Here is a 57671-nt window from a genome sequence, read left to right on the forward strand (position 1 = left end):
TTGACCGGCTGGACCTGTGGTGACTGCCGCCTGCTTTTTTGTCTAGCAGGCGGGCCATGGGTTGCGGCCAGCACCCGGCATTCCCTGCGCCCTCGACTTGAGAAGAGGGTGAAGACGAAATGGATAGCTCGGCGCAAACCGCGCGCGAGGATGACGAGGCGTGTCCGCTCATGAGACTGACTGGCCTCACCTCACACGCGGTCGTCATCCCCCGCGAAAGCGGGGATCCAGTACGCCGCGGCCCATCGAGGACTCACGACCGTCTCTGGAATACTGGATCGCCCGGTCAAGCCGGGCGACGACAGCGGAAGTTGGGGCGCGGGCACGGCATCGCGTTGTCTGCTGAGCGTCGCCTTCGATCAGCTCTCCGCGACCGCGGCGCCGCCTTTGTAGATCCGGTGATAACGGTGGCCGAGATTGGTCAGGACCTCGTAGCCGATGGTGCCGAAATGATGTGCGAGCTCGTCGACACTGATGCCTTCGCCAAGCAAAGTGGCGAAATGGCCGCGGCGGGCGGCCTTGGGCGGCAGGTCGGTGACATCGACGGCGATCAGGTCCATCGAGACGCGGCCCGCCACGGGGCAGCGCTGGCCGGCGATGATGACGTCGGCGCCGCGGGTGCCGTCGTTGGACGAGGCGGCGCGGAAGTAGCCGTCGGCATAGCCGGCGGAGAGGATCGCGATTTTGGTCGGCCGGCGCGCAGTCCAGGTGCCGCCATAGCCGACGGCATCGCCGCGCGCGAGGTCGCGCAGCTGCACGATGCGCGCCTTGATCTCGGCGACCGGCTGCATCGGATTGTCGGCCTCCGGCGTCGGATTGACGCCGTAGAGGGCAGCTCCGGGGCGCACCATGTCGAACTGGAAGGAGGCGCCGAGGAAGATGCCGGAGGACGCGGCGAGCGCCGCCGGCACACCGGTGAAGACGCTCGTGACCTCGCGGAAGGTGGCGAGCTGGCGCGCGTTCGCGGGGCTGTTGACCTGCTCGGCGGCGGCGAGATGGCTCATCACCAGCGTGATGCCGTGGTCGCCGGTCTGGATGCGCGGGATCATGCCCTGCGCGTCGAGCGGCGTCAGTCCGAGCCGGTTCATGCCGGTGTCGACATGGATGGCGGCGCCGCCCTTCCAGCCGGTCCGGCGGCAGAACATGTCCCATTCGGCGAGCTCGTTGAGATCGCCGATCACCGGCCGGCAGTTGATCGCGGCGTAGTCCTCGCCGGTGTTCTGGAAGAAACCGTCGAGGACGTAGAGCGCGGCCTGTTCGGGCAGGGCGCTGCGGGCGACCTTGGCCTCACCGAGCGTGGCGACGAAGAAGGTCTTGCAGCCTGCCGTGGCGAGCGTCCGCGCCACCTCCGGAATGCCGCAGCCATAGGCATTGGCCTTGATCACGCCGGCGCATTCGGCCGGCACCGCGGTCTTTTCCAGCTTGCGCCAGTTGGCGGCGAGCGCGTCGAGATCGATGGTCAGCACCCCGGTGGCGCCGGCCGGGACCGCATCGTCGGCCGCCGAGATGGAGGACTCGGCGGGTTTCTGTTCGGGAACACTCATGCGGCGCTTTTACGCGCCGCAGCGTTCGGGTTCAACCGCACACGGTCAATAGTCGTGATTCTGCTGCGGCGGCAGGCCGTCATGCGCGAGGTCGCCGAAGCGGGTGACCGAGGCGTCGAAGTGCAATTCGACCGTGCCGGTCGGACCGTGACGCTGCTTGCCGATGATCACCTCGGCCTTGCCGAGCGCCAGATCCATTTCCATCTGCCACTTCTGGTGCTCCTCGGTGCCGGGGCGCGGCTCCTTGGCGGCGAGGTAGTATTCGCCGCGATACACGAACAGCACGACGTCGGCGTCCTGCTCGATCGAGCCGGATTCGCGCAGGTCCGACAGCTGCGGCCGCTTGTCCTCGCGGTTTTCGACCTGGCGCGACAGCTGCGACAGCGCGATGATGGGAACGCTGAGCTCCTTGGCCAGCGCCTTCAGGCTGGTGGTGATCTCGGTGATTTCCTGCACGCGGTTGTCGTTTCCGCGCTTGCCGGAACCGGACAGCAGCTGGATGTAGTCGATCACCAGGAGGTCGAGGCCCTTCTGGCGTTTCAGGCGGCGGGCCCGCGCCATCACCTGCGCAATCGAGATGCCGCCGGTTTCGTCGACATAGAACGGCAGCGATTGCAGCTCGATCGAGCATTCGCGCAGCTTCTCGAAATCGGCCTCGGAGATGCCGCCGCGGCGGATCATGCTGGACGGAATGCCGGAGCGTTCGGCGATGATACGGGTGGCGAGCTGCTCGCCGCTCATTTCGCACGAGAAGAACCCGACCACGCCGCCCTGCGCGGCCCGATAGGTGCCGTCGGGCTGCAGTTCCGGAACGTAGGCCTGGGCGACGTTGTAGGCGATGTTGGTGGCGAGCGAGGTCTTGCCCATGCCGGGACGGCCGGCGAGGATGATCAAGTCGGAGTGCTGCAGGCCGCCCATCTTGGCGTCGAGGTCGCGCAGGCCGGTCGAGATGCCCGACAGCTTGCCGTCGCGCTGGAACGCTTTCGCGGCCATGTCGAGCGCGGTCGTCAGCGCCTGCGAGAATTTCTGGAAGCCGCCGTCATAGCGGCCGGATTCCGCGAGCTCATACAGCCTTCGCTCGGCGTCTTCGATCTGGTTGCGTGGGGCGAAGTCGACCGGCGCGTCATAGGCGACGTTGACCATGTCCTCGCCGATGCCGATCAGGTCGCGGCGCAACGACAGGTCATAGATGGTGCGGCCATAGTCCTGGGCGTTGATGATCGTCGTCGCTTCGGCCGCGAGCCGCGCCAGATATTGGCCGACGGTCATGCCGCCGAGGTCGACATCGGCCGGCAGGAACGTCTTCAAGGTCACGGGGGTCGCGACCTTGCCCATCCGGATCAGGCTGCCGGTGGTCTCGAAGATGGTCTGATGCAGCGGCTCGAAGAAATGCTTCGGCTCGAGGAAATCGGACACACGATAGAACGCGTCGTTGTTCACCAGGATCGCGCCGAGCAGACCCTGCTCCGCCTCGATGTTGTGAGGCGCGCTGCGATAGGCCGGGGTCGCGGCGTCCGCAGGAGCCAGCTTGAGTACGTTCGAATCGGTCAATGCCATGGATGGGTGTTTAGCAGCTTTGAAGGGGAGGGGATAAAGCGCCAGTCGCCGACGAAGCGGAAGCGAAAGCTGAGCGCAATTCACTGTCCGGTAAATCTGGTGGATGAATCCGGACTCGCCAGATGCCGCGCTTGACGGGAACGGGCGGACTCGACGTTACAGATGGAGAAGTGGAACCGAGGTGCAATCACGCGGCGAGATGCGGCGTGCGGACGCAAGATGATGATCGCGGGCAAGATCGTGTGAGATGGAAGAGGCCGGTGCGGGCAGGCGTGATGCGTCTGCCGTCCGGTCCGCGCGAGAGCTCAGACCAGCAGCAGATACAGAAGGGCCAGAAGCGAAGCGCCCACACCGGCGGCAATCAGCGCATAGTCGGTGCTGAAGTCGGTCTGAGGTTCCAACATGGCTGGGGCCGGGCTCTTGATCATGCCGGGACATTACGGCCGGGCTTTCCCGGGGTCTGTGAGCCAGTTCACAGATCGAACGATTTGTTCGAAAGTTTGAGACGGATCAGCGGAAATTCGTGTGGGAGGTGTTGGACGACACATCCGCATCTTTGGATAGACGCGAGGCATCGACGAACCGAACTCAGACTGCTCCTTGCACGAGATCGCAGCCCCGCACTCCGCTGTCGTCACGGGCTAGCCACGAGGCCGCGCCAGCGGCGTCGCGGCGCCGACCCGGGATCCATAACCCCAGCAAGATGTGGTGACGCACGCTGCCGGCCCGGATGTGTGCACCAACAGCCGCCTGTGGTTATGGGTCCCTGCGTTCGCACGGACGACGGCGGTGGTGGTCGAGGCACCTTGCGTCGTCGCAACTTGTCGGCTCTTTGCAAGCCTGCGCGTCAGCGCGGCCTGCTACTCACCCGCCATTCGCAGCGCCGGACGCGCGCCGCGTTCCAGCGCGCGCAGCCGCGCCTCCTCGCGGTGGATGTAGTCGCGGGTCATCGGGACGATGCCCTGGCGCTTCGTCAGCTGGATCTGGAAGTTCATCATGTTCTGCTGGCGGAAGCCCATTTCCGCCGCCGCCAGATAGAACTCCCACATCCGCGCGAAACGCTCGTCGTAGAGCTGCACGGCTTCCTCGCGGCGGGCCATGAAGCGCTCGCGCCAGGCTTTGAGGGTTTCGGCGTAATGCAGGCGCAGGATCTCGATGTCGCAGACCAGCAGCCCGGCGCGCTCGATCGCCGGCAGCACCTCCGACAGCGCCGGGATGTAGCCGCCGGGGAAGATGTATTTGGCGATCCACGGATTGGTGGAATCCGGCCCCTCCGAGCGTCCGATCGAATGCAGCACCATCACGCCGTTGTCGTCGAGCAGCTCGGCGCAGCGGCGGAAGAACGTATCGTAGAAGGCGGCGCCGACATGCTCGAACATGCCGACGGAGATGATGCGGTCGAAGGTGCCGGGCACGTCGCGGTAATCCTGCAGCAGGAAGCGCGCGGAAGCCGTCAGGTTTCGCTCCGCGGCGCGGGCATTGGCGACCTGCAGCTGCTCGGCCGACAAGGTCACGCCGGTGACGTCGGCCTCGTACATCCCAGCCAGATACAGCGCGAGCCCGCCCCAGCCGCAGCCGATGTCGAGAACGCGACGGCCGCGGTCGATCAGCAGCTTGGCGGCGAGATGCCGCTTCTTGGCAAGCTGGGCATCATCCAGCGTCGTATTCGGTGCGTCGAAATAGGCGCAGGAATATTGCCGGTCGGCATCGAGGAACAGCGAATAGAGCCGGCCGTCGAGATCGTAGTGATGCGCCACGTTCCGGCGCGCGCGGGCCTTGATGTTGAGCTGGCGCAGAGGCCGGATGAGATAGCGCAGCCACCATTGCGGCTTCGCCCAGTCGGGCATCACGGCCGGCTGGCTCATGACGATCGAGAGCAGATCCACGACCGAGCCCCGCTCGATCACGAACGTGCCGTCCATATAGGTTTCGCCGAGAGCGAGCTCGGGATTGGCCAGGAGCCGGCGCTCGGCCTGTCGGGTCACGAAGCGCGCCGCGACGGGGACGCCGGTCCCGTCTCCGCAGCTGAATGTTGCGCCGTCGGCGGTCGTGAAGTTGATCGACCCACGGCAGATGAAGCTTGCCAACAGAGTACGCAGCAAACGGTCCATTCCCATCACCCAACGAGCGACCCCCGTAAGATGCTGACTTGCCCGATCGTCGCACTCGACGATTTGAGAACCGATTGGTTCCCACTCCAATGTTACCTATGTTAGTTGGAAGGCATAGATCGTGCGCCGTCGATGGACACAATGCAGTTATCTCGGACGCATATTGAAGCTGGGACATCTCGGCGGTGGGACATCTGTGCGCTTTCATTCCCCCTCCGATCCGCTAAAAAGGCGGCGGCCACCGGACTTTAGCCGGTGTTCGGCGCAGCAAGGCCGGACGGGGCCTGGGATGACCGCGGGCGACAATTCGAACATCGCCGGTGGCGAGGGAAGCACGGCGACTGATATTGCGAACGGCGCCGTGTGGGGCAAAACCATAGGCTGGAGAATGAGAATGGTGGGCCGAGCGCTCAATTTGGCGGCGGTGGTTGCCGTGGTCTGCATGGGCCTGGCAGGGGCGGCCAGGACGCAGGAGAATCTGGACGCGGGGAAGTCCCCGTCTCAGATCTTCAACGGCACCTGCGCAGTCTGTCACAAATCGCCGCGCGGACTGGCCAAGACGGTGTCGGCGGGATCGCTGCCGGGATTTCTTCGCCAGCACTACACCACCAGCCCGGATATGGCCGGCGTGCTCGCCAACTACCTGATCTCCAATGGCGCAGCCGATGCGCGCTACATGGGCCATTCTGGCAAGGATGGCAGCAAGGACGGCAAGGAGACGCGCTCCGAGCGGCGCGCGCGGGCGACCGCGGCTGAGCCGTCCGAGGCGAAGCCGGCGGACGAGGCGGCGAGCCCGGCCGAGCCGCGCCGCCGCGGCCATCATTCGAAGCGCTCGGCACCGGCCGAGGCGAAGCCCGAAGCTGGCGCGGATCCGGCCGCTGCACCCGCCGATGGCGAGGGGGCTGCGCCCGCCAAGAAGGGCAAGCTCGGCAAGCGCAAGAAGCCGGCCCAGGACGGGGCTGCCGCGGATGAGCCTCGCAGCGAGCCGACCGGCGCGACCTCTCCGGCCGCCGTCCGCGATGATAACGCGGCGCGCAGCGAGCCGCCGCGGGTCGAGCCGGCCAGGTCGAGCGAGGCGGCGCCTGCGCTGCGGGCCGACCCGGTCCCGCCGGTGACGCCGGCGCCGGCAACCACCCAGTCGGTCCCGGCGGACCCCTCGGTGCCGTCGTCGCCATCGCGGTGAGAATAAAAAAAGCCCGGCTCGATGAGCCGGGCTTCGTTTTTGATGCGGTCCGATTACTGCGCGGCCGGTTCGGCAGCGCCCTCGTCCTGGGCCTCCGGATCGAAGAACTCGCCGGCGGCGGCGATGGCTTCGGCGGCAGCGTCGCGATCCTCCTGGCGGGTCGAGATGTCCTCGCCGCGCTTGATGCGCTCGGCCTCCTCGGCGCTGCGGGCCACCGTCACGCTCACCGAGGTCTCGACCTCCGGGTGGATCGCGATGGTGATCTTCTGCTGGCCGATGGTCTTGATCGGCGCATCGAGCCAGACCTGCGGACGGCTGACGGTGATGCCGTCGGCGGCCAGCGCGACGACGATGTCGCGCACCGAGACCGAGCCGAACAGCTGGCCGGATTCGGAAGCCTGGCGGATGATGATGATGTCGCGGCCGTCGATCTTCTCGGCGACCTTGGACGCCTCGCCCTTGGCCTTGATGTTGTTGGCCTCGAGCTCGGCCTTCATGCCCTCATACTTGGCCTTGTTCTCGGCCGTGGCCCGCAGCGCCTTCTTGCGCTTGAGCAGGAAGTTACGGGCGAACCCGTCCTTGACCTTCACGATCTCGCCCATCTGGCCGAGCTTGGCGACACGTTCCAGCAGAATGACTTCCATCGATGTTCTCCTTCAGGATGTTCGGAAGCGGTTGGTGTGAGGTTGAACTTTTACGGAACCGGCAGCGGCGGCGGCTGCCGCGGCCCGAACCGGTGGCGGAGGTCGAAGGCGGCGTCGGCGAGGCCGAGCGCGACCATGGCCAGTACGGGGAGCGGCCAGATGAAGGTCAGCATCAGCGCATAAGCGAGGCCGAGCCACAGCGGCCGCGTCCGCATCGGCAAGGTCAGCGTATGCAGCACCGCAAAGCCGGTGAGCGCATAGGCCGTCAGCAGCGCCGCAGCCGCGATCCGCGCCAGCAGGCCGACCAGGCCGTCGGGGAAGCAGAAGGCGATCACGGCAACCAGCGCCGGCAGCGTCATCAGCGGCAGCTTGGTCTCGCGCAGACGCGGCCAGGGACGCAGCAGCCGGCCGGAGATCGCGGCGATCTTGGCGGCGATCACGACGTTGAGCGTGAGAATGGTGGTCATGATCATCGCGACCATCAGCGGCGCCATGAAGACCAGCAGTTCGACGAGCCGGGGAACGTCGAGGCCCTCGGGCGCGCCGGTCCTGGCCAGTACGCGCTCGAGCAACCTCCGGAAGGACTGATTCGTGACGGACACGTCGGTGCCGAAGGCGAACGCGACGATCAGCGCGGCGATCACGGCGACCCACAGCAGGATATTGCCGGGCGGATACCATTCGACGGTGTCCTGACCGGACGGGGCCGTCACGGTCCGGCCGAGCAGGACCAGATGAGCCAGCCACCATGCGGGAAGGGCGACGGAGATGGCAAAGATCTCGGCGCGCGAAAAGCTGAAGGCGGCTAGAACGCAAGCCGTTGCGAAGAGGCCGCCGACCGCCGCACAGAGGCGGCCCCAGGCGATGCCGGCGACCATCAGCGGAACAGCAGCGAACAGGGCGAGGACGAGCGACAGCATCACGCCCGACACCGTCGAGGCGAACATGACGGCGGAGGCAGCGCCGGCCGCGAGCGCGATGAGAAGCGTTCCGATCATCAGCTGTCCCGCTCCCTTCGAGCGGTTAGAGGCGAAAAGGCCCCAACCATCGGCGACCGGACGACCCGGAAGCCTTATGAGAATTCAACAGAAGGAGCCGGCGGCACGAGGCCGCCGGTCTTGGGTCCGCGCTTAGCGGATCACGTAGGGCAGCAGGCCGAGGAAGCGGGCGCGCTTGATGGCACGGGCCAGCTCGCGCTGCTTCTTGGCGGACACCGCCGTGATGCGGCTCGGCACGATCTTGCCGCGCTCGGAGACGTAGCGCATCAGGAGCTTGGAGTCCTTGTAGTCGATCTTCGGCGCGTTCGGGCCCGTGAACGGGCAGGTCTTGCGGCGGCGGAAGAACGGGCGACGTGCGGGGGCTTCAGCCATTGATCTTACTCCTCGTCCGTCGTTTCTTCGTCACGGGGCCGGCGCGGGCCGCGATCGCCACGGAAGCCGCCGCCTTCGCGCTCGCCACGGAAACCACCGCCGCGGTCGTCGCGCTCACGGTCGCGATCGGCCTTGCGCATCATCGCCGACGGGCCTTCCTCGAGCTCCTCGACGCGGACGCTGAGATAACGGATCACGTCTTCGCTGATCCGCTCCTGGCGCTCGATCTCGGCGATCGCCGCGGACGGCGCGTCGATGTTGAGCAGCACGAAGTGCGCCTTGCGGTTCTTGTTCATGCGGTAGGTGAGGGAGCGAACGCCCCAATTTTCGGTCTTCATGACCTTACCGCCGAGACCCTCGACGATACCGGTCATCTGAGCCGTCAGTTCTTCCACCTGCTGGGTGCTCGCGTCCTGACGCGCGAGGAAAACATGCTCGTAAAGCGGCATGGCTGTCCTTTCCAAGTTGGCGCAAATCCCGGCGTCAAGCCCTTCGAGACCTTTTTGGAAAGGACTCGCAGACGTCAGCTCAGAAGGCGGGAACACGGGACGACGGGCCGACTGGCCCTGCCACATCAAAGTCGCCTGGACGCCCTGGAGAGGATACATCCCCAAGAACGAGCAAGCGGATTTGCTGGGACCGTCCGTTCAGCTCCCGGCTCGGGATCCACGGATGGCGCGCCTTATACCGATTTTGGGCCGCAAGGCAAGGGAAAGTGGTCGAAATGCGCCCGTCACGCGCTTGACATCACAGGCCCGGCCAGTGTCTTTCCGGCCAAAGTTACTCAATTCCAGGGATTTTGGAACGTTCAGGGAGCGGCCATGACGGCAGCATTCACTTTTCCGGGGCAGGGGTCCCAGGCCGTCGGCATGGGCAAGGCGCTCGCGGACGCGTTTCCGGCCGCCCGCGCGGTCTTTGATGAGGTCGACGCTGCGCTTGACGAGAAGCTGACGACCATCATCTGGGAAGGCCCCGCCGAGACCCTGCAGCTCACCGAAAATGCCCAGCCTGCTCTGATGGCAGTGTCGATGGCGACGTTGCGGGTCCTCGAGACCGAGGCCGGTTTTTCGGTCGGACGGGACGCCGCATTCGTCGCCGGCCACTCGCTAGGCGAATATTCGGCGCTGGCGGCCGCCGGCAGTCTGACGATTGCCGATACGGCCCGGCTGCTGCGGACGCGTGGTCTTGCCATGCAGAAGGCCGTTCCGGTCGGGGTCGGCGCGATGGCGGCGCTGCTCGGCATGGACTACGAGGCCGCGGTGGCTGTCGCCGAAGAGGCGGCCCAAGGCGAGGTCTGCCAGGCTGCCAACGACAACGGCGGTGGCCAGGTGGTGGTGTCCGGCAACAAGGCCGCTGTGGACCGCGCCGTCGAGATCGCCCGCGCCAAGGGCGCCAAGCGCGCGATGCTGCTGCCGGTCTCTGCGCCGTTCCATTGCCAGCTCATGCAGCCGGCGGCCGACGTGATGGCTGAGGCGCTGTCGAAAGTGACCATCAAGGCGCCGGCGTCGCCGTTGATCTCGAACGTGCTCGCCGCCCCGATCAGCGATCCCGACGAGATTCGCCGTCGCCTGGTCGAGCAGGTCACCGGCACGGTGCGCTGGCGCGAATCGATCGCCTATATGGCCGGCCAGGGCGTGACGCGCTTCTTCGAGATCGGCGCCGGCAAGGTGCTCAGCGGCCTGGTCAAGCGGATCGCGGATGGCGCGGTCGGCGTCGCCGTCGGCGGACCGGCGGACATTGCGGCCGCCAAGGATGCGCTGGCCGCGGCGAAAGCATCGTAAAGGGCCGCGTCAGCGGCAGTGAGGAGAGTTGAGATGTTCGATCTGAGTGGCAGGACCGCGCTGGTCACCGGCGCGACCGGCGGCATCGGCAACGCGATCGCCAAGGCCTTGCATGCCCAGGGCGCGACCGTTGCCGTGTCCGGTACCCGGCGCGAGGTGCTGGAGACTTTGGCAGGCGAACTGGGCAGCCGCGTCCATGTGCTGCCCTGCAACCTGTCGGATGCAGCCGAGGTCGAGGCGCTCGTACCGGCTGCGGAGCAGGCGATGGGTCAGGTCGACATTCTCGTCGCCAACGCCGGAATCACCCGTGACAACCTGTTCGTGCAGCTGCGGGACGAGGATTGGGACGAGGTCATCAAGGTCAACCTCACCGCCACCTTCCGTTTGTCGCGTGCCGCGACCAAGCTGATGATGCGCAAGCGCTTCGGCCGCATCATCGCGATCACCTCGATCGTCGGCGTGACCGGCAATCCAGGGCAGGGCAATTACACGGCGTCCAAAGCCGGCATCATTGGCATGATCAAGACGCTCGGCGCCGAGTATGCCAAGCGCGGCGTCACCGCCAACTGCATCGCACCCGGCTTCATCAAGACACCGATGACCGACGCGCTCAACGACAAGCAGCGCGAGAGCATCCTGGCCAAGGTGCCGGCGGCGCGATTGGGGACGCCCGAGGATATTGCTGCAGCTGCGGTGTATCTCGCCTCGAACGAGGCGGCCTACGTCACCGGGCAGACCATCCACGTCAACGGCGGCATGGCGATGATCTAGCCGCCTGCCGAGGCTCGGAATGCGGCGAAAAGACGTCGCAACCACCGCGCCGGGCCGTGTGGTCAATGATTCGCGTGTATGGTAACCGGGCGGCTGATGGGGGCACGAAGAACGCCATTGCAGGATTTCCAAACCCTGTATATTGGCGGGGCGAGCTGCCATCGTTCGCCGGGCCTCCGTCGGCTGGTGCTGCTGATCCGGGTTCCTGTTTGAGCGCTCTGGATCAAAGGCGTACCGGCCTCAAGGAGTGTGTGGATTGGAATTTGTGAGTGGCCCCGTTTCCGAAGTTTTCGGACCGCAAGTCGTCCGCCAAATTTCGGTAAAGGGGCGCTGCGGGGCAAATCTGGTTTTGCGCGATCGCGAAGGAAGTTTAACGGCCGGGGTGATGCGGATCATCCGGGGGTCGGGTCTTAAAGGAACAAGCACGAGGTTGAACGATGAGTGAGATTGGCGAGCGGGTTAAGAAGATCGTGGTCGAACACCTTGGTGTCGAGCCCGAGAAAGTGGTCGACAACGCGAGCTTCATTGACGACCTCGGTGCCGACAGCCTCGACACGGTCGAGCTCGTCATGGCCTTCGAGGAAGAGTTCGGTTGCGAGATTCCGGACGACGCCGCGGAGACGATCCTGACGGTCGGCGACGCCACCAAGTTCCTCGAGAAGAACGCCAAGAGCTGACGCTCCGGCGAGAGTTGCGCGAAACCGGCCGATCCGTCTTGTGCGGTCGACCGGTTTCTTGCTGTTGGCGGTGTTGTCGCGGTTGCCGCCGGCCGCCGGCTTACGACCAGCAAGCTCCGTCACGCGAGATTGTTGCTCGAAACAATGACCCGAGGTGCAGGTGAAGCCGCGAACTCATGGCCTGCGCGCAAGGTCTGGTCTGGAGAAACGGATATGAGGCGGGTTGTCGTCACGGGCCTTGGCATGGTTTCGCCGCTTGGCTGCGGGGTGGAAACGACCTGGCAGCGAATTCTCCAGGGCCAGAGCGGTGCGCGCGTGATCGAGTCGTTCGAGGTCTCCGATCTGCCCGCCAGGGTCGCCTGCCAGGTGCCGCGAGGCGACGGCACCGACGGTACCTTCAATGCCGATCAGTGGATGGAGCCGAAGGACCAGCGCAAGGTCGATGACTTCATCATCTTCGCCATGGCGGCGGCACGTCAGGCGCTCGACGACGCCAACTGGCATCCTGCGACCGAAGAAGACCGTTGCGCCACCGGGACGCTGATCGGCTCCGGCATCGGCGGCCTGTCGGGCATCGCCGACACCGCGATCCTGCTCAAGGAGCGCGGTCCGCGGAAGGTGTCGCCGTTCTTCATTCCCGGACGACTGATCAATCTCGCGTCGGGCTATGTCTCGATCGAGCACGGCCTCAAGGGCCCCAATCATTCCGTGGTCACCGCCTGCTCGACCGGCGCGCACGCGATCGGCGACGCCAGCCGGCTGATCGCGCTCGGCGATGCCGACGTGATGGTTGCGGGCGGAACCGAATCCCCGATCTGCCGAATCGGCATGGCCGGCTTCTGCGCGGCGCGCGCGCTCTCGACCGGCTTCAACGACACGCCGGAGCGGGCCTCGCGTCCCTACGACAAGGATCGCGACGGCTTCGTGATGGGTGAGGGCGCAGGTGTCGTCGTGCTCGAGGAGTATGAGCATGCCAAGGCGCGCGGTGCGCGCATCTATGCCGAAGTCGTTGGCTACGGTCTGTCGGGCGATGCCTATCACATCACCTCGCCGTCGCCGGATGGCGATGGTGGCTTCCGCAGCATGAGCGCGGCGTTGAAGCGGGCCGGCATCACGGCCGTCGACCTCGACTACATCAACGCGCACGGCACCTCGACGCAGGTCGGCGACGAGATCGAACTCGGCGCTGTCGAGCGCCTGCTCGGCAATGCCGCCTCGAAGATCTCGATGTCCTCGACCAAATCGTCGATCGGTCATCTGCTGGGGGCCGCCGGCGCCGTCGAAGCGATCTTCAGCATTCTCGCGATTCGGGATAACATCGCGCCGCCGACGATCAATCTGGAGAACCCGTCGGTGGAGACCGCGATCGACCTCGTCCCGCATAAGCCGCGTCAGCGCGAGATCAACGTGGCGCTGTCGAACTCGTTCGGTTTCGGCGGCACGAACGCGTCGGTGGTTCTGCGGCGCGTGGTGAACTAGTGAGGAAGGACGGACGGCCGCGTGGGCCTGTTGCCAGTTTGTCACGCGGATTTCCGACTGCAGCCACACTAGAACCCAACACTTCGCGTGTCTTTCGCGGGGCGGCCGAGCACCGCCGCGGTACGCGGATGTGCTCGGCGGCGATAGCAGGCGGAAACACCTTTTCGCCGTATTCGATGACGAATCGTTAGGGATGGGCGAGAACTGCGGGTCGGTTGCGTGGGGTGCGCGCGGCCACGACGAGAGCGACAGGACTGAAGGTTGCATCGATGAGTGAACGGCCGCCCATCTCGCCCCGTAGTCCGCGCGCAGCGCTGGAGCCCGAACGTGTGCCGCCACCGCCGCGTCGTTCCGAGCGCGCGCGCAATCCGTTCGTCGTGGTTGGCAACGCCATCATCACCTTGCTGATCCTCGCCATGATCGGCGCCGGTGCGGCCTACTATTACGGTCGGCAGATTCTCGAAACGCCGGGGCCGCTGCAGGACGACAAGATCGTCAACATCCCGCAGCGCGCCGGCAAGCGCGACATCGCCGACGTGCTGGCGCGCGAGGGTGTGATCGACGTCAATCCCTGGATCTTCATCGGCGGCGTCTACGCGCTGAAGGCAAGCTCCGACCTCAAGCCCGGCGAGTATGCGTTCCAGAAGAACGCCTCGTTGCGCGAAGTCATCGGCGTGATCGTCGAAGGCAAGGTCGTGCAGCATGGCGTCACGATTCCGGAAGGGCTCACCTCGGAGCAGATCGTCGCCCGCCTGTCGGACAACGAGATCTTCACCGGCAGCGTGCGCGAGATTCCGCGCGAGGGAACGCTGTTGCCCGAGACCTATAAGTTCCCGCGCGGCACCAGCCGCGATCAGGTCATCCAGCGCATGCAGCAGGCGCAGAAGCGCGTGCTCGCCGAGATCTGGGAACGCCGCAGCCCTGATCTTCCGGTGAAGTCGCCGGAGCAATTGGTCACGCTGGCTTCGATCGTCGAGAAGGAAACCGGCAAGCCCGACGAGCGCAGCCGTGTCGCCGCGGTGTTCGTGAACCGGCTGAGGCAGCGCATCAAGCTGCAGTCCGATCCGACCATCATCTACGGTCTGGTCGGCGGCAAGGGGACGCTCGGCCGGCCGATCAAGCGCAGCGAGATTACGCAGCCGTCGCCGTACAACACCTATGTGATCGAGGGCCTGCCGCCGGGGCCGATCTCCAATCCTGGCCGCGCCTCGCTGGAGGCGACCGCGAACCCGGCACGCACGCGCGATCTCTATTTCGTCGCCGACGGCACCGGTGGTCACGCCTTCACCGAGACCTACGATCTTCACCAGAAGAACGTTGCGAAGCTCAGGGCGATGGAGCGGCAGACCCAGAACGACACCATCGAGCCGGAGGAGGCGCCTCCAGCGGTGGCTGGCGGAGCGGCTGATCCGGCCGCCGCCGCGACGGCGCCGCGGGCGCCCGCCGGGGCCAAGAGACCGCCGGCGCCCCGTGCGTCCGGAGGTGCGGCGCCCGGCAATGGCGCGCGCCAGGGCGCGGCCCAGCCGAGCCCGCCGGTCGTTCAGCAATAATTTTCCACGCATGCCGGCCGCGCAGAACCGGGCTTAACATTTGCCCAAAAGGCCGTAAGGTTCGCGCACTTTTGGCGGGCGAGTCTGTCGTCCGCTTTGATCTGCCGGAGACATTGACGAAATGGCGCTGTCGAGCATGACCGGCTTTGCCCGTCACCACGGGGCAAGCGGTCCCTACTCGTTCGAGTGGGAGTTGAAGTCGGTCAACGCCAAGGGATTGGACGTTCGGGTGCGGCTGCCGCAGGGCTGGGACGAGGTCGAGGCCTTCGCCAAGAAGCGCGCCACGGACGTGCTGTCGCGCGGCACCGTCTACGCCAATCTCACCGTGAAGCGGATGGAGACGGGATCGACGGTCCGCATCAACGAGGACGTGCTGGCTGCCGTCGTGAAGGTGGCAAGCTCGCTGTCGGGCCGGATCGACGCAGTTGCGCCGAGCATCGACGGGTTGCTGTCGATCAAGGGCGTGATCGAGGTGGCCGAGCCCGAGACCGACGAGGCCGAGGACAAGGCCGCCCAGGAGGCGGCGATCGCGACATTCGAGACCGCGCTGAAGCAGCTCGTCGAGATGCGCCGGCGCGAAGGCGATACACTCGGCCGGATCCTCAATCAGCGCGTCGACGAGATCGAGGCGCTGGCGAAGCGGGCGGAGGCCTCGCCGGGTCGTAAGCCGGAGGCCATCAAGGCGCGCCTCGCGGAGCAGGTCGCAGCCTTGCTCGACACCTCCGACCGCTTCGATCCCGATCGCCTGGCGCAGGAGGCGCTGCTGATTGCCGCCAAGGCCGATGTCCGCGAGGAGCTCGATCGGATTGCCTCGCATATCGCGCAGGCGCGCGAGATGCTCGGCAAGGGCGGGCCTGTCGGCCGCCGGCTCGACTTCCTCGCCCAGGAATTCCACCGCGAGGTCAACACCACCTGCTCGAAGTCGAACGATATCGAGCTGACGAATATCGGCCTCGAGCTGAAGACCGTGGTCGAGCAGTTTCGCGAACAGGTTCAGAATCTGGAGTGATCCATGGCGGCTCACGACGGAAGCTTCGATGGGGTTGAGCGGCGCGGCCTGATGTTCGTGCTGTCGTCGCCCTCTGGCGCGGGCAAGACGACGCTGTCGCGCCTGCTGATCGAGCGCATGACGGGTTTGCGGATGTCGGTGTCGGCGACCACGCGGCCGATGCGGCCGGGCGAGGTCGATGGTCGCGACTATCACTTCGTCGATCGCGGGCGCTTCGAGGACATGGTCAAGCGCAACGAGCTGCTGGAATGGGCGACCGTGTTCGACAATCGCTACGGCACGCCGCGCGGGCCGGTGGAAGCCGCGCTCTCGGCCGGCCAGGACGTGCTGTTCGACATCGACTGGCAGGGCACGCAGCAGCTGCGCGAGAAGGCGCGCCAGGACGTCGTCAGCGTCTTCATCCTGCCGCCGTCGGCGGCCGATCTCGAGAAGCGGCTGCATACGCGCGCGCAGGATTCCCATGAGGTCATCCGCGGCCGCATGAGCCGCGCCAGCCATGAGATGAGCCACTGGGCCGAGTACGACTACATCGTCATCAACCGCAACGTCGATGATGCGTTTGCCGAGGTGCAGTCGATCCTCAAGGCCGAACGGTTGAAGCGCGAGCGCCGCACGGGACTGACGACGTTCGTGCGCGAGCTGCAGAGTCAGCTCGAGAGCTGACGCGTCCTACGCGCGCCGGCCAAGACGCGCCAGGATGTCCTGGATCCCGTCGAGCGACTCGTCCTGCTGAATATTGCGCGGCCGCGGCCGCAGTGCCGGCGGTCGCGGAATGAAATCGAGCGGCGGTGTCGCCGGATCTTCGACCGGCGCCGGGGCGAATGGCGGCCGCTGCTGCGGAGCCCGCTGGGGCCGCTGCTGGGGGCGCTCGACGGCCGCCGGGGGCGCTGCCGGCGGAATCGAGGACCGCGACTCCAGCAGACTCATCAGTTGCGCGGCGGGATCGTCATGCAGGCGCGCCACGTTGTGCTGAGCTTGGAGCGCGAACTCCTCGGGCTCTTCTTCATGAGGCGGCTGCTCCGGCTCCAGTTCGTCTTCCGGCAATGAGAAGCGCGACTGCAGCAGGTTGATCAGCGCCGCTGCGGGATCGTCGAGGTCGTCCTCCTCGGCGGTCGCACGGCTCTCTTCCGGCATGGCGGCCGGTTCACCCGCGGCCATGTGATCATCCGCCTGGAACGCCGGTTGCCGCGCTGCATGGGCTCGCAGCGTCTCGATCAGCGCGGCCGCTGGATCGGCGGAGACGGCTGCTTGCGCAGGGGCTGCGGCCACTTGTTCAGCCATCGCGGGATCGGGCTGGGCGGCCTGCTGGCCGCTGCGCAACCGGTGCATCATCTGCTGCGCGGACGGGGCGGGCGGAGGTGCGGCAGCCTCCACCATGGGCCGCGAAGCGGCTTCGGCAGGACCGGGGGCTGCGAGCGGCGCCTCGCCGGTCTCGGCGGCGGGCTGCGCGTTGCGCCGCTTGGCCGCGCGCGACACCAGCAGCGCGGCGATGACTTTGGCGGCGTCGAGCGGCGCGGCGCCAGCGGACGGTGATGCGGCTTCCCCCGCCCGGGCCTTGCGCAAGGCCGTCACGATTTCGCTGACATCAACCGGCGCGGGCGGCTCAGCGGCCGCGGCAGGCTGGACCGGTTGAGGCTGTGGAGCGGCCGGAGATGACGGTGGAGCGACGAATGCCGGAGCTGACGGAGCGGTCCGCTGCGCGGGCCTGGTCTCACTCGCGGTCGGCTCGCTCCAGGCAACATGACCAGGCGAAGCCGGCGGTGCGACGGCATTGGTCGGGGCCGCAGCCATCCGCGCCTTTGCCGCAGCAGCCTGGGCCAATGCCATCTGTGCGGCGGCGATCTGGGCCGCAGCGGTCTGCGCCTGCTGGGCCTGGGAAGCGGCGGGCATCGGCGCCAGAGATGGCTGGGCGGCCGGCGTCGCGACCTGGCCGCGACCTGCAGGTGCAGACCGTCGTGCCGCGGCGTGCTCTGCAAGCTGATCGGCCGCCTGCCACACGGCGTCCGTGTTTTGCGGCCGCTGCATGTCCGAGGCGGCGTCGAGCTCACGTCGCCGCGCCGAGACCGCCTGGTGATGGCCGTGCTGATGCGCGGGGCCCGGATGGTATCCGCGAGGCTCGATCTGCTCCGGCTGCGAAGACGCCAGCCGCGCGCTGGCGAGATCGAGCGCAGAAGCCGGCTGTGCACCGCGGCTGTTGCCGGCGTGAGATGGTGCGGCTGGCATGCCGCCACGATCGGCGCGCGAGCCCGCGGTCGGCGCCTTGGTCCGCGGCTTCATGCGGGAGCGTTGGGGGCGCGCCGCCTCCGCGTGCCAGCTTCGGCTGCCGCGCCGACGTCGTCCCATGCGGCTGAGCCGGTAGAGCGCGCTGGCGAGCAGCCCCGAAATCGCGAGAGCGCCGATCACCACCAGCATCAGTATGTGGATCGGAGCTTCCGGCTTGGCCGTCTTCGAAACATTGGCGGCCTGGCCGTCGGCCGCCGGCGTGGCGTTGGCCATGTCGGCATCGCCGTCGTCGGCCATGGCGGCCGGCGTCGAATCTCCGCTGGCCGCCTCAGCCTGCTGTGGCGGCGGCGCCGAGGGCCAGGGCGAGGCGCTATCGAGGCCGCGCGGCAGGCTGGCGTCCGAGGCCGTCAAGGTCGTCGGCGTGATCGCGACGTTCTGTGGTTTCGGCGTGCCTCTGACGGCGAGGTCGGTGCGCAGGCGGGGCTGCGGCGATTCTGCCAGGGCGTCGGCAGGCGCGCGGGGGGCTGGTCCGTCGGTCCGGCGCGTCGTGAGCTTCGGTGGAGCCGGCTGAGCGAAATCCCATGGCGCCGGCTGCTGCGCCGGCCGCGCCAACGCCGCGGTGTTGCTGCCGTTGGCATCCTTCAGATACCAACAACGCCGGTTGGTGCCGCGATCGAAACGATAGTACCAGCGCTGCGCATCGGACTTCTCTCCCGTCGGCTCGGTGAGACACTCCTCTGCTGCGACGACAACACGCGGCAGCACGACCACGACCGTCCCGATGACGCCAACGGCAATGGCAAATGCAACTCCTGCCGTTCGGCCTGCCATTGACGACTCCGGATACGCTTACGCAACGGCGCGTTCTCGGAGACAAGTTGGGTGGCAATGAGCCGCAATTCCGGATTAATTCTGGCTCGGTTGTTTCGTCGTCGAGTGCGGCATTTTCCCCACAAGAGATTGCGCTGCGCGTGACGAATTCGGCCGCGATCTCGCGCCAAAGCGGTCACATCGGTGAAGATCGCCGGCGCAATTCAGCCGTGGCGATCGCATGCCGGGCCCGACAACCGCAGCGTTTGTGGACAAATGATCGTCGACGAGAGCCGATGGGAAACGCGCCGTCGTTCTCTGATCGAACGCTCCGCGGAGCGGCAGATCGTCAGCGGGCGGCGATGCGCCGAGTACCACCGCCCGCTAATGCGACTTATTAGTTGGTCAGGACGACGCGTCCGACGACATGACCGGCGCGCAGCGCGTCGATCCACTTCTGCACGTCGGCCATCGGCTCCTCGCGCATCGGCGGCGGCTTGATCTTGCCGGCGCGCGCCAGCGTCATCAGCTCATGGCCTTCGGCGAGCGTGCCGACCATGAAGCCCTCGATGGTCATGCGCTTGTACACCCATTGCACCATCGGCAGGGTGAACTGGCCGCCCATCAGTCCGGAGACGACGATCTTGCCGCCGCGGGCGACGACGGCGACCGCGAACGCCATCGACTTCTCATTGCCGGCGAAGTCGACGACCTCGTCGAAGCCGCCCTCGGTCTCCTTCAGAATGCGCTTGATCACATCAGGCTCGGCCGGATCGTAGGCCGTCGTCGCGCCGTTCTGCAGTGCCGTGTCGCGCGCGGCGGCGGAGAGATCGGCTACCGAGATCGGCTGCTTGAACATGGCCTGCGCGAACGACAGGCCCATCATGCCGACACCGCCGAGACCGATCAGCAGCAGGTTGCGCTGGCGCGGCCGGTCGACGAGACGCTTCAGCGCGCCATAGGCCGTGACGCCCGAGCACATCAAGGTCGCCGCCTGGTTCACCGGCAGCGGATCATATTCGAGCAGGTATTTCGCGTCGGGCACCAGCACGTGGGTGGCAAAGCCGCCGTCGATCGAGACGCCGAGGAAGCGCTGCTTGGCGCACAGATTCTCGTCGCCATTGGCGCAGTCGCGGCACTGGCCGCAGCCGATCCATGGAAATACCGCGCGGCGGGCGCCGATCAACTCCTTCGGCACCTCCGGTCCGACGTCGTCGACGACACCGGCGATCTCGTGCCCCAGCGTGAACGGCAGCGTCATGCCGCGCGTGGTGTCCAGGCGCTTGCCATTGCCGAGATCGGCGTAGCCGTCCTGGATGTGCAGGTCGGAGTGGCACAGGCCGCAGCGCTCGATGCGGACCAGAACTTCGCGGCCCTGCGGTTTCGGAGTTTCGACGATCGTCTCGCACAGCGGTGCATCGAATTTGACGAGCGACTGACGACGCATCAGCGCCATGATGAATCTCCCTGAAATGCTTGTTGTTAGGTCTTGTTATCGTTGCGACTATTGGTCAATTCGCGCGCCATGGCAACAAAGCCGGAGACCGGGATGGTCTCGGCGCGGCGGGTCGGATCGATGCCGGCGGCGGCGGCAAGGCGCGCGGGATCCGCGGGCAGCGACTTCAGGCTCTGCCGCAGCATCTTGCGGCGCTGACCGAAGGCGGCAGCGGCCACCTGCTCGAGCGCACGGCGGTCGCACGGCTCGGGCTCCGGGCGCGGCACCAGCCGCACGACTGACGACGTGACTTTCGGCGGCGGCACGAAAGCCGACGGCGAGATGTCGAACAGGATCTTGGTCTCGCAGCGCCAGTTGGCGAGCACGCCGAGCCGGCCATAGGCCTCGTCGTTCTCGGTGGCGACGATGCGCTCGGCGACCTCGCGCTGAAACATCAGCACCATCATGTCGTACCACGGCGGCCACGGCTCGGCGGAGAGCCAGCCGATCAACAGATGCGTCGCGATGTTGTAGGGCAGGTTGGCGACGATCTTGGCTTTGGTGCTGCCGAGATACGGCCGGACATCGAAGGTGCGGGCGTCGGTGCAGATGATCTCGAGGCGCCCGGGATAGCGCGCCGCGATCGCCTGCAGCGCGGGGATGGCGCGCTCGTCATGCTCGACGGCGATCACATGACGCGCGCCGAGCGCGAGCAAAGCGCGCGTCAGGCCGCCCGGACCCGGGCCGATCTCGACCACGGTGGCATCCTCGAGCGGACCGGCCGCCCGCGCGATTCTTGCCGTGAGATTGAGATCGAGCAGGAAGTTCTGACCGAGCGCCTTGCGCGCCGACAACTGGTGCTCGCGGATGACCTCGCGCAGTGGCGGGAGGTCGTCGATCGCGCTCATGACGATTGGCTGGCCATGCGCGCGGCAAGCTGCAGGGCGGCGATCAGGCTCGCCGGATTGGCGGTGCCCTTGCCGGCGATGCCGAATGCCGTGCCGTGGTCCGGCGAGGTGCGGATGAACGGCAGGCCGAGCGTGACGTTGACGCCCTCGTCGAAAGCCAGCGTCTTGATCGGGATCAGCGCCTGGTCGTGATACATGCAGACGGCGCAATCATAGGTCTTGCGGGCGGCCGCGTGAAACATCGTGTCGGCGGGCAGCGGCCCCTGCACGTCGAGGCCGGCGTTGCGCAAGGTCGCGATCGCAGGCGCGATGATCGTGTCTTCCTCGGTGCCGAGCGTGCCGTCTTCGCCGGCATGCGGATTGAGGCCGGACATCGCGATGCGCGGCCGTGACACCCCGAAATAACGCCGCAGGCTGGCGGCGACGATGCGCGTGGTCGAGGTGATCAGCGGGCTCGTGAGATGCTCGATCGCATCGCGCAGGGCGACATGGATGGTCACCGGCACCACCGCAAGGTCAGGCGACCACAACATCATCACCGGTTGCGGAACGGCTCCGCCGTCGGCGGCGAGCTCGGCGAGAAATTCGGTATGGCCGGGATGGGAGAAGCCGGCGCGATAGAGCACGGCCTTGGCGATTGGATTGGTCACGACGGCCGCGGCGCGTCCGGCCTGGACGTCGGCAACGGCGTGCCGGATCGAACCGATGGCCGCGTCTGCACTGGTGGCGTCGGGCCGGCCGGGCAGGGCCGTGACACGATGCCCGGTGGCGACCACGGGCAGGGCGCCCGCGAAGGCCTGCGATGCCTCCTCAGGGCGCACCTCGGCCACCTGGACCTGCAGGTCGAGGAGCTTGGCCCGCTGCGCCAGAAACGCGGGATCGCCGAGCACATAGAAGGCGGGAAGTCCAAGTGCGCTCCGGCGCAGCCAGGCCTGCAAGGTGATATCGGGGCCGATACCTGCCGGTTCCCCCAAGGTCAGCGCGAGCGGCTTCGTCATCGGCGATATTCGATCATCGCCGCCTTGCGGACTTCCTGCAGATAGGCCTTCGACGTCGCCTCGTACTTCTTGGCGTACATCTGTTCCTTGATCTCGCGCTTCTTCGGCGTGTCGATCGTGGTCGGCGTGCGCGAGCAGAGGGCAACCATCTGGATGCCCTGCTTGGTCGATTCCGGCGGCGTCAGGTGACCGATCGGAGTATCGTCCAAAAGCTTGCGCAGATTGGGCGGGATGTCCGCGGAGGTCTTGACCACGATCTCCTTGATGACGGCGTTCGCCGTCGTCTTGAAGATGGTGTTGGCGTCGGCGCAGCTCTGCACGCGCGCACGCAGAGCCTCGGCTTCCTTTTGGCGGATTTCCATCGCGCCCTGGTTGGAGGAGTTCGCGACGATCAGAACCACCGGCTGCATCTTGTATTCGAACGCCTGACCCTGCTGGTCATTGTCGCCGCCGGCAGCGCTGACGGCTGCCGCCACCTCCTTGTCGGAGACGATCAGGCGCTCCTTGTAGCGGCCGCGTACGAGGCTGGTCCAGACGATCTCGGCCCTGATGCGAGCCTTGAGCGTGTCAGGCCGTACGCCCTGGCTCTCGAGCGTTTTGGTGAGCTGCTCGGCGTTGACACGCATGCGCGAGCCCATGCCGGCATAGGACTGGTCGATGTCGGCGGAGGTCGGCTCGACGCCGAACTTCTTGCCTTCCTTGATCTTCACCTTGTCGTCGATCAGCTCGTTGATGATCTCCTGGCGAGACTGCTGCTTGCGGGTGCTCAGGAAGTTCAGCTTGGTGCGCTGTTCGATGTCGTAATCGGTGATCGGATCGCCGTTCACCATCACGACGATGCTCTGGGCGTGAACGGATGTCATACCAGAGCCCCAGACCAGCGCGGCAAGCGCGCAGAGGGCCAGGGTTTGAAGGCGAGGAAGGAACGCAGTCGTCATGACTCAGCTTCGCTGTTGGCAATGATTCCGATTGGGAGCGGCGCCATGGATCCCCTTCGCGCGGCTGAGACAGTCACTGTCCCAGACCAGGGCTCCGAGACCATAGCCACGAGACCGTGGCTCCCAGACCACGGCTTACCACCCCATGAGCAGAAACGCATGACCATAAACGCATAGCCCTCAGCGTGGGCCTTGCGAACCCCGCCGACCCCCAAGGGACCACCGGTCAGGGACGGCGCGTGCTACTGGAGGCCTCCCGCCCCGGTTCCGGTCGACGAGGAATTGGCGAGCGTCCGGAGTCCGATCTGGAGCATGTAGGCATGGCTCAGAACGGGTGTGGTGACACCAGTCGTATAGTTATACGACGTTACATAGTTGGCGGCCAGCACGAAACAATCGTCCACGTAGCCCGCGCCGATCACATACTGGTTGATCTTGTTGGCAGCGAGATCCCATCGCGCGGCACCCGTCACCACCCAGTTCGGCGCGACCTTCACCGAGCCGCTGCCCAGGATGCCCTCGCGGCGGTTGAGGTAGCCGATCGCCGGATCGGCGGCATAGTTGCCGTAGGTCAGGGCGACCGACCAGCGGTCGAAATTCGCCTTCGCCTCAGCCTCGAAGCGCTGCACGTTGAGGGTCTGCTGGTCGAACCGGCTGCGCATGCTGAAAGTGTAGGTCCGGTTCGGCGAGTAATCGACCCGGGCCACGTAATCCGAGACGTTCTTGTCGAGGCCGGAACCGATGGCGGTGTTGTTCATGTCCTGGACGGCGAAGGAGTTCAGGCCGAACAGATGGTAGGACTGGCCGAACAGCACGTTGATGGTGCCGCCGCGATCGAACTGCGTGGTGGCCTGGACGCCGACATTGGCGCGGCCGCCGCCCTCGACACGGTCGTAGCCGGAGAACTTGTCGACGCTGAACAGGTTGCTGGCGTCGAACACCATGCTCTGGGCGTCCTCGTTGGGCAGCCGGCCGGCATAGGTCTCGTTCGGCCGGATGATCACCTGGGCGATCGGCTCGATCGTCGTGGTGCCCCACGGCTGAACGTTGATGAACGGATAGCGGTACTCCAGGCCGACGGTCGGCATCAGCCGCAGCGCCTGGGTGTCGCCGGTCGGCAGGAAGTTGCCGACGCCGGGCTGCGCCGTCACGTTGGCGTTGATCGCGTCGGCGCGCAGGATCGCGAACGGCGTCCAGATCTGGCCGTAGGGATCGGTGAACGACTTCCGCCACTGCGCCTGCGCGCTCAGGCGCGTGTAGGTGCCGGGTGTGGCCCGCAGCAGGCACTGCGTGGGCAGCCGCGCCATCGGGTCAGCCGACGTCGTCGTGCACAGGCCGTTGGTGTTGGCGGTCGTCGTGATCGGGTCGAACACCGCCTGTTCGCGGGTCAGATTGACGAAGTTGGTCTTGTAGCTGAACTCGCCGCCGAACACCGGATAGTTGAGCACGTTCGAGTAATCCAGCACCGGATACACGATCGGCACGGTCTGCTGGTTGCCCGAGAAGCTCAGGTAGTGGATCGCCCGGATATCGAAGAAGCTGCGGCTGCCGACGCCCGTCAGGTACAGCTGCGAGATCGCCTCCGTCGGCAGGCTCATGAACGAGTTGAACGGATCGCGGTACTGCGCGAGCCGGTAGTCCGACAGGAACGTATAGTCGGACAGCAGGATGCCGTCCCAGCCGAACACCCATTTGTCGTTGAGGGCGAACTGGCCCTTGGTGTCGACGCCGCCACGGAACTGACGGTCGCCGGGCTGGCCGGCAAACGCGTTGCGGTTCAGCTGGTCGATGCCATACAGGCGCACCTGATAGCCGCCATTGCTGAGGCGCTGGCGGAACTCGGTCTGCACCAGCACGCCCTGCTTGGAGGTGATGCGCGGCGTGAACGTCGCGTCGTAATCCGGCGCGATCGCCCAGTAATAGGGGATGTCGACACCGAAGCCGTAGCCGCCCGTCTGGGTGACGCCCGGCATCAGGAAGCCGCTCTTGCGCTTCACCGTCGGATCGGGCGTCGAGAAATAGGGGATGTAGGCCAGCGGAACGCCGAAGAACTCGAGCTGGGCGTTCTCGAAGTACAGCATCTTCTCGGTCTGGTCGTGGATGATGCGTGCACCCTTGACCTGCCACAGCGGCGGCTTCTTCGGATCGTCCTTACACGGCGCGCAGGCCGTATAAACACCGTTCTCGAAGACGGTATAATTGCCCTTGGAACGGTCGGCGCGCGTCGCCGCCATCCGCGTCTGGTCTTCGGTTTCGACGCGCAGCGAATCGACGAAGCCGTCGCGATAGTCGTCCGCCAGATCCAGGCTGTTGGCGTAGGTGATCTTACCGTCGGCGTCGGTCATGCGGATATTGCCTTCCGCATGCAGGCGCTTGGTCTTCTGGTCGTAGATCACCCGGTCGGCCTCGACCGAGGTGCCGTTGTAGAACAGCTGCACGTTGCCGACCGCCGACACGCGCGAATTGTTATAGTCGTAGTCGACCTCGGTCGCCTGGACCAGCATCTGGTTGTCGTTGGCGACGCGCGGCGGCGGCGGCTTCGGCGGCCGCGGATTGTAGGTGAAGCTCTGGGCAGCGGCAGGCGACAGCGCGCCGTCGACCGCGGCGGTGACCGCCAGGCCGAGCGTCAGCGCAAACGCGCAAGCGAGTACGGCAGACCCGGCGCAACGGGCGCGCGCGCAAGCAAGGCGCGCAACGGCATGCAGCCGGAGCGCGGCGAGCGCGGTCTGACGGACGGCAACGAACGACACTAGCCGTCCTCCTGGTAGAGCAAGGCCATAAAACCGGTGAGGCCGCCGACGAACACCGGCAGCCACGCCGCAGCGATCGGATTCATCAACGCAGCCTTGCTCAAATCTTCCGTTACTTTCGACAGCACGTAGAGCAGAAAGCCGGCGCCCACGCCACTCAAAACCATTTTTTGAACGCCACCCATACGGAAGAACCTGAGGGACACGGACGCAGCCAGCATGACCATCGCAGCCAGCAAAAACGGCTGTGCGATCAGCTTATGATACTGCAGTCGGTACCCCGCGGTCGCGAAGCCCGAGCTTTCCGACGAACGGATGTAGCTCGGCAGTTGCCAAAACGACACAGTTTCGGGGGTGGAGAAGCTGTTGCGGACCTGCGCCGGCGTCAGCGTTGTGGGCAAAATGAACGTCGGTTCGTCGACCGGCGGCGCATCGAGCGAGAATCGGCGCACCGATTTGAACACCCATTGGCCCTCGTCGAGCGTCGCCTCGCGCGCTTCGATTCGGTCCTTGAATCGATTCTTCGTATCAAAACGAAACAGCGTCAGTCCGGTCAGCCGCACGCCCTGCTGCTCGCTGCGCGCGGCGTTGATGATCACGGAGCCGTCCGGGTTGACCTGGTTCAGCCAAAAGCCCGAGGCATCCTGCACGCCGCCGCCCGGCGCGCCGCCGAACAACTCGGCTTCCATGCGCTTGGAGAGCTCGCGCAGATTGGCAGACATCGGGTTGTAGAGCGTGGTCGCCATCAGCCCGAGCATGACGGCGCTGGCCAGCGCCGGCGCAATGAACTGCCAGGCGGAGACGCCGGCGGCGCGGGCCACCACCAGCTCGAGCCGTCGCGACAGCGCCAGATAGCAGGTCATCGCGCCGATCAGCACGCAGAACGGCATCATCTTCTCGAGCAGCTGCGGCACACGAAACAGCGACGTCTCCGCGACCATCAGCGCCGATGCGGAGGCGAGCCCCGAGGTCCTGCGCACCATCTCGATGTAATCGACCAGCACCAGCAGCAGGAAAATGCTCGCGAACACGCCCACCGCCGAGACCAGGAAGCGGCCGGCGAAGTAGCGTCCGAGCGTGTTGGTGACCATGCTCATGCGGTGACCGGCCTTCTGAACAGCCGCGCGATCCGCGCATTGGAGCGGTTGATCGCCTCCATCAGCCGCGCCGGCGGCTCGATGACGACGCCGCCGATGATGACCCAGATGGACAGGCCGAGCGCGCCGAACAGCATCAGATACTGGATCAGTGCTGCGATCGGCGTCTTCACCGTCATGACCGAGCAGGCGAAGCCCGCCATGCGCACGCCGAACACGGCGAGGATGGCGCTGCCGAACGAGAAGTTGCGGCTCTGACGGGTGGTGCGCGGGGCGCCGAGAAACGCGAAGGTGAGGGCGGCGAAGGCGAACGGGTAGATCGGGGCCAGGAATCGGTCGTGCAATTCCTGCCGGAATTGTCCGGGAATCTGCTTGTAGATCGGATCGTTCTCCGAAGGCGCCATCAGCTCCCACAGATAGCGCTCGCGGATGCCGAGCGTGACGTCGCGGCCCTGATTCGAGAACTTCGACATGTCGAAGGCGTAGCGGGCGAATGCCACCATCGCCGGCTCACGCTTGCCGATCTCGAAGCGCTCCAGGTTGCCGTCCTCCAGCACCAGGAACGAGCCGTCGGCGTTCTTCACGACGGTGCCCTTCTCGGCGATGATCGTGATCCGTTCCTTGGGGTCGCGGCGGTCGTCGATCAGGATGCTCTTCAACTCGCCGCCGGGCTGGCGTTCGCCGATCCGGATCGTCAGGTTCTGGTCGAGCTGCGCAAACCGTCCGGGCTGCAGGATGTTCGTCAGCACGTCCGCGGTGATCTCGGCATCCCATTGCTTGATCCGGCGCAGGCCGTCAGGCGCGACATAGGCCGCAAGCATGGTCACCAGCAAAGCAACCACGCAGGTCGCATAGGCGAATGGCACGAACAGCCGGATCGGCGACATGCCGGCGGCGTTCATGACGATGATTTCCGAATCGGTCGCGAGCTTGTTCAGCGTATGCGACACCGCGATCATCAGCGCGATCGGCGCGATGACGCCGAGCAGGGAGGGAATCACCAGGCCGGTGATGCCGAGGAAGGTCAGGATGGTCTGGCCCTGGCTGGTCATCAGATCGATGCCGCGCAGCGCCTGGGTAATCCAGATCACGCCGGTGAGGCTGACCAGCACCAACGCAAACGACGCGAGCGTCGTGCGAAAGATGTACTTGTCGATGGACCCCATCGTGCGCGCTCGATCCCCAATCAGAAGTCCCGGAACGAGCGCTGCAGCACCCTTGAAACGGGGTCCCCAGGCTGCCTGCGCCGTTACGTTCCAAGGCCGGTGAATATCTTTACCATCCCTTTGATCCGTCGACAAAATGGCTGTGGCGTGGCGCCACGAAAATGTGGTCGAAATTTCATCGTTGTGGCCGCCCCGCCACGGGAAGACTTGGCAGCCTGCGCCCCTGCAGGCCATACTGCTGCCGGATTGGGTTCCGAACTGCTGCCATCCCCGTCTGTCCACTCGGATTTTGGCCGGTTGCGGCGGCTCTCATGTCGAAATTTTGGAGGATTGCTTGATGTCCGACACCGTCAAGGTCGGCTTCGTCCCGCTGTCGACCGCCCCGCGCGGTATCGCTGTGGCCTTTTGCGACGACCAGCTGCGGCTAGGCGTCGCGACCGGCAAGGCGCTCGGCGGAGCCTCGGACCTGATCAAGCGCGCCGCCGGAGCCGCCCGTTTCAAGGGCAAGGATGGCTCGGTGCTGGATCTCCTGGCTCCCGAGGGAATCAAGATTCAGCGCTTGATCGTGATCGGCACCGGCAAGGGCGGCGATCACAAGGAAAAGGATTTCCTCAAATATGGCGGTAGCTTAGCCGGAAAATTGAACGCCGGAACTGAAGCCGTGACAGTGTTGGCCGAGCTCCCCTCCGGGCCGATGACGCCCGACCAGGTCAGCTCGCTGGCGGCCGGCGTGAGGCTGCGGGCCTATCGGTTCGACCGCTACAAGACCAAGAAGAAGGACGAGGAGGGCGACGTCAGCGCCAATGTCTCGATTGCGGTCGCCGACGTGGCCGCGGCGAAGAAGGCGTTCGCGCCGCGCGCCCATGTGACGGACGGCGTGATTCTCGCCCGCGATCTCGTGAACGAGCCGCCGAACGTGCTCTATCCGGAAGAGTTCGCCAAGCGCGCGGCCGCGCTGCGCAAGCTCGGCGTCACCGTCGAGATCCTCGATGTCCCCGCGATGAAGAAGCTCGGCATGGGAGCGCTGCTCGGCGTCGGCCAGGGCTCGGCCCGGCCGAGCCGCACCGTGGTGATGCGCTACGACGGCGGCAAGAAGGGTGAGCAGCCGGTGGCCTTCATCGGCAAGGGCGTGTGCTTCGATACCGGCGGCATCTCGATCAAGCCGGCGGGCTCGATGGAGGACATGAAGGGCGACATGGGCGGCGCGGCCTGCGTCGTCGGCCTGATGCACGCGCTGGCGGCCCGCAAGGCCAAAGCGAACGTGATCGGCGCAATCGGCCTGGTCGAGAACATGCCGGACGGCAACGCGCAGCGCCCCGGCGACATCGTCACCTCGATGTCCGGCCAGACCATCGAGATCATCAACACCGACGCGGAAGGCCGGCTCGTGCTTGCCGATGTGCTCTGGCACGTCGCGACCAAGTACAAGCCGAAATTCATGATCGACCTGGCGACCCTGACCGGCGCGATCCTGGTCGCGCTCGGCACCGAGCATGCCGGCCTGTTTTCCAACAATGACGATCTTGCCGACAAGCTGTTGAAGGCAGGGCAGGAGACCGGCGAGAAGGTGTGGCGCATGCCGCTCGGCTCCGAATACGACAAGCTGATCGATTCGCAGTTCGCCGACATGAAGAACACCGGCGGCCGTCATGGCGGCTCGATCACGGCCGCGCAATTCCTGCAGCGCTTCGTCAACGACACGCCATGGGCGCATCTCGACATCGCCGGCACCGCGATGGGCGCGCCGAAATCCGAGATCAACCAGAGCTGGGGATCCGGCTATGGCGTGCGCCTGCTCGATCGTCTCGTCTGGGATTCCTACGAAGCGAAATCATAAGGGACATCAGCGCGCATGACCGAAGTCCTGTTCTATCATCTGCAGAACATGACCCTGGAAGGCGTGCTGCCGCCGCTGCTCGAGAAGTCGCTCGAGCGCGGCTGGCGGGTGGTGGTGCAGTCCACATCGGAGGAACGTGCAGATGCGCTCGATGCGCATCTGTGGACCTATCGTGACGATTCGTTTCTGCCGCACGCCAGCTGGCGGGTGGCCGATGTGGCCGAGCAGCCGATCGTGCTGACGATCGAGGAGAGCAATCCGAACGGCGCCCACGTGCGCTTCCTGGTAGACAACGCGCCGCTGCCGTCCGATGCGCACAGCTACGAGCGCATGGTGCTGGTGTTCAACGGCGATGATCCCGACGCGCTCGCTGCAGCGCGGTCGGCATGGACCGATTGCAAAAGCCGTGGATTCGAGGTCACCTATTGGCAGGCCGACGAGCGCGGACGCTGGCAACGTCGGCAATGATGGCGTAATGCCAAACGACGTGCCGTGATGGCTGCGCCGCGTGATTAATGATAATCTGCCGATTTACCGGCAGAGCGTTGGCAAAGTCACGAACGTGCCGCAAAGTGATGTTGGGACAACACGTTAGAATGTCCACAGGTTGCAATTCAGCAAGGTTCATCGTGCGACACCACACCAAACAGCTGACGCGCGCTCTGGCGTTCCTTGTGCTTGCCCCGGTCGTGGCCGGATGCTCGAGCACGCCCGACTTCCTCTCGAAGGATGCCGAGTGGTTCAACCGGCCGCAGCGCCTGTTCATCAGGAACATCTCCATCGACGCGCCGCCGCTGACTCCTGACAAGCCCGTCACCGCCGATGATCTGGTCAGCGCCGAGGGTGGATGTCCGGGTATGGCGCCAGCGGGCGGGGCTGCGGGTGCGAATGCGTTGAGCAACGATGCGGCCGCTGCGCCGCCGCCGGCCGCGGGCGGCTCCGTCGCGCTCGGGCACACCGAGTGCGACGTGGTGCGCGGCATCGGCGCGCCCGATAGCGTCAACATCGGCAACAATGGCGGCGACCGCCTGGCCACGGTGACCTGGCTGCGCGGCGCGCGCGCCGGCGTCTATACATTCACTGCGGGTCGTCTGACATCGGTCGAGCGCGCGCCTGACGCGGGTCCGGCGCCGAAGATGGCCAAGCCGAGCAAGGCGAAGAAGCGCGCGGGCTGAGCGCGCGCTCACCGTTCGCTTGTTTGTCGTCGTTGTTCAGTCGACGAATGCCGGTTCGTCAACCGGTCGCTTCATCATACAGCGTGCTGGCCTCCAGCCACTGCTCCTCGGCACGCGCAAGCGCGTCCGCTGCATTCGCCCTTGCCTTCGACAGTTGCGCCGCCTGCTTCGGATCGCGCGTGAAGATGTCCGGGAGCGACAACGCTCCGTCGATCTTGGCGATGATGTCGGTGATGCGGGCGATCTCGGCCTCGGCGGCGGAGATCTTCTGCTTCAGCGCGCCACGCTTGTTGTCGCCGCGCGGCCGCTCAGCCTTCTCGCTCGCCTGCGGCCGTTCCGTCTCACGCGCGGCCGTGCCGCCGCGGGAGGACAGGATCATGCGCCGGTACTCATCGAGATCGCCGTCATAGGTCTTGACCGTGCGATCGGCGACGACCCACAGCCGGTCGGCGCAGGCTTCGATCAGATAGCGGTCGTGCGACACCATGATCACCGCGCCCGGGAATTCGTTGATCGCCTCGGCGAGCGCGGCGCGGCTGTCGATATCGAGATGGTTGGTCGGCTCGTCCAGGATGATCATGTTCGGGCCGTAGAAGGTCGCAAGCCCGAGCAGCAGCCGCGCCTTCTCGCCGCCGGACAGGCTCTTCACCAGCGTGTCCGCCGCCTTGCCGGAGAAGCCGATCGCGCCGGCGCGCGCGCGCACTTTCGATTCCGGCATGTCGCCCATCAGCTTGCGGACATGGGTGTAGGGGGAGCCGTCCTCGTCGAGTTCGTCGAGCTGATGCTGGGCGAAATAGGCGATCGAGAGCTTGTCGGCGCGCGTGATCTTGCCGGAGAACGGCGCGAGCCGTCCTGCGAGCAGCTTGACCAGCGTCGACTTGCCGTTGCCGTTGGAGCCGAGCAGCGCAACGCGATCGTCATTGTCGATGCGAAGGGTGACTTTGTTGAGCACGGGCTGCGCCGGATCGTAGCCGACGGTCGCGTTGTCGACGGCGATGATCGGCGGCGACAGCAGTTTGTCCGGAGCGGGGAATGTGATCTCGCGGACGTCCTGCGTGACGAGGGCGGTGATCGGCTTCATCCGTTCCAGCATCTTGACGCGCGATTGCGCCTGGCGCGCTTTCGACGCCTTGGCCTTGAAGCGTTCGACGAACGCCTGCAAGCGCGCGCGCTCCGCCTCCTGACGCTTGACCGCCTTGGCATCGAGCATCTCGCGCGTCGCGCGCTGCTCCTCGAAGGACGAGTAGCTGCCGCGATAGAGCGTCAGCTTGCCGCGGTCGAGATGCAGGATCTGGTCGACCGACGTCTCCAGCAGGTCGCGGTCGTGGCTGATCACGATCACCGTGCGCGGATAATGCGCGAGATGATCTTCGAGCCACAGCGTGCCCTCGAGGTCGAGATAGTTGGTCGGCTCGTCCAGCAGCAGCAGGTCGGGCGCAGCAAACAGCGTGGCCGCGAGCGCGACGCGCATGCGCCAGCCGCCGGAGAATTCGGAGCAGGCGCGGGCCTGGTCGGCGGCCGAGAAGCCAAGGCCGCTGAGGATGGCCGCGGCGCGGGCCGGGGCCGAATGGGCGTCGATGTCGACGAGGCGGGTCTGGATCTCGGCGATGCGGTCGGGATCTTCGGCAGTCTCGGACTCGCGCAGCAGGGCGTCTCGCTCGAGGTCGGCCCGGAGCACGACCTCGATCAGGCTCTCGGGACCGCTCGGCGCCTCCTGCGCCAGGCTGCCGATCCGCCACCGCGGCGGCAGGCTGATGCTGCCGTTCTCCAGCGACAGTTCGCCGCGGATGGCCTTGAACAGGGTCGACTTGCCAGTGCCGTTCCGGCCGACCAGGCCGACGCGGGCGCCCGGCGGGATCTGCACCGAACTCTGGTCGATGAGAAGCCGTCCGGCGAGACGGATGGAGATGTCGGTGATGGAAAGCATGCGCGCCTTGTCACCGCGCACGCGGCCAAACGCAACCGCTTTATGCCGGTTTCAGGCGCTGGAGCCCGTCAATCGAAGCGAGCCATCGCCTCGTCCCGCTTGCGGAGCTCGTTCATCAGATGGGCCAGGGAATCGGGCAGGCTGGTGCCATCGGGCGGCAGGCTGCGCTGCAGGCGTTCGCCCACGGCCTCACAGATCGATCGGCTGGTCTTGCGATCGAGCGCCTCGCTGAATTCGGCGGTGCGGCCAGACATGACGGAGTTCCACGAGCAGTTGCAATTCAGTGCCTTATCAAGTCTTGGAGGGCTGAATTGTTTCCGTGGAAGCGCCAAGCGGCGGAAAATGGGTTGATAATGCACAAAAAAAGCCCCGGCGTGGGGGAACGCCGGGGCAATGCGAGTTCGGAGTGGCGGGGGGCGGATGCCGCTCCTAGGCTCGTAACAAGCGGTATCAGTAGCAGCGGTTCACCACGCGCCAGCGCGGTCCCCACGGCGTCGGAACGACGCGGCGCACGTAGCAGCCGCCGTAGCCGTAGCTGTAGACCGGGCCGCCGACGAAGACGCGGGGGCCGTAGAACGGCCGGTGCCAGCCGTAACCGCCGTGCCAGCCATGGTGCCAACCGCCGCCACCCCAGCCACCGTGCCAATGGGCCGATGCGGCGGTGGGAACGAGGGCGGCTGCGCCGAGGGACACGGCGGCCGCCACGATGAGGGAGAGTTTGCGCAACATGATCGTCTCCTGGATGACAGCGCTGAGAGGCGCGAATTGTCCGACGGATGAGGCGGGGAGAAGGCGGCTACCTTAGGCTGGTGGCTCGTCGTCGCCCGATACCGACAATGTAGGACATGACAGCTGAACGACGGGCGCACGAGTCCTTCAGACTATGTTCAGAATCGTGAAATTGTCGTAAGGCGTCGCCCCTCGGGACGGGCCCCCGGTCGCTTGCCGTCGACCGATCACGTCGATATAAGCCCGCAACTCACCCAAATCCCCCATCTCCAAGGACGATATCATGGCGATTGAGCGCACCTTTTCGATCATCAAGCCCGACGCGACCGAGCGTAACCTCACCGGCGCGGTCAACGCGCTGATCGAGAAGGCCGGCCTGCGCATCGTGGCCCAGAAGCGGATCCGCATGACCCGCGACCAGGCTGAGACCTTCTACGCCGTGCACAAGGCCCGCCCGTTCTTCGGCGAACTGGTCGACTTCATGATCTCCGGTCCGGTCGTGGTTCAGGTCCTGGAGGGCGAGGGCGCCATCCTGAAGTACCGTGACGTGATGGGCGCGACCGATCCGTCGAAGGCGGCCGAGGGTACCATCCGCAAGGCGCATGCGAAGTCGATCGGCGAGAACTCGGTGCACGGCTCGGACGCGGCCGAGACGGCGGCGATCGAGATCGCGCAGTTCTTCTCCGGCAACGAGATCGTCGGCTAACGTGAGCATCGCTGCGGCGGAGCCTTGCTCCGCCGCAAACCGATCGCCTGCGCGATCCCGAATTGAATGCATCTGAAAGGTCTGGCCGTGAACTGGCTGTCGCAGCTCGCCGATCCCGCCACTTACGGCCATCTCCTCGCTCAATTCGAAGCTGACCTGCAAAGCCCCGGCTTCTGGCTTGCGCTCGGCAAGATCATCTGGATCAACGTGCTGTTGTCCGGCGACAACGCGCTGGTCATCGCGCTCGCCTGCCGCGGCCTGCACGGGCGGCACCGTTTCTGGGGCATGGTCGCGGGCTCCGGCATCGCGGTTGCGCTCCGCATTGCCTTTACCGGCATCGTCGCCACTCTGATGGCGCTGCCTTATCTGAAGCTGATCGGCGGCCTTGCGCTGCTCGTGATCGCAGCCAAGCTGCTTGTTCCCGAGGACGAGAACGACGATATCGCGGCCGGCACGACGCTTTGGCATGCGGTGCGCATCGTCGCGCTCGCTGACCTCGTGATGAGCCTCGACAACGTCATCGCGGTGGCTGCCGCCGCCAACGGCCAGGCCTCACTGCTGATCATCGGCCTTGCCATGAGCATCCCGCTGATCATCGCCGGCGCCGCACTGATCATGCTCGTGCTCGATCGTTTCCCCCTGCTGGTCTGGCTCGGCGCCATGCTGCTCGGCTGGGTCGCCGGCGAGGTGATCGCCACCGATCCCGCGATCGAGCCGCTGCTGCACCATCTGCTCGACGGCACCGTCAACATCAGCATCGACGCGGCGTCGGCCCTGTGGGCGGGCAAGTCGAATTTGACCAGCCATGTCGACGTGATGGAAACCCTGATGTCGCTGCTCGGCGCGCTGGTGGTGTTGATCGCCGGCTCGATCTGGCGCGGCCGCGCGCTGCAGCACAAGGGCGAGCCCGAGATCGAAGCCGTTCCGGCGCGCGGCGTCGAACTGCCGTAGTCCAGGCGTCGAGGTCTGGGATCTCCTCCCCGCGCGCGTGATCGCGATTGCGGCCGGAGCAGAGTGACCCCGCCCAGGCTCAGGCGAGCGGCACGCTCGCCGCGTCGCTGTCTCGATTGCGGCCATGCTCGGCGACGCCGCCATCCGCGGCGACTGGCTCGCCTTGGGCAACGGCCGTGATCCGCACCGGCACCGACTTGGCCGCCGGCGTGTTGCTGCGCTCGTCGCGATGGGCGAGGGGCAGCAGGCCATTCGTCTCCGGATAATAGGCGGCGCAGCAGCCCGGCGGGATGTCGAAGCCGACGACGCGGAAGCCGCGGAGGCGGCGGTCGATGTCGTCGTGCCACACCGTGCTGAACTCGATCATCGCGCCTTCGTGCAGTCCGAGCGCGGCAATGTCGCGCGCATTCATGAACACCACCATGCGCTCGCCGCGGACGCCGCGATAGCGATCGTCGTTGGAATAGACTGTCGTGTTGAACTGGTCATGGCTGCGCAGCGTGATCAGCTGCAGATGCGGCGCCTCCGGCGCATCGTCGTCGGCGTCGATCAGGCCCTCCTTGAACAGGAAATTGGCCTTGCCCGTCGGCGTGTCCCATTTGCGCTCACGCGCGCCATTGGGCAGGCGGAATCCGCCGGGCTGGGCGATGCGGGCGTTGTAGTTGTTGAACTGCTCTGGAAACACCGCTTCGATCTTGTCGCGGATCAAACCGTAGTCGCTGACGAACGCATCCCAGTCGATCGCGGCGCGCTCCGCAACGGCAGCCTTGGCGAGGCCGCAGACGATATCAATCTCGGATTTCAGGTGCGGGCTCGCCGGTTCCAACAGGCCGACCGAGCCGTGCACCATCGAGAAACTGTCCTCGACCGTGATCGTCTGCGTCCGGCCGTTCTGGATGTCGCGCTCGGTGCGGCCGAGGCAGGGCAAGAGCCAAGACGACTGGCCGTGCGTCATGTGCGACAGGTTCGGCTTGGTCGCGACATAGACGGTCATGCGCAGCTGAGGTACTTCTGCGGCGACGCGCGCATTGTCGGGAATGGCGCGGAAGAAATTGCCGCCCATTCCGATGAAGGCGTGGACCTCGTGGGCGAGGATCGCCTCGCAGCATTGCGCGACGTCGTGGCCGGGCTCGCGCGGCGATGTGAAGCCGAACGTCGCGTCCATCTTCTGCAGGAACGGCTCCTTCGGCTTCTGATAGATGCCGACGGTGCGGTCGCCCTGCACGTTGGAATGGCCGCGGATCGGGCAGGCGCCGGCGCCCTTCCGCCCGACATTGCCGCGCAGGAACAGCAGATTCATGATCTGCTGCATGGCGTCTCCGCCGCGGCGATGCTGCGTGATCCCCATACCCCAGCAGGCGATGACGCGCTCCGCCTTCATGTAGATCTCCGCCGCAGTCTCCATGTCGGCGCGACACAGGCCGCTGTAATGCTCGAGCCGCTCCCACGGCATGTTGCGCAGATAGGCGGCGAAGGCTTCGAAGCCTTGGGTGTGACGGACGATGAACTCGTCGTCGAGAATGCGCTTGCTGCCGGTCGTCGCCTCGGCGGCGGCAAGCACCGCCTTGCAGATGCCTTGCACGGCCGCGATGTCGCCGCCGACGCGCAGCTGAAAATATTGCGATGAGATCTTCTGGCCACCGCCGGTCAGCATCTCTACCGCGTTCTGCGGATTGGCAAAGGCGATCAGGCCGCGCTCCTTCAGCGGATTGAAGGTGACGATCGGCACGCCGCGCTTGGCCATGTCGTGGAGATAGCCGAGCATGCGCGGGCTGTTGGTGCCCGGGTTCTGGCCGAAGATGAAGATCGCGTCGCAGTCCTCGAAATCGTCGAGATCCACGGTGCCCTTGCCGACGCCGATGCTCTCGGGCAGCGCCACCGTCGTGGTCTCGTGGCACATGTTCGAGCAATCGGGAAAGTTGTTGGTGCCGAGCAGGCGGCCGAACGTCTGATACAGAAAGGCAGCCTCGTTCGACGTGCGTCCGGAGGTGTAGAGCTCGATGCGCCTGGGATCGAGCGCGCGCAGCTCGGCGCCGATGGCGGCGAATGCCTCGTCCCACGTCGTGCGCTCGTATTTGTCGGTGGAGGCGTTGTAGCGCATGGGCTCAGTCAGCCGACCGACATCCTCGATGTCGTGATCGGTCCAGCCGCTGAGCTCGCTCACGGTGTGCTCGGCGAAGAACTCCGGCGTGGCGCGCTTGCGCGTCGCTTCCCAGGCCACCGCCTTGGCGCCGTTCTCGCAATATTCGAAGGTGTGCGGCTTGCGCGGATCGGGCCAGGCGCAGCTCGGGCAATCGAAGCCGCCCGGCTTGTTCATCGACAGCAGCGCGCGATTGCCACGCACGAGAATTTCCTGGCGCGCCAGATGTGTCTCGGTGGCGTTCAGCGCGCCCCAGCCGCCAGCCGGGCTGTTGACGATGGTCTTGCGAGTTTCGGCCAATCAGGCTCTCCACACGGATGCACGGAGCTTGGCCAACGTGGCACCGACAGTGCCGTTCCAATGTCGTATCGCAGGCGCTGGCTAGTGACTCGCGAGATGTCTGCTGAACAGCTCGACGATTCCATGTGGCGCGGTGTCATCGAAGAACGTCACCAGATTGCGAGCCGTTTCGGCCGCGACACGGGCGCTGCGGGCAAACAGATCACGTTCATAGGCGGCGAGCGCAGCTTCAGTGTCGTTGGGCCAGGCGATGAGCGCCCGGGCAAGCTCCGCGCCGTCGTACAAAGCGAGGTTGGCGCCTTCGCCGGCGAAGGGGGACATCAGGTGGGCAGCGTCGCCGAGGAGAGTTACGCCCGGCCTGCGATCCCAGCGGTGGCCAACGGGAAGGGCATGGATCGGGCGCAGCACGGGATCCGTTTCGCTGGCGGAGATCAGGGCTGTCAGTTGCGGCGCCCAGCCTTCGAACGCCATGGCGATACGCGCGAGGCTCGCGCGCGCATCGCTGATGTCGAACCACGCCTCCGGCTTTTGGAGGGCGGCGTAAGTGTGGAGCGTTCCATCCGCATAGCGATGCGCCAGGATGGCCTTGCCTGGGGCGGCGGCAATCAGCGTGCCCATGCCGATCACGTCCGCGCTCGCCTTGTGGCGCGTATCGCCCTCAAAGAGGCGGGTCTCGACGAAGGATACGCCTGTGTAGGCGGGCTGTGCATTGGAAACCAGCGGCCGGATCCTCGACCATGCGCCATCGGCGCCGACGAGTAGATCGGTGGTGATCGTCCTGCCGTCGGCAAAAGCGACGATGTGCCGTCCGCCGCCGATCGAGGTCGCCGACATGACCTTGTGACCCCACGCGATCCGATCCTGGGGAATGGAATCGATCAGCATCCTCCGCAGGTCGCCGCGGTCGATTTCCGGGCGCTTGACGGCGCCGCTGCCGGGATGGTCGAAAAGAATGCCCCCGTTCTGATCGACGATACGCTTGGCGTCTTCGTTGGGGCGGACGAGGCTGAGAAAGGGTTCGAACAGCCCGGCGTCCTTGAGCGCAATCTGTCCGTTATGCTCGTGAATATCCAGCAGGCCGCCTTGTCCCCGCGCCTCCGCCGACTGTTCGGCTTCGTAGACCGTGGCCGGCACGCCATGCAGATGAAGGATGCGGGCAAGCATCAGGCCGCCCAGGCCTGCGCCAATGATCGCGATCGGATGTCGCACTGTTGCGCTCCTGTTGTCGCAGACGCTCAGCTCCCAAAGGGGCCGAACGACTGAGATCGTCCCGGCGCAGGGCCGGGGGTTGGTTGGGAGACGCTGGCCGAACCGCGCAATGCGCATGGTCGGGCGTGTGCTCGACAGCCATTCGAACGTACGGGTTCGGATCAGGCCATCGTTTTTCGCGACAGCTGCCAACTATATCAGACAGGGTCGAGACGCTAGCCCTTGCGAACAGATGGATCGTGGGGCGCTGCGCGGCGGCTCCACGAGCTAGTTCAGCACCACCGAGCCGGAGCGGCCGACGAGGCGCGCGAGCTGCTTGAAGCGGCCGCCGACGCGGTCGGCGACGAGGTCGACCAGATGATGCTCGAACACCAGCATCAGCTTGCGGTCCTGGGTGCGGAAATGCGTGGCGGGCAGCACGCCGGGACGCGCGGCCGAGATCAGATGCGCAACACGGAAGGCGGTGCCGAGCAGCCGCGCGCGATCGATCTGGGCGGGGCTCAGCTGCTGCGTGAGGGCGGGGGCTGCCGCCTCGTCGCGCTGCCCCTCGTAGCGGAAGAACACCGACAGCGCGGCGAAGATACGGCCCTCATGGCTGATCGAGCCGAAATTGCCGTTGAGGATGATGCCGTAGGTCTGCTCGCCGCGATGGTCGGGATGCATCCGCCAGCCGATGTCGGACATCAGGCACGCGGCGTGGCGCAGCCGGCGCTCATCCTCGGTCTCGCGGATGTGCACGACCCGAAACAGCCGGTCGGTCCAGTCGATCAGTTCGCGCGCGTGTTGCGCCGAGCGCGACAGCAGCTCGTTCAGCCCCTGCGCGGCGCAGAGCAGGCCATCCGTGGCGCGCTCGGCATCGGGCAGCTTGGAATAGAGCAGGCCCTCGCGCACGCCGAACGTGGAGAACACCACGGTGGTCGGCTTGGCGACGCGGATGACATATTCGAGCACGAGCGCGGCATAGGCCAGTAGCGGCCGGCGCGCCTCGGCAACGGCCTCGATATCGGCCAGCATGTCCGCGGCCACCAGCCGGCGCAGCCGGCGGACGAAGGCGAGCGCGTCCGCGGCGGGGATCGCGTAGCCGTGCATGACGCCGAGCGGATAGCCGCTCTGGATGATGTGGATGCGCGCCAGCGCGCGCCAGGTGCCGCCGACCGCGTAGAAGGTGCGGTTCTCGCCGGCGGCGAGCTGCGGCAGGTCGGTGAGCGCGTCGCTCACGATCCGCTGCGCCTTCTTCAGCGACTTCTCGGCGAGGTCCTGCAGCGCCAGGCTGCCGAGTGGCAGGGTGACGCCGCTACGCACCTGGTGGCCGCGCACGTCGATCAGCTCCAGCGAGCCGCCGCCGAGGTCGCCGACGATGCCGTCGGGCTTGTGGATGCCGGAGATGACGCCGAGTGCCGAATAGCGCGCCTCCTCGGGACCGGTCAGGATCTGGATCGGAGCGCCGCAGATCTTCTCGGCCTTGGCGATGAAGTCGGGACCGTTCGAGGCGTCGCGGCAGGCGGCGGTGGCGATCGCATGGACGTGGCCTACCTTCTGCACCTTGCACAGCGCACGGAACCGCTTCAGCGCCGTCAGCGCCTTGTCCACGGCATCAGCAGCGAGCAGACCGGTGGTCTGCACCTCGCGGCCGAGCCCGCACAGCGCCTTCTCGTTGAAGACGGTGACGAGGCTGCGCTCCATCGCCTGGTAGACGACGAGACGGACCGAGTTGGAGCCGATGTCGATGACACCGACACTCGTGGCCCTTGTCATGGGCCGCTTCACCGCGTCATTCCCTTGAGAAGCAGGCCCGTGAGAAGCAGGTCGCTACGACGAGTTGCGTTCGTTCCGGCGGGTGAGCCGGCGCGGTGAGGATTCCTTGAGCGACTTTCCACGGCCGGACAGACTCGGATTCGTCATGAAGTAATTGTGCAGGTTGAACGGCTCCTCGCCCTTCGCGGCCTTCATACGCGTTGACGACCCATCCGGCAACAATTGCCAGCTCTGCTCGGTGTCCTTGAGGTTGGCGACCATGATCTGCTCCAGCACCTGCTGGTGCACGGTCGGGTTCTGCAGCGGACACAGCACCTCGACGCGGCGGTCGAGATTGCGCGGCATCATGTCGGCCGAGGAGATGTACACGGCCGCCTTGGCGCTCGGAAGGCCCTGGCCCATGCCGAAGCAGTAGATGCGGCCGTGTTCGAGGAAACGCCCGATCACCGATTTCACGCGGATGTTGTCGGACAGCCCGGGAACGCCGGGGCGCAGGCAGCAGATGCCGCGCACGATCAGCTCGATCGACACTCCGGCCTGTGAGGCCTCGTACAGCGCGTCGATGATATCGGGATCGACCAGCGAGTTCATCTTCATCCAGATCACGGCCGGCTTGCCCTGGCGGGCAAAGCTGGTCTCGCCATGGATGTGCTCGATCATGCGTTTGCGAAGCGTGAGCGGCGACACCGCCATCTTCTCGATGTCGATCGGCTCGGCATAGCCGGTGATGTAGTTGAACACGCGCGTGACGTCGCGGCCGATTACCGGGTCCGAGGTGAAGTAGGACAGGTCGGTGTAGATGCGCGCCGTGACCGGGTGATAGTTGCCGGTGCCGGTGTGGACGTAGGTCGTGAGGCCACCCCCCTCGCGGCGCACGACCATCGACAGCTTCGCATGGGTCTTCAGCTGCAGGAAGCCGTAGACGACCTGCACGCCCGCGCGTTCGAGGTCGCGCGCCCAGCGGATGTTGGCCTCCTCGTCGAACCGGGCCTTCAGCTCGACCAGCGCGGTGACCGATTTGCCGGCCTCGGCGGCTTCCACCAAGGTGCGCACGATCGGCGAATTGTTCGACGTGCGGTACAACGTCTGCTTGATCGCGACCACGTCGGGATCGCGCGCCGCCTGCTGCAGGAACTGCACGACGACGTCGAACGACTCGTAGGGATGATGGACGATCAGGTCCTTCTGCCGGATCGCAGCAAAAATATCGCCGCCATGGTCGCGCACGCGCTCGGGATGGCGCGGCACATAGGGGGCGAATTCGAGATCGGGCCGGTCGACGCGGGTCAGCTGCGACAGCTCGTTCATCGCCAGCACGCCGTCGACCACGAACACTTCGTCATCGGTGGTCGCCAGTGCGTCCTGGACGAAGAAGCGCAGCTCCTCCGGCATGTTGGCCTCGATCTCGAGCCGGATCACCGAGCCGCGGCGGCGGCGCTTGAGCGCGGTCTCGAACAGCCGCACCAGATCCTCGGCCTCTTCCTCGATCTCGATCTCGCTGTCGCGGATGATACGGAAGGCGCCCTGGCCCTTGACGGTGTAGCCGGGGAAGAGGCGGCCGATGAACAGGCTGGTCGCCTGTTCGAGCGTGATCAGGCGGATCACGCCGTCCTTGGCTCCGGGGAAGCGGATGAAGCGGTCGATCTTGCCGGGCATGCGGATCAGCGCGTTCATCGGCTTCCCGTCGGCAGTGCGGATCAGCTGCAGCGCGACGGTAAAGCCGAGGCTCGGGATGAACGGGAACGGATGCGCGGGGTCGATCGCCAGCGGCGTCAGCAGCGGGAAGATGCTGGCGAGGAAGTGGTCCTCGATCCAGGCGCGCTCCGTCTTGGTGACGTCCTGGCCGTCGACCAGCACGATGCCGAGCTCGGCGAGGAACTTGCGCAGGTCGCGCCAGATCGCCTGCTGGTCGATCGCGAGCTGAGACACGCTTTCGTTGATGACCTTGAGCTGCTCCAGCGGCGTCAGCCCGTCCGGGCTGCGCTCCGCGATGCCTTCGCGCACCTGGGCGCGGATGCCGGCGACGCGGACCATGAAGAATTCATCGAGGTTGTTGGCTGAAATCGAGAGGAAGCGCACCCGCTCCAGCGCCGGATGGCGCGGATTGACCGATTCCTCGAGCACCCGGCGGTTGAAATGCAGCCAGGACAGTTCCCGGTTGATGAAGCGCTCGGGGCTGGAGGCGATCTCGATCGTCGCCGGGGAAACCGGCTCTTTTGCTGCAATTTCAGTAATTTGCTCGGTATCCATCAGAAAATCGATCCATATCTGATCGCGACGTGAAATCAGGGCGCTCAGTCCGACCGTAGCCCAATCTCCGTGACTGGGAGATGACGTTCCCGGCACCATTGAGGTTCCGCAACCGGTCGCCGTCAAGATGGCTCACGGTCACGTGGCATCAGCTGTCGCGCAGCAACTCCGCGGCGAGCGCCCGGGTGACCGGCCGTCCCAGCCGCAAGGATTCGCCATCGAGCAGGGCGACGGTCTGGCGCGCCGCCGCGTAGGATCGCTCGATCCGGGCCGCAAGGTAGCTGACGACCGTCTCGTCGATCGCCAGCTGCCGGTCCGCCGCGAGCTTCACGATCAAGGCCCGGAACAGCTGGCCGTCCGGCGGCAGCAGCGTGACCACCGGGACGGCGCGCAGCCGGGAGCGCAGGTCGGCCAGGGCGACCGGCAGCGCCACCGGCGCCTCGCGTGCAGTGATCAGGATGTAGGCCTCGTCCTGCCGCGCCAGATTGAGCAGGTGGAAGAGGGCGCGTTCGTCGAGGTCGGTTGCCGTGAGATCCTCCAGCACCAGCGCGCCGGTAGCGAGCGCTCCGGGAACGGCACTCGCCTCGAGCGCATGGGCCGACAGCGAGCGGGCGCCCGAGCGCTCGGCCCAGATCGCGGCCAGATGACTCTTGCCGGAGCCGTCGGGACCGACCAGGAACATCGTCCGCGCCGGCCATTCCGGCCAAGCGTCGACCAGCGCGAGCCCGGCGGCGTTGCCGGGGCCTTCGAGAAAATTGTCCCGCGTCAGGCTCTCCGCATGCGGCAGCGCGAGGGCCAGTTGACGAGGGGGAATATGGCCGGCCAAGTTGACGTGCTCCGTACAGTGTCGTCGGCAGGGACGAATGAGGGCTCGGGCGCCGCCTCACCGTACCTCGATGGTGCTCATGTGGCGCACCCAGTCCACCAGGTAAAGCCCGACAGACACGAGGGTAAAGGCCGTCACCAGCACCATCAGCACGCTGTCATAGGGTTTGGGCTCGAAGCCGAAGCTGAGCGATGCCAGCACGAGCGCTGCGAATCCGACCTGCGCCCCGGTGTTCAGCTTCGACACCATCAATGGCTTCATTGCGACCGGGCGGTCGAACAGCCAGGAGACGATCACGGCGGCCACGATCATGATGTCGCGCGAGACCACCAGGATGACGATCCAGCGCGGGATGGCCCCCCAGATGCCGAGCGTGACGAAGATCGACACCAGCAGCGCCTTGTCGGCGAGCGGGTCGAGCAGGGCGCCAAGCTCGGAGCGGAGGTTGAAGCGGCGGGCCAGAAAGCCATCGACCGCATCGCTGACGCCGGCAATGACGAACACGATGAAAGCGATCTCCATCTCGCCGGCGGCGATGGCCCAGACCACGATCGGAACCAGCAGGATTCGGCCCAGCGTAATCAGGTTGGGAATAGAGTGGGGAATGGTCACGCAGCTGGTCCCGACGACAACTCGATCAATAGACAACCCGATTCCGAAGCGGCGCGAACCGGTCCGGTTCCTAGATAGGATGGGGACGGCCCCCTTGCGAGCCATTGCGCGCGGCCGGAATCCGACGTAACCAGCGGCCAAATTAGGGGTTTTGACCATGACCGAGCGCAAGAACGGGCTCACTTATGCAGATTCGGGCGTCGATATCGATGCCGGCAATCGGCTGGTCGATCTGATCAAGCCGATGGTGCGCGCCACCGCGCGTCCCGGGGCGGACGCCGAGATCGGCGGTTTCGGCGGCCTGTTCGACCTCAAGGCCGCCGGCTTCAAGGATCCGGTCCTGGTGGCCGCGACCGACGGCGTCGGCACCAAGGTCAAGATCGCGATCGAGACCGGGCTGCATGGCGGCATCGGCATCGACCTGGTGGCGATGTCGGTCAACGATCTCGTGGTGCAGGGCGCCGAGCCGCTGTTCTTCCTGGATTACTTCGCCTGCGGCAAGCTCGACCCGGAGGCGACCGCGTCGATCGTTGCCGGTATCGCCGAAGGCTGCCGGGAATCCGGCTGCGCGCTGATCGGCGGCGAGACCGCGGAAATGCCGGGCCTCTACAAGGACGGCGACTATGATCTCGGCGGCTTCGCGGTCGGCGCGGCCGAGCGCGGCACCCTGCTGCCGTCGCCGGACATCGCGGCGGGTGACGTCGTGCTCGGGCTGGCCTCATCCGGCGTGCATTCCAACGGTTATTCGCTGGTGCGCAAGATCGTCGCGCAATCGGGCCTCGGCTTCGACGCGCCGGCGCCGTTCGCGCCGGTGCTGACCTTGGGCGCCGCGCTGCTGACGCCGACGCGGCTCTATGTGAAGTCCTGCCTGCGCGCGATCCGCGAGACAGGGGCAGTGAAGGGGCTGGCGCACATCACCGGCGGCGGCTTCACCGACAACATCCCGCGCGTGCTGCCGAAGCATCTCGGCGTCTCGATCGACCTGACGCATCTGCCGGTGCTGCCGGTGTTCAAATGGCTGGCGGAGCAGGGCGGCATTGCCGAGCGCGAGCTGCTGCGCACCTTCAATTGCGGGATCGGCATGATCGTGATCGCCAAGGCCGAAGCGGTCGATGCCGTCACCGAGGTATTCACCGCCAATGGCGAGCACGTCGCCCGGCTTGGCGAGGTCGTGGCGGCCGAAGGCGAGGAGCGCGTGATCTACACCGGCGCGCTCGATCTGGCGCTGTGAGACGGGCTGTCACGATGAAGCGCCGCGTCGCCATCCTGATTTCCGGTCGCGGCTCGAACATGGCCGCCCTGATCCGCGCAGCGGCGCAGCCGGATTTCCCGGCCGAGATCGCCGTCGTGATCTCCAACCGCGGCGATGCCGCCGGCCTGCAGAAGGCGGCGGAGAGCGGGATCGCCGTCGAGGTCATCGAGAGCAAGCCGTTCGGCAAGGACCGGGCCGGCTTTGAAGCCAAGCTGCAGGCGGCGCTGGATGCGCGCGGCATCGAGATCATCTGCCTCGCCGGCTTCATGCGGCTGTTCACGGCTGAGTTCGTGCAGCACTGGTATGGCCGGATGCTGAACATCCATCCCTCGCTGCTGCCGTCCTTCCCCGGCCTCGATCCGCACGGCCAGGCGCTACGCGCCGGCGTGAAGCTGTCCGGCGCGACGGTGCATTTCGTCATTCCGGAGACGGATGCAGGTCCGATCGTGATGCAAGGCGCTGTCGTGGTCAGGGACGATGATACGCCGGAGACATTGTCGACGCGCATCCTCGGCGTCGAGCACCGCATCTATCCCGAAGCGCTGAAGCTGCTGGCAAGGGACCTCGTTCGCCTCGAAGGAGATCTGTGCCGGACGACCGCGACGGAGCAGGCGGATCAGGTCATGATCTGGCCTGTGGTCTCGTAGTTGGGCTACGAGCGAGCTCAGATCATGAAAGTGACACACTGATTGTCGCCGCGGCAAGGCTGCGCGATACTGCGCCCTCGCCCCTTGCGGGAGAGGGCAGCGCCGGCCCATCCGCGGGCTCGCTCGGGTGAGGGGTCTCTCTACGCAACGACGGTCGTGCGTCGCTCGTTTCCGTGCCGATTCCTCACAAAAAAAATCCCCGGCAGAGCCGGGGGCACATCAAGGGCTGACGAAGTCTGATGATCCGCGGAGTTAGTTTGCGCGGATCTCGTTGGCCGAAACGGCGGGCGCGCAATGGCGCCGTAGCCGGAGCATCTCAAGAGAGCTTGAGATTCTCCGCCGACGTCTTGCCGCGGCTCTCGACCAGGTCATACTCGATCGACTGGTTCTCATTGAGCGTGGTCAGTCCGGCGCGCTCGACGGCCGAGATGTGGACGAACACGTCCTTGTCTCCACCGGTCGGTTTGATGAAGCCATACCCCTTGGTCGGGTTGAACCATTTCACGCTGCCTTTGTGGGTCGGCATCGCTGTCTCCTCGTCTAGACGAAAAAAAGACGCGGTCACGCTCTCGCGTGCCACGCCACAAGCGGGCTCTCCGAAGTCTGCTGAATTTCAGTAGTGACGAAACGCACAGTCGAACGGCCAGATCCGATTGTTGTCCGGATTGCAACACGATTTTTCGGCGATAGCAAGTTTGCCGGGAAGATGAGAACGCGTCGCGGAGTCGCGGCAGCCATGAAGAGGCGTTGTGGCGCGGGAACCACGATCCTGCGCAGGGCAGGTCCAAGGGCGCTGATCGTGATTGACCGCCGCCGGGAACTGCGGGCAAATCCTGCTGTCGATTTTTAAGCAATTTGAGCGCGCGACGGGACAGCGATGCGGAGACCATCTCAGCTCAGACGAGGCACACGGTCGTGGGCCGGCGCATGCCTCGCAGCGTCGTTCGCCGCCGCGCTCGCAGCTGGGGCTCCGGCGTTGCGTCCCGCTCATGCCGCAAGTCTTCCCAGTATCGCGGCCAGCCCGACACCAACGCCTACTCCGACGCCGACACCGAGCCCATCGCCGAGCCCGGTTCCGGGCGCGATTAGTTCGGACCTGTCCTCCGGCCGGTCGGTGCTCGATCTCGGATCGAACTTTCTCGAACGGCTCGGCCATCAGGCGACGTTCGGGGGCAGCAGGCTGCAGCGCAGCAATCCCGGCGGCGGGGCGCGTCCGAAGCGGCGGAGCAGCCGAGGTTCCGGACCTGGGGCGAGGCCTATGGCATCACCGCGCACTCGAGCGCGCAGGGCGATTTCGTCGGCGACAAGAGAACGACCTGGGGCGGCGTCGCTGGTATCGGCATGCGGCTCGCTCCCGGCGTGAATGCCGGGCTGTCGGTCGACCAGAGCCGCACCCGCGTCGACGTGCCGCTCGCGTTGCAGTCCGCAACGCTGGACCTCACCCAGCTGGGCTTCAACGCCTCGGTCGACCAAGGGCCCTGGACCTGGGCGATCGCCATCGTCCACGGCTTCGGCGGGATCAATGCGCGGCGCCAGACCAGCCTGGGCGTCACCACCTCGGCCTATGGCGCCCATATCACCGGCGTGCTCAGCGAGCTCGACTACTATTGGAGCTTCGGCGAGAGCCGCGTGGTTCCGAAGCTGGCCTTCGAATATGCGCGCGCCACGACTGCGGCATTCCAGGAGGCCGGCGGTCTCGATCCGCTGGCGGTCAGCGGCACGTCGCTGGAGCGCGGCCGCGTGCTGGCGGGCGCCGAGATCGGGCGATACTTCATCTTCGACGGCAAGATCCTCGACGTCTCGGCCTACGGCAAGTTCGTCGACAGTGTCGCGCAGAACCTCGGCGCGGTCACGGTCAGCCTGGGTGCGCAGAGCACTACGCTGCAGGGGCTCGGCGAGGGACGCTACGGTGCCGATACGGGCGCGGCGCTGTCATTGTCTCTGAACAGGACGGCGCGCGTCTACCTCAACTACGACGCCAAGCTCCGCTCAGCACTGCAGTCGCACCAAGGCACGCTCGGGCTTGAACTCAAGTGGTAGCGGTCACACCGGCTTCGGCGCCACGTAGCCATTGAAGCCGATGACCTCGCGCGCCTCCGCCATCAGCGGCACGAGATCGGTGGGGTGGATGAACTCGTCCCGGAAGCAGGCGTGCACCTTCGGATCGAAGATCCGCTTCAGCCAGTCGATCACCACCTTGTGCCGATCGGACGTGCGGAACTCCTTGTGATAGGTCAGCCACAGATCCATGTGGTAGTTGATGCCGAGATCGACCGGAACCAGCGGCGCGCCGAGGGCGATGGCCGATGTCGGCAGAAAGCCGATGCCGGCGCCGCGCTCGACGGCGTAGAGCACGGCCACGCTCGAATTCGTGGAGATGCCGACGATGCCTTCCAGCGACTCCAGTCCGAGGATGCGCGCATAGCCGGTCTCGTCGAGCTGCACGCCGTGCTGTTTGACGATGCGATGGTTCTTCAGATCGGCCAGCGATGTCGGTAGGCCATGCGCCTCGCGATAGGCCTCCGACACGAAGCCGTAGATGTGCAGCCGTCCGAGCTTGGCGACGATCACATCGGGGTTGGTGGGCCGTTCGAACTGAATCGAGATGTCCGCCTCCAGGCGCGAGACGTCCGCCTGTTGCATCGCGCAGCTGAGATCGACGGTGATCCTGCGGTAGGTTTTCTGGAAATCGATCAGCCGCGGCAGGATCCAGAAATTGCCGGGCCCCTCCGTCACGGCGACACGCACCGAGCCTTGCGTATCGGTCGAGAGCGAGGCGCGCCGGAAGATGTTGAAGCTCAGTCGTTCCATCTGCTCGACGTCGAACAGCAGCGATCGACCTTCGTCGCTGAGCGACAGGCCCGATTGATCACGAATGAAGAGCTTGAAGCCAAGCTCGTCCTCCAGCCGATCGATCTTGCGCATGAGCGTGGTCCCGGTGAGGCCGAGAGCCTCCGCCGCGTTCCTGAAGCTCTTGTGCCGCGTACAAAGTAGAAATGCTCTTAAATCTTCCCAGGACGCATTAAGCGTTTCGTCAGATTTCCCGCGCTGCGTAGATGCAGCACCCCGATGCAAATGTTGCCGCATACACTCCAGCCCCGACAAGTATGATGACGTCATCAAAGCCAAGCTGGAAACATAGATGCAGATCCCGCAGCGCGGAAGCGCAGAATTCACATTGCGACATCAGCTCGACGCATTGCCGCTGACAGATCTGATTGCGGCGCATCCGGTCACGCCGGATCAGCTCGGCGAGCTTGCCGAGCTGGCGCGTCGGGAAATACCGGGCGTGCGCGCCTCCGAGCGTGAGCTTGCGGAGTTCTTGCGGCACGATCCGGAGTCGATCTTCGCGCTGTGCCGCGGCACGCGGCTGCTCGGCGGCATTGCCTTTCTCTATCTGAATTGCGCCGGTCTCGACGCGCTGCTGCTGGATGAGTTCAATTTGAGCGATCCGCCGCGCAGATATCTGGCGCGACCCGACGAAGACGCTGCGGCAATCTATGTCTGGGCGCTGGTGGCGCGGGGACGAGGCGCCGCCGGTCTCGGCATTGTCGCCCACGCGATGCGCGCGCCGCGATATCGCGCGGCTGATTACTATGCGCAGCCATCGAGCCCGGAAGGGCGGGCGTTCCTCGGTGCGCTCGGGTTCGCGCCGCTTGCGAGTTTCCAGCCGGATCTCTGGTGGTACCAACGCCCCTGGAACCGGCTGCCGGAGGTGCTGGCGCCTTCGCTTCAATCGACCACGCAGTTCGTGAAAGGGAGTCTGGCGGATGCACGGCATTAGTTCGGTCAAGACGACGAAGTCGAATCCACGCGCGATCACGGTGCGCATCGCGCGCGATCCGAATGATCTGATGCTCGTCACGGCGATCCGTTCGGCGGTCTATCTCGCCGAGCAGGATTGTCCGATGGAGGAGGAGTTCGACGGCAATGATCTCGTTGCCGCGCATTTCCTCGGCTTCGTCGGCAAGGAACCGGCCGGATGCGTGCGTGTGCGCTTCTTCGGCGAGTTCGCCAAGGTGGAGCGGCTCGCCGTACGCCATCAATATCGGCGCTCGCGGCTGTCATTCAAGCTCGTCCGAGAGGCGCTGGATTATTGCCGGCGCAAGGGCTTCAAGAAAGCCTATGGCCATGCGCAGGATCGCCTGGTCGACTTCTGGGCGCATTTCGGCGCCAAGCCGCTCGGCCACAATCGCAAGCTGACCTTCTCGGACTTCTCCTACACCGAAATGGTGCTGGACCTCGAGCCGTGCTCCGATGCGATCACGCTCGACAGCGATCCCTACATGATCATTCGTCCCGAGGGCGATTGGGATCGGCCGGGCGTGCTGGATCTCTCGGCCGGCCGGCCGGCGTCTTCGCCATTACGTGATTATGCTGCAGCGAGACCGTGATGCAGGGCCGCGATCTGTTCGGCGCGACCGACACCGACCCTCCGGTTCTGGTGTGCGCCGATCTGCAGTGCGAATATCTGGCTGAGGGACGCAAGCACCTGATCGCGGACGGCGAGGTGGTCATGGCCCGTTGCCGGCAATTGATCGAGCTGTGGCGCGGCCATCTCTGGCCGGTGGTCCACCTCAAGCGGATTGCGCGGGCGGCCTGGTTCAACCCGGCCTCCAACCTGACCGACTGGCTCGACGACTTCAAGCCGAAGCCGGGTGAGATCGCGTTCGAGCATCCGCTGCCGTCGGCCTACAGCTCGGCGCGGTTCGCCGACTATATGTCGAACATGCGCAGCATCCGCTGCGTCATGCTCGGCTTCTCGCTCGACGAGACGATCCTCTCGACGGTGGTGGACGGCTTTCACCGCAGCCATCGCTACCAGGTGATCGGAGACGCGGTAGCCTGCCGCAAGGCCTGTGAGGGCGATGTCGCCGCCTACAAGCTGGTCGTGACCCGGGTGATCGGCAATTTCGCCGGCGTGCTCGACAGCGCCGAACTGATCGGGGCGAGCGGCCGTCTCGCGGTGTGAAACGGCGCCGTCAGCAGCCTGCGAGCCGCTCGGCCAGCTCGATCACCATGCGTCGATCCGATGGGTTGCTGATCTTGTTGAATGCAACGACCAGACGCAACGCCTCGACGACGTGCAAATCAACAGGATTTTCGCTCAGCAGCCGCAGCAGCTTCTGTTCCGGCGGCTCGCAATCGTCTTTGCTCACACGGGCAGCTCCAGCACCGACATCACGATCGAGACCACGACATGACCCGAGAGGAAGAGCTCAAAGAATTGGCGAGCAGCCTCCAGGCGGCCATTGCGAAAGCGCGCCAGCTCGATTTGCCGACCAGCGCCTACATCCTTTCGTTGGCTCTGGTCGAGGTGTCTCAGACAATCGCGGCGGAGTTGAGGGGGCCGTCCGGCTCCAAATGATGTGCGCGACCGTGGCCGCGTGTGACGCGGCCCGCAATCAACTGGGTAAACTCCGGAGAGAGACGTCGGGAAAGTTGCGGCCGGTCAGGCGCGGTCGACCCTGACGACGCGGCCCTTGTCGATGGCCAGTGCGAGCTTGCCGTGCTTCAGCGCGAGCGCGGCCTCGCCGAACAGCTCGCGCCGCCAACCCTGCAGCGCAGCAACCTCTGCATTGTCGTCGGCGGCGATCTGCTCGAGATCGTCGACGGTGGCGATCACCTTGCTGGCCACCGCATGGCGCTCCGAGGTCATGCGCAAGAGCACCTTGAGCAGTTCGACGATCGCCGCGCCGTTGGAGTTGTTGCGCGGCTTTTCCAGCTTGGGCAGCGCGGCAAGGTCACGGGCCAGTCCGCGCTGCACGGCGGCGACGATGTCGGAGCCCCATTTGGAGCGCTCGAAGCCTTTCGGCAGCGAGCGCAGGTTGCCGAGCTTCTCGATCGAGGTCGGGGCGTGCGTGGCGATGTCGCCGACAGCGTCGTCCTTCATGACGCGGCTGCGCGGCACGTCGCGGCTCTGCGCTTCCTGCTCGCGCCAGGCGGCGACCTCGATCAGCACCGCCAGTTCCTTGGGCTTGCGGACGCGGGTCTTCAGCCGTTCCCACGCGCGCTCGGGATGGAAGTCGTAGGTCTTGGGCGAGGTGAGGATCTCCATCTCCTCGCTGACCCAGTCGCTGCGGCCGCGCTTCTTCAGGTCGGCGTCGAGCGCGGCGAACACGTCGCGCAGATGGGTGACGTCGGCTTCCGCGTAGTGCGCCTGCTCCTTGGTCAGCGGGCGGCGCGACCAGTCGGTGAAGCGGTGGGTCTTGTCGGGGCGGTGGCCGGTGATGCGTTCGACCAGCTGGTCGTAGGCAATGCTGTCGCCGTATCCCAGCACCATCGCGGCGACCTGGGTGTCGAAGATCGGGTGCGGCACGATGCCGGCGCGGTGCCAGATGATCTCGATGTCCTGGCGGGCGGCGTGGAAGACCTTCAGGACCTTCTCATTGGCCATCAGCTCGAAGAATGATTTGAGATCGATGCCCTCGGCGAGCGCGTCGATCACCACGGCTTCATCCGCGCTGGCCAGCTGCACGACGCAAAGCAGGGGGTAGTAGGTGGTCTCCCGCAGGAACTCGGTATCGACGGTGATGACCGGATGCTGGGCGAGGCGGGCGCAGGCGGCTGCAAGGTCCGCAGTGGTGGTGATCAAGTCCATGAACGATCCATGACGAGGCTCTTACGCCGTCGTCCGAAAACGCTGACAAGTCAAGGGTGTCGGCAAAGGGTACGAGACGAAATTCATCTCCGCTTGTCGGCCTTATCGGGCCGGAACGCAAGCACCGCAATGTCAGCTGATCGCTCTATGGTTGATGCAGGGCGGTCCGGCAGCGCCCTCAGTGATGGCGGACGCGGCCGGAAGGGCGCCGTCCGGACGGTACGGCCAGTACGATGAGGCACAGCGCGATCATCGCCAGACCCATGAATTCGAACACCAGCGCGTCCACGTCTCAGACCTCCCCGACTTGTTGGTTCAACTTGTCGGGGCTGCGTTGATCGTTTCTTAAGGACCCCGGCGCGGCCGAGGCGATGGTGGACGCGAAGTTAAGACTGCGTGTCAGGTGCCGCAGAAGGTCTGCAAGACCCGCTCCTCGGGCTGCGGCGGCTCGGCATAATCAGCCCGGTCCGGCTGGTCCTCATAGGGCTTTGCCAGGACCGCATGGAGCTCCTCGAACGGCACGTAATCGTCGTTCTCGACCGCCGCCGTGATGACCGCCTCGATGCGGTGGTTGCGCGGGATGAAGGCCGGATTGACCTTGCGCATGGCCGCGCGCCGCTCGGCCGGGCTCTGCGGTTCCTGGGCCAGGCGCTGCTGCCAGCGCTGAGCCCATTCGTCGAAGCCGGTGGGATCTTCGAACAGGGCCCGGACCTCGCCGAGATCGCCGCTCCCGGCGGCGTCGCTGAGCCGGCGGAAGGTGAGCGTGAAGTCGGTCTTGGCCGCGGCCATGGCGTCGAACAGCGCCTGCGCCAGCGGCTGGTCGCCTTCCGCTTGCGTGAACAGACCGAGCTTACGGCGCAGGCCCGCTTGATGCGCATCGGTGAACTGGGCGGCGAAGCCGTCGAGCGCGGCCTCGGCCTGCTTGATCGCCTGGTCCTTGTCGGCGTCGAACAGCGGCAGCAGGCATTCGGCCAGCCGGGTGAGGTTCCACAGTGCGATGCGCGGCTGGTTGGCGAAGGCATAGCGTCCGAACTCGTCGATCGACGAGAACACCTGCTTCGGGTCGTAGGCGTCCATGAAGGCGCAGGGGCCGTAATCGATGGTCTCGCCGGACACCGACGTGTTGTCGGTGTTCATGACGCCGTGGATGAAGCCGACCAGCAGCCAGTCGGCGATCAGCTTGGCCTGGCGGCTGATCACAGCGTCGAGCAGGGCGTGATACGGCCGCTCGGTGCCGGCGATATCCGGATAATGCCGGCTGATGACGTGGTCGGCGAGCCGCCGCACCGCCTCGACGTCCTGGCGGGCGGCGAAATACTGGAACGTGCCGACCCGGATGTGGCTGGTGGCGACCCGCGTCAGCACCGCGCCGGGCAGGGCGATGCCGCGATTGACCTGCTCGCCGGTGATCACCGCCGCCAGCGAACGGGTGGTCGGGATGCCCAGCGCGGCCATCGCCTCGCTGACGATGTATTCGCGCAGCACCGGCCCCAGCGCCGCGCGGCCATCCCCGCGACGTGAGAACGGGGTGGGGCCCGAGCCCTTGAGCTGGATGTCGCGGCGGACGCCGTTCCTGTCGACGACCTCGCCGAGCAGCACCGCCCGGCCGTCGCCGAGTTGCGGCACGAAATGCCCGAACTGGTGGCCGGCATAGGCCATCGCAATCGGCTCGGCGCCGTCAGGCACGGTCTTGCCGGCAAGGATCTCGGCGCCCTCCGGCGTCTCGAGCTCCGCCGGGTTCAGTCCGAGCTCCTCGGCCAGCGGCCGGTTCAGCTTGATGAGCCGCGGCGCGGCCACGGGGGTCGGCGCCACCCGGGCGAAGAAATTGTCGGGCAGGGTGGCGTAGGAGTTCTGGAAGGGGAAATGCACGGTCATACCTCCCAAGATAAGCGCAGAGACGCCGCTTTTCGAGCCCAAACGGCCGCCAGATGAGTGCTTCAGCGCCAGCCCAATTCGGCGGCAGCGCCGGTGGTTGCAATGGCTGTCGCGCCTTGCCGGGCTCCGGGGCGGAAAAGCCGTTCCTGCGGTTGCCGCGCCGGGGCGGCTCGGCTAAACCCTGCGCGCATTCGGTCACGCGCCCCTCACGGCTGCACCGATTCCCTTTTCCTCACGCCGACCATTCAGGACGACCATGCATCGCTACCGGACCCATACCTGCGGCGCGCTCCGCGACAGCAACATCGGAGAGACGGTCCGGCTGTCCGGCTGGTGCCATCGCATCCGCGACCATGGCGGCGTGCTGTTCGTCGACCTGCGCGACCATTACGGCATCACCCAATGCGTCGTCGATCCCGACTCCAAGGCGTTCAGCCTCGCCGAGAAGCTGCGCTCGGAGTGGGTCGTGCGCATGGAAGGCAAGGTCCGTCACCGACCTGAAGGCACCGAGAATGCCGAGCTGCCGACCGGCCAGGTCGAGCTCTATGTCGCCGACATCGAGGTGCTGGGCCCCGCGGCCGAGCTGCCGCTGCCGGTGTTCGGCGAGCAGGACTACCCCGAGGACATCCGGCTGAAATACCGCTTCCTCGACCTGCGCCGCGACAGGCTGCACCAGAACATCATGACCCGCGGCGCGATCATCGATTCGATGCGCCGGCGCATGAAGGAGCAGGGCTTCTTCGAATTCCAGACGCCGATCCTGACCGCGTCCTCGCCGGAGGGCGCGCGCGACTTCCTGGTGCCGTCGCGCATCCATCCCGGCAAGTTCTACGCGCTGCCGCAGGCGCCGCAGCAGTACAAGCAGCTGCTGATGATGTCAGGCTTCGACCGCTACTTCCAGATCGCGCCGTGCTTCCGCGACGAGGACCCGCGCGCCGACCGTCTGCCGGGCGAGTTCTATCAGCTCGACGTCGAGATGAGCTTCGTCGAGCAGGAGGACGTGTTCGCGGCGCTGGAGCCGGTCGTCACCGGCGTGTTCGAGGAGTTCGCCAAGGGCAAGCCGGTCACCAAGGGCTGGCCGCGCATTCCGTTCGCCGAAGCGCTGCGCAAATATGGCACCGACAAGCCCGACCTGCGCAACCCGATCGAGATGCAGGACGTCTCCGAGCACTTCCGCGGCTCCGGCTTCAAGGTGTTCGCGCGCATGCTCGAGGACCCGAAGAACCAGGTCTGGGCGATTCCCGCACCGGGCGGCGGCAGCCGCGCGTTCTGCGACCGCATGAACTCCTGGGCGCAGGGCGAAGGCCAGCCCGGCCTCGGCTACATCATGTGGCGCGAGGGCGGCGAGGGCGCAGGCCCGCTCGCCAACAACATCGGACCGGAGCGGACGGCCGCGATCCGCAGCCAGCTCGGCACCAAGGAGGGCGACGCCGCCTTCTTCGTCGCCGGCGATCCGGAGAAGTTCTGGAAGTTCGCAGGCCTCGCCCGCACCAAGGTCGGTGAGGAGCTGAACCTGATCGATAAGGACCGCTTCGCGCTGGCCTGGATCGTCGACTTCCCGATGTACGAGTACAACGAGGACGACAAGAAGGTCGACTTCTCGCACAACCCGTTCTCGATGCCGCAGGGCGGCCTGGACGCGCTGACGACCAAGGACCCGCTGACCATCAAGGCGTTCCAGTACGACATCGCCTGCAACGGCTACGAGATCGCCTCCGGCGGCATCCGCAACCACAAGCCGGAAGCGATGGTGAAGGCGTTCGAGATCGCGGGCTATGGCGAGCAGGAGGTGGTCGACCGCTTCGGCGGCATGTATCGCGCGTTCCAGTACGGCGCCCCGCCGCATGGCGGCATGGCCGCCGGCGTCGACCGCATCGTGATGCTGCTCTGCGGCACCACCAATCTGCGCGAGATCTCGCTATTCCCGATGAACCAGCAGGCCATGGACCTCTTGATGGGCGCACCGTCGGAAGCCTCCACCAAGCAGCTCCGCGAGCTGCACATCAAGACCAGCCTGCCGAACAAGTAGTTCGGCAGGACGCGACTTAGGATGGGCAAAGCGGCCGCCGTCAGGCGGCAACGTGCCCACCATCCATCAGCGTATTCCGCCGCGAGATGGTGGGCACGGCGCTCCCGCAGAGTGCCGTGAGGAGAGTGCAGGGCAGCGCCGTTCCCGGCGCTCGTCCTCAAGCAGCCGAACGCCCCGGCAGCATCCGCGTCAGCACGCCGTCGCGGCGAACCACGTGGTGAAACAGCGCCGCTGCGACGTGCAGGGCCACGACGACCCAGGCGATCCATTTGCCGACGAAATGATGGATCGCGTCGACCGGCGGCTCGAACGCCTCCCACGACACGCCCCAGCGCGTCTCGATCCAGCCGAACAGCGCCGTCTCACGAAAGCTCGGCAGCGCGAACAGTCCGAAATCGGTCGGAGCATCGGTGCCGATATAGCCGGTCAGCGGCATGAGGATCAGCAGCGCGTAGAGTCCCCAATGCGCCGCGTGGGCGAGCATCGCCTCGGCAGGCGAGGCGTGCGGCTGATCCGGCTGCAGGTTGGCGAGCCGCCACAGCAGGCGCGGCAACACCGACAGGCCGACGATCATGCCCAACACCCAATGGATGTTGAGCACCGGCAGGACTTCAGGCGCAGTGTCGTCCATGAACCAGATGACGTAGTACACCACTGCATAGGCCGCGATGAACGCCGCTGCGCTGGTCCAATGGAAGACCTTGGCGACCGCGCCGAACTCCAGCTTGGTATTCTTCCACGGCATTCCAGGTCCCCTCGCAAATCACGCCGCACCGCAGCTGACGACTGCTGCTATCGTCAAACCAGCGGCGCAGCCAGCGGCCAGCGCCGCTACCGAGCGGCTGCCCG

The 57671-nt window shown here is 65.9% G+C and carries 50 protein-coding genes and 1 pseudogene; 21 read left to right on the top strand and 30 right to left on the bottom strand.

The window, feature by feature from the left end; translation table 11 throughout:
- Positions 1–359: 359 nt before the first annotated feature.
- The 3 genes from alr to NLR35_RS19930 form a co-directional block, all read right to left on the bottom strand.
- A complete protein-coding gene (alr, locus tag NLR35_RS19920; RefSeq protein ID WP_257168232.1) occupies positions 360–1544 on the bottom strand; it encodes an alanine racemase in 1185 nt (394 codons plus the stop codon).
- Positions 1545–1589: 45 nt separating this feature from the next.
- Complete coding sequence (locus NLR35_RS19925; RefSeq protein ID WP_257168233.1) at positions 1590–3101, bottom strand: replicative DNA helicase; 1512 nt, start codon at positions 3099–3101, stop codon at positions 1590–1592.
- Positions 3102–3961: 860 nt separating this feature from the next.
- Positions 3962–5212 (bottom strand): cyclopropane-fatty-acyl-phospholipid synthase family protein, encoded by a 1251-nt coding sequence (locus tag NLR35_RS19930; RefSeq protein WP_257168234.1) that lies wholly within the window; start codon positions 5210–5212, stop codon positions 3962–3964.
- 394 nt (positions 5213–5606) lie between these two features.
- Between NLR35_RS19930 and NLR35_RS19935 the strand changes: the two genes are divergently transcribed.
- Positions 5607–6395, top strand: coding sequence for a hypothetical protein (locus tag NLR35_RS19935; RefSeq protein ID WP_257168235.1), 789 nt, complete (start codon positions 5607–5609; stop codon positions 6393–6395).
- Between the two features lie 53 nt (positions 6396–6448).
- On the opposite strand, the gene rplI is transcribed toward NLR35_RS19935, so the two are convergent.
- The 4 genes from rplI to rpsF form a co-directional block, all read right to left on the bottom strand.
- Positions 6449–7039: a 50S ribosomal protein L9 gene (gene rplI / locus NLR35_RS19940; protein ID WP_257168236.1), complete on the bottom strand. Its 591-nt coding sequence runs from the start codon at positions 7037–7039 to the stop codon at positions 6449–6451.
- A 50-nt stretch (positions 7040–7089) separates the two neighbouring features.
- Entirely contained in the window at positions 7090–8037 is a 948-nt protein-coding gene (locus tag NLR35_RS19945) for a hypothetical protein (protein ID WP_257168237.1), read from the bottom strand.
- 132 nt (positions 8038–8169) lie between these two features.
- Positions 8170–8409 carry a 30S ribosomal protein S18 gene (rpsR, locus tag NLR35_RS19950; RefSeq protein WP_006610961.1) on the bottom strand — a complete coding sequence of 80 codons (240 nt, stop codon included), beginning with the start codon at positions 8407–8409 and terminating at the stop codon, positions 8170–8172.
- Positions 8410–8414: 5 nt separating this feature from the next.
- A complete protein-coding gene (rpsF, locus tag NLR35_RS19955) occupies positions 8415–8858 on the bottom strand; it encodes a 30S ribosomal protein S6 (protein WP_257168238.1) in 444 nt (147 codons plus the stop codon).
- A gap of 372 nt (positions 8859–9230) precedes the next feature.
- Between rpsF and fabD the strand changes: the two genes are divergently transcribed.
- The 7 genes from fabD (at position 9231) to gmk (ending at position 16339) form a co-directional block, all read left to right on the top strand.
- A complete protein-coding gene (gene fabD, locus NLR35_RS19960) occupies positions 9231–10190 on the top strand; it encodes an ACP S-malonyltransferase (protein WP_257168239.1) in 960 nt (319 codons plus the stop codon).
- A gap of 33 nt (positions 10191–10223) precedes the next feature.
- Positions 10224–10961, top strand: coding sequence for a 3-oxoacyl-[acyl-carrier-protein] reductase (gene fabG / locus NLR35_RS19965; RefSeq protein ID WP_006610958.1), 738 nt, complete (start codon positions 10224–10226; stop codon positions 10959–10961).
- A 437-nt stretch (positions 10962–11398) separates the two neighbouring features.
- The gene (locus tag NLR35_RS19970) at positions 11399–11638 is read left to right on the top strand and encodes an acyl carrier protein (protein WP_006610957.1); all 240 of its coding nucleotides are present in this window, start codon (positions 11399–11401) and stop codon (positions 11636–11638) included.
- A gap of 213 nt (positions 11639–11851) precedes the next feature.
- The gene (gene fabF, locus NLR35_RS19975) at positions 11852–13117 is read left to right on the top strand and encodes a beta-ketoacyl-ACP synthase II (protein WP_257168240.1); all 1266 of its coding nucleotides are present in this window, start codon (positions 11852–11854) and stop codon (positions 13115–13117) included.
- 269 nt (positions 13118–13386) lie between these two features.
- The gene (mltG, locus tag NLR35_RS19980; protein ID WP_257168241.1) at positions 13387–14667 is read left to right on the top strand and encodes an endolytic transglycosylase MltG; all 1281 of its coding nucleotides are present in this window, start codon (positions 13387–13389) and stop codon (positions 14665–14667) included.
- Between the two features lie 121 nt (positions 14668–14788).
- Positions 14789–15676: a YicC/YloC family endoribonuclease gene (locus tag NLR35_RS19985; protein WP_257168242.1), complete on the top strand. Its 888-nt coding sequence runs from the start codon at positions 14789–14791 to the stop codon at positions 15674–15676.
- 3 nt (positions 15677–15679) lie between these two features.
- The gene (gmk, locus tag NLR35_RS19990; RefSeq protein WP_257168243.1) at positions 15680–16339 is read left to right on the top strand and encodes a guanylate kinase; all 660 of its coding nucleotides are present in this window, start codon (positions 15680–15682) and stop codon (positions 16337–16339) included.
- Between the two features lie 6 nt (positions 16340–16345).
- Here the strand turns inward: gmk and NLR35_RS19995 are convergent, their stop codons facing one another.
- The 8 genes from NLR35_RS19995 to lptF all read right to left on the bottom strand — a co-directional run bounded on the left by NLR35_RS19995 (position 16346) and on the right by lptF (position 28001).
- Positions 16346–18730: a hypothetical protein gene (locus NLR35_RS19995; protein WP_257168244.1), complete on the bottom strand. Its 2385-nt coding sequence runs from the start codon at positions 18728–18730 to the stop codon at positions 16346–16348.
- 376 nt (positions 18731–19106) lie between these two features.
- Positions 19107–20165: an alcohol dehydrogenase gene (locus tag NLR35_RS20000; protein ID WP_257168245.1), complete on the bottom strand. Its 1059-nt coding sequence runs from the start codon at positions 20163–20165 to the stop codon at positions 19107–19109.
- Positions 20166–20191: 26 nt separating this feature from the next.
- Positions 20192–21052 carry a 16S rRNA (adenine(1518)-N(6)/adenine(1519)-N(6))-dimethyltransferase RsmA gene (gene rsmA, locus NLR35_RS20005; RefSeq protein ID WP_257168246.1) on the bottom strand — a complete coding sequence of 287 codons (861 nt, stop codon included), beginning with the start codon at positions 21050–21052 and terminating at the stop codon, positions 20192–20194.
- A complete protein-coding gene (pdxA, locus tag NLR35_RS20010) occupies positions 21049–22050 on the bottom strand; it encodes a 4-hydroxythreonine-4-phosphate dehydrogenase PdxA (protein ID WP_257168247.1) in 1002 nt (333 codons plus the stop codon). Before pdxA ends, rsmA begins: the two co-directional genes overlap by 4 nt.
- On the bottom strand, positions 22047–22988 hold the full coding sequence (locus NLR35_RS20015; protein ID WP_257168248.1) for a SurA N-terminal domain-containing protein: 942 nt from the start codon (positions 22986–22988) through the stop codon (positions 22047–22049). The genes pdxA and NLR35_RS20015 overlap by 4 nt, the downstream gene beginning before the upstream one ends.
- Before the next feature lie 242 nt (positions 22989–23230).
- Positions 23231–25738 (bottom strand): LPS-assembly protein LptD, encoded by a 2508-nt coding sequence (locus NLR35_RS20020; RefSeq protein WP_257168249.1) that lies wholly within the window; start codon positions 25736–25738, stop codon positions 23231–23233.
- Positions 25738–26835: an LPS export ABC transporter permease LptG gene (gene lptG / locus NLR35_RS20025; RefSeq protein WP_006613433.1), complete on the bottom strand. Its 1098-nt coding sequence runs from the start codon at positions 26833–26835 to the stop codon at positions 25738–25740. Before lptG ends, NLR35_RS20020 begins: the two co-directional genes overlap by 1 nt.
- Positions 26832–28001: an LPS export ABC transporter permease LptF gene (gene lptF, locus NLR35_RS20030; RefSeq protein WP_257168250.1), complete on the bottom strand. Its 1170-nt coding sequence runs from the start codon at positions 27999–28001 to the stop codon at positions 26832–26834. Before lptF ends, lptG begins: the two co-directional genes overlap by 4 nt.
- A 337-nt stretch (positions 28002–28338) precedes the next feature.
- Between lptF and NLR35_RS20035 the strand changes: the two genes are divergently transcribed.
- The 3 genes from NLR35_RS20035 to NLR35_RS20045 all read left to right on the top strand — a co-directional run bounded on the left by NLR35_RS20035 (position 28339) and on the right by NLR35_RS20045 (position 31013).
- Positions 28339–29838, top strand: a complete 1500-nt coding sequence (locus tag NLR35_RS20035; protein ID WP_257168251.1) for a leucyl aminopeptidase — start codon at positions 28339–28341, stop codon at positions 29836–29838.
- Between the two features lie 15 nt (positions 29839–29853).
- Positions 29854–30306 carry a DNA polymerase III subunit chi gene (locus NLR35_RS20040; RefSeq protein ID WP_257168252.1) on the top strand — a complete coding sequence of 151 codons (453 nt, stop codon included), beginning with the start codon at positions 29854–29856 and terminating at the stop codon, positions 30304–30306.
- A 206-nt stretch (positions 30307–30512) separates the two neighbouring features.
- Positions 30513–31013, top strand: a complete 501-nt coding sequence (locus NLR35_RS20045; RefSeq protein ID WP_257168443.1) for a hypothetical protein — start codon at positions 30513–30515, stop codon at positions 31011–31013.
- A gap of 58 nt (positions 31014–31071) precedes the next feature.
- Here NLR35_RS20045 and NLR35_RS20050 read toward each other — a convergent pair whose 3' ends face one another.
- The 3 genes from NLR35_RS20050 to NLR35_RS20060 all read right to left on the bottom strand — a co-directional run bounded on the left by NLR35_RS20050 (position 31072) and on the right by NLR35_RS20060 (position 33669).
- Complete coding sequence (locus NLR35_RS20050; RefSeq protein ID WP_257168253.1) at positions 31072–32940, bottom strand: ATP-binding cassette domain-containing protein; 1869 nt, start codon at positions 32938–32940, stop codon at positions 31072–31074.
- Between the two features lie 68 nt (positions 32941–33008).
- Complete coding sequence (locus NLR35_RS20055) at positions 33009–33194, bottom strand: hypothetical protein (protein WP_257168254.1); 186 nt, start codon at positions 33192–33194, stop codon at positions 33009–33011.
- Between the two features lie 196 nt (positions 33195–33390).
- Positions 33391–33669: a sulfur globule protein precursor gene (locus tag NLR35_RS20060; protein ID WP_257168255.1), complete on the bottom strand. Its 279-nt coding sequence runs from the start codon at positions 33667–33669 to the stop codon at positions 33391–33393.
- Between the two features lie 283 nt (positions 33670–33952).
- Between NLR35_RS20060 and ndk the strand changes: the two genes are divergently transcribed.
- Together ndk and NLR35_RS20070 are read left to right on the top strand one after the other, a co-directional pair.
- Positions 33953–34375 carry a nucleoside-diphosphate kinase gene (gene ndk, locus NLR35_RS20065; RefSeq protein ID WP_257168256.1) on the top strand — a complete coding sequence of 141 codons (423 nt, stop codon included), beginning with the start codon at positions 33953–33955 and terminating at the stop codon, positions 34373–34375.
- 87 nt (positions 34376–34462) lie between these two features.
- Positions 34463–35326, top strand: coding sequence for a TerC family protein (locus tag NLR35_RS20070; RefSeq protein ID WP_257168444.1), 864 nt, complete (start codon positions 34463–34465; stop codon positions 35324–35326).
- Positions 35327–35405: 79 nt separating this feature from the next.
- Here the strand turns inward: NLR35_RS20070 and NLR35_RS20075 are convergent, their stop codons facing one another.
- From NLR35_RS20075 to NLR35_RS20100, 6 genes are all read right to left on the bottom strand, one after another.
- On the bottom strand, positions 35406–37766 hold the full coding sequence (locus NLR35_RS20075; RefSeq protein WP_257168257.1) for an FdhF/YdeP family oxidoreductase: 2361 nt from the start codon (positions 37764–37766) through the stop codon (positions 35406–35408).
- Between the two features lie 81 nt (positions 37767–37847).
- Positions 37848–38975: an NAD(P)/FAD-dependent oxidoreductase gene (locus tag NLR35_RS20080; protein ID WP_257168258.1), complete on the bottom strand. Its 1128-nt coding sequence runs from the start codon at positions 38973–38975 to the stop codon at positions 37848–37850.
- Positions 38976–39242: 267 nt separating this feature from the next.
- Complete coding sequence (gene ppx / locus NLR35_RS20085; protein ID WP_257168259.1) at positions 39243–40742, bottom strand: exopolyphosphatase; 1500 nt, start codon at positions 40740–40742, stop codon at positions 39243–39245.
- A 42-nt stretch (positions 40743–40784) separates the two neighbouring features.
- Entirely contained in the window at positions 40785–42980 is a 2196-nt protein-coding gene (locus NLR35_RS20090; RefSeq protein ID WP_257168260.1) for an RNA degradosome polyphosphate kinase, read from the bottom strand.
- 148 nt (positions 42981–43128) lie between these two features.
- Positions 43129–43806, bottom strand: a complete 678-nt coding sequence (locus tag NLR35_RS20095; protein ID WP_257168261.1) for a DnaA ATPase domain-containing protein — start codon at positions 43804–43806, stop codon at positions 43129–43131.
- A 57-nt stretch (positions 43807–43863) separates the two neighbouring features.
- Positions 43864–44418, bottom strand: coding sequence for a CDP-alcohol phosphatidyltransferase family protein (locus tag NLR35_RS20100; protein ID WP_257168445.1), 555 nt, complete (start codon positions 44416–44418; stop codon positions 43864–43866).
- A gap of 157 nt (positions 44419–44575) precedes the next feature.
- Here NLR35_RS20100 and purM point away from each other — a divergent pair, with 157 nt between their 5' ends.
- Together purM and purN are read left to right on the top strand one after the other, a co-directional pair.
- The gene (gene purM / locus NLR35_RS20105; protein ID WP_257168262.1) at positions 44576–45649 is read left to right on the top strand and encodes a phosphoribosylformylglycinamidine cyclo-ligase; all 1074 of its coding nucleotides are present in this window, start codon (positions 44576–44578) and stop codon (positions 45647–45649) included.
- A 14-nt stretch (positions 45650–45663) separates the two neighbouring features.
- A complete protein-coding gene (gene purN, locus NLR35_RS20110) occupies positions 45664–46317 on the top strand; it encodes a phosphoribosylglycinamide formyltransferase (protein WP_257168263.1) in 654 nt (217 codons plus the stop codon).
- A gap of 316 nt (positions 46318–46633) precedes the next feature.
- On the opposite strand, the gene NLR35_RS20115 is transcribed toward purN, so the two are convergent.
- On the bottom strand, positions 46634–46843 hold the full coding sequence (locus NLR35_RS20115) for a cold-shock protein (protein WP_257168264.1): 210 nt from the start codon (positions 46841–46843) through the stop codon (positions 46634–46636).
- Between the two features lie 351 nt (positions 46844–47194).
- Here NLR35_RS20115 and NLR35_RS20120 point away from each other — a divergent pair.
- Positions 47195–48357: pseudogene (locus NLR35_RS20120) on the top strand (autotransporter outer membrane beta-barrel domain-containing protein).
- A 3-nt stretch (positions 48358–48360) separates the two neighbouring features.
- Here the strand turns inward: NLR35_RS20120 and NLR35_RS20125 are convergent.
- Positions 48361–49404, bottom strand: a complete 1044-nt coding sequence (locus tag NLR35_RS20125; RefSeq protein WP_257168265.1) for a LysR family transcriptional regulator — start codon at positions 49402–49404, stop codon at positions 48361–48363.
- A 55-nt stretch (positions 49405–49459) separates the two neighbouring features.
- On the opposite strand from NLR35_RS20125, the gene NLR35_RS20130 reads away from it, so the two are divergent.
- The 3 genes from NLR35_RS20130 to NLR35_RS20140 are packed head-to-tail and all read left to right on the top strand — an operon-like array spanning position 49460 to position 51289.
- Positions 49460–50101, top strand: coding sequence for a hypothetical protein (locus tag NLR35_RS20130; RefSeq protein ID WP_257168266.1), 642 nt, complete (start codon positions 49460–49462; stop codon positions 50099–50101).
- On the top strand, positions 50088–50711 hold the full coding sequence (locus tag NLR35_RS20135) for a GNAT family N-acetyltransferase (RefSeq protein ID WP_257168267.1): 624 nt from the start codon (positions 50088–50090) through the stop codon (positions 50709–50711). Before NLR35_RS20130 ends, NLR35_RS20135 begins: the two co-directional genes overlap by 14 nt.
- Entirely contained in the window at positions 50711–51289 is a 579-nt protein-coding gene (locus NLR35_RS20140) for a cysteine hydrolase (protein ID WP_257168268.1), read from the top strand. The genes NLR35_RS20135 and NLR35_RS20140 overlap by 1 nt, the downstream gene beginning before the upstream one ends.
- Before the next feature lie 10 nt (positions 51290–51299).
- Here NLR35_RS20140 and NLR35_RS20145 read toward each other — a convergent pair whose 3' ends face one another.
- Complete coding sequence (locus tag NLR35_RS20145; RefSeq protein WP_257168269.1) at positions 51300–51476, bottom strand: hypothetical protein; 177 nt, start codon at positions 51474–51476, stop codon at positions 51300–51302.
- A gap of 41 nt (positions 51477–51517) precedes the next feature.
- Here NLR35_RS20145 and NLR35_RS20150 point away from each other — a divergent pair, with 41 nt between their 5' ends.
- Entirely contained in the window at positions 51518–51685 is a 168-nt protein-coding gene (locus tag NLR35_RS20150) for a hypothetical protein (RefSeq protein ID WP_257168270.1), read from the top strand.
- Between the two features lie 84 nt (positions 51686–51769).
- Here NLR35_RS20150 and rnd read toward each other — a convergent pair whose 3' ends face one another.
- Together rnd and NLR35_RS20160 are read right to left on the bottom strand one after the other, a co-directional pair.
- Entirely contained in the window at positions 51770–52918 is a 1149-nt protein-coding gene (rnd, locus tag NLR35_RS20155) for a ribonuclease D (protein ID WP_257168271.1), read from the bottom strand.
- Positions 52919–53317: 399 nt separating this feature from the next.
- Positions 53318–54793 (bottom strand): YdiU family protein, encoded by a 1476-nt coding sequence (locus NLR35_RS20160; RefSeq protein ID WP_257168272.1) that lies wholly within the window; start codon positions 54791–54793, stop codon positions 53318–53320.
- 256 nt (positions 54794–55049) lie between these two features.
- Between NLR35_RS20160 and aspS the strand changes: the two genes are divergently transcribed.
- The gene (gene aspS, locus NLR35_RS20165) at positions 55050–56822 is read left to right on the top strand and encodes an aspartate--tRNA ligase (RefSeq protein WP_257168273.1); all 1773 of its coding nucleotides are present in this window, start codon (positions 55050–55052) and stop codon (positions 56820–56822) included.
- Between the two features lie 157 nt (positions 56823–56979).
- Here aspS and NLR35_RS20170 read toward each other — a convergent pair whose 3' ends face one another.
- On the bottom strand, positions 56980–57567 hold the full coding sequence (locus NLR35_RS20170) for a cytochrome b (protein ID WP_257168274.1): 588 nt from the start codon (positions 57565–57567) through the stop codon (positions 56980–56982).
- Positions 57568–57671 lie beyond the last annotated feature (104 nt).

The sequence above is a fragment of the Bradyrhizobium sp. SRS-191 genome (assembly GCF_024586915.1).
Taxonomy (GTDB): Bacteria; Pseudomonadota; Alphaproteobacteria; order Rhizobiales; family Xanthobacteraceae; genus Bradyrhizobium.

Excerpts from the sequence above, each read along its gene's own strand:
- NLR35_RS19930 (WP_257168234.1), bottom strand. The coding sequence starts at position 5,212 with ATGGACCGTTTGCTGCGTACTCTGTTGGCAAGCTTCATCTGCCGTGGG.
- NLR35_RS20015 (WP_257168248.1), bottom strand. The coding sequence starts at position 22,988 with ATGACGACTGCGTTCCTTCCTCGCCTTCAAACCCTGGCCCTCTGCGCG.
- NLR35_RS19935 (WP_257168235.1), top strand. The coding sequence starts at position 5,607 with ATGGTGGGCCGAGCGCTCAATTTGGCGGCGGTGGTTGCCGTGGTCTGC.
- NLR35_RS20060 (WP_257168255.1), bottom strand. The coding sequence starts at position 33,669 with ATGTTGCGCAAACTCTCCCTCATCGTGGCGGCCGCCGTGTCCCTCGGC.
- NLR35_RS20050 (WP_257168253.1), bottom strand. The coding sequence starts at position 32,940 with ATGCTTTCCATCACCGACATCTCCATCCGTCTCGCCGGACGGCTTCTC.
- NLR35_RS19985 (WP_257168242.1), top strand. The coding sequence starts at position 14,789 with ATGGCGCTGTCGAGCATGACCGGCTTTGCCCGTCACCACGGGGCAAGC.
- NLR35_RS20160 (WP_257168272.1), bottom strand. The coding sequence starts at position 54,793 with ATGACCGTGCATTTCCCCTTCCAGAACTCCTACGCCACCCTGCCCGAC.
- fabF (WP_257168240.1), top strand. The coding sequence starts at position 11,852 with ATGAGGCGGGTTGTCGTCACGGGCCTTGGCATGGTTTCGCCGCTTGGC.
- rplI (WP_257168236.1), bottom strand. The coding sequence starts at position 7,039 with ATGGAAGTCATTCTGCTGGAACGTGTCGCCAAGCTCGGCCAGATGGGC.
- NLR35_RS20090 (WP_257168260.1), bottom strand. The coding sequence starts at position 42,980 with ATGGATACCGAGCAAATTACTGAAATTGCAGCAAAAGAGCCGGTTTCC.
- ndk (WP_257168256.1), top strand. The coding sequence starts at position 33,953 with ATGGCGATTGAGCGCACCTTTTCGATCATCAAGCCCGACGCGACCGAG.
- aspS (WP_257168273.1), top strand. The coding sequence starts at position 55,050 with ATGCATCGCTACCGGACCCATACCTGCGGCGCGCTCCGCGACAGCAAC.
- purN (WP_257168263.1), top strand. The coding sequence starts at position 45,664 with ATGAAGCGCCGCGTCGCCATCCTGATTTCCGGTCGCGGCTCGAACATG.
- NLR35_RS20040 (WP_257168252.1), top strand. The coding sequence starts at position 29,854 with ATGACCGAAGTCCTGTTCTATCATCTGCAGAACATGACCCTGGAAGGC.
- NLR35_RS19970 (WP_006610957.1), top strand. The coding sequence starts at position 11,399 with ATGAGTGAGATTGGCGAGCGGGTTAAGAAGATCGTGGTCGAACACCTT.
- NLR35_RS20135 (WP_257168267.1), top strand. The coding sequence starts at position 50,088 with ATGCACGGCATTAGTTCGGTCAAGACGACGAAGTCGAATCCACGCGCG.
- fabG (WP_006610958.1), top strand. The coding sequence starts at position 10,224 with ATGTTCGATCTGAGTGGCAGGACCGCGCTGGTCACCGGCGCGACCGGC.
- mltG (WP_257168241.1), top strand. The coding sequence starts at position 13,387 with ATGAGTGAACGGCCGCCCATCTCGCCCCGTAGTCCGCGCGCAGCGCTG.
- fabD (WP_257168239.1), top strand. The coding sequence starts at position 9,231 with ATGACGGCAGCATTCACTTTTCCGGGGCAGGGGTCCCAGGCCGTCGGC.
- rsmA (WP_257168246.1), bottom strand. The coding sequence starts at position 21,052 with ATGAGCGCGATCGACGACCTCCCGCCACTGCGCGAGGTCATCCGCGAG.
- rnd (WP_257168271.1), bottom strand. The coding sequence starts at position 52,918 with ATGGACTTGATCACCACCACTGCGGACCTTGCAGCCGCCTGCGCCCGC.
- purM (WP_257168262.1), top strand. The coding sequence starts at position 44,576 with ATGACCGAGCGCAAGAACGGGCTCACTTATGCAGATTCGGGCGTCGAT.
- NLR35_RS20170 (WP_257168274.1), bottom strand. The coding sequence starts at position 57,567 with ATGCCGTGGAAGAATACCAAGCTGGAGTTCGGCGCGGTCGCCAAGGTC.
- NLR35_RS20055 (WP_257168254.1), bottom strand. The coding sequence starts at position 33,194 with ATGTCTGGCCGCACCGCCGAATTCAGCGAGGCGCTCGATCGCAAGACC.
- NLR35_RS19945 (WP_257168237.1), bottom strand. The coding sequence starts at position 8,037 with ATGATCGGAACGCTTCTCATCGCGCTCGCGGCCGGCGCTGCCTCCGCC.
- pdxA (WP_257168247.1), bottom strand. The coding sequence starts at position 22,050 with ATGACGAAGCCGCTCGCGCTGACCTTGGGGGAACCGGCAGGTATCGGC.
- NLR35_RS19925 (WP_257168233.1), bottom strand. The coding sequence starts at position 3,101 with ATGGCATTGACCGATTCGAACGTACTCAAGCTGGCTCCTGCGGACGCC.
- NLR35_RS20130 (WP_257168266.1), top strand. The coding sequence starts at position 49,460 with ATGCAGATCCCGCAGCGCGGAAGCGCAGAATTCACATTGCGACATCAG.
- NLR35_RS20140 (WP_257168268.1), top strand. The coding sequence starts at position 50,711 with ATGCAGGGCCGCGATCTGTTCGGCGCGACCGACACCGACCCTCCGGTT.
- NLR35_RS20125 (WP_257168265.1), bottom strand. The coding sequence starts at position 49,404 with ATGCGGCAACATTTGCATCGGGGTGCTGCATCTACGCAGCGCGGGAAA.
- NLR35_RS20000 (WP_257168245.1), bottom strand. The coding sequence starts at position 20,165 with ATGGCGCTGATGCGTCGTCAGTCGCTCGTCAAATTCGATGCACCGCTG.
- alr (WP_257168232.1), bottom strand. The coding sequence starts at position 1,544 with ATGAGTGTTCCCGAACAGAAACCCGCCGAGTCCTCCATCTCGGCGGCC.
- lptG (WP_006613433.1), bottom strand. The coding sequence starts at position 26,835 with ATGAGCATGGTCACCAACACGCTCGGACGCTACTTCGCCGGCCGCTTC.
- NLR35_RS20150 (WP_257168270.1), top strand. The coding sequence starts at position 51,518 with ATGACCCGAGAGGAAGAGCTCAAAGAATTGGCGAGCAGCCTCCAGGCG.
- lptF (WP_257168250.1), bottom strand. The coding sequence starts at position 28,001 with ATGGGGTCCATCGACAAGTACATCTTTCGCACGACGCTCGCGTCGTTT.
- rpsF (WP_257168238.1), bottom strand. The coding sequence starts at position 8,858 with ATGCCGCTTTACGAGCATGTTTTCCTCGCGCGTCAGGACGCGAGCACC.
- rpsR (WP_006610961.1), bottom strand. The coding sequence starts at position 8,409 with ATGGCTGAAGCCCCCGCACGTCGCCCGTTCTTCCGCCGCCGCAAGACC.
- NLR35_RS19995 (WP_257168244.1), bottom strand. The coding sequence starts at position 18,730 with ATGGCAGGCCGAACGGCAGGAGTTGCATTTGCCATTGCCGTTGGCGTC.
- NLR35_RS20035 (WP_257168251.1), top strand. The coding sequence starts at position 28,339 with ATGTCCGACACCGTCAAGGTCGGCTTCGTCCCGCTGTCGACCGCCCCG.
- NLR35_RS20115 (WP_257168264.1), bottom strand. The coding sequence starts at position 46,843 with ATGCCGACCCACAAAGGCAGCGTGAAATGGTTCAACCCGACCAAGGGG.
- gmk (WP_257168243.1), top strand. The coding sequence starts at position 15,680 with ATGGCGGCTCACGACGGAAGCTTCGATGGGGTTGAGCGGCGCGGCCTG.